This window comes from Streptomyces morookaense, from assembly GCF_013030945.1.
GTDB classification, from domain to species: Bacteria; Actinomycetota; Actinomycetes; order Streptomycetales; family Streptomycetaceae; genus Streptomyces; species Streptomyces morookaensis.
This window is the reverse complement of sequence record NZ_JABBXF010000037.1, coordinates 56,743-114,413: the sequence shown is the minus strand read 5'-3', so window position 1 is coordinate 114,413 and position 57,671 is coordinate 56,743. Positions and strand designations below refer to the sequence as shown.

General features: G+C 70.4%; 49 protein-coding genes (2 of these 49 only partly in view). 27 read left to right on the top strand and 22 right to left on the bottom strand.

Features of this window, described 5'->3' with window-relative positions; translation table 11 throughout:
• From HG542_RS17675 to HG542_RS17665, 3 genes are all read left to right on the top strand, one after another.
• On the top strand, positions 1-2,309 hold the 3' portion of the coding sequence (locus HG542_RS17675) for a right-handed parallel beta-helix repeat-containing protein (RefSeq protein WP_171082538.1). It extends 61 nt beyond the left edge of the window; only the last 2,309 of its 2,370 coding nucleotides appear in the window; the start codon falls outside the window, past its left edge; the stop codon is at positions 2,307-2,309.
• A 268-nt stretch (positions 2,310-2,577) separates the two neighbouring features.
• The gene (locus HG542_RS17670; protein WP_171082536.1) at positions 2,578-3,414 is read left to right on the top strand and encodes a DeoR/GlpR family DNA-binding transcription regulator; all 837 of its coding nucleotides are present in this window, start codon (positions 2,578-2,580) and stop codon (positions 3,412-3,414) included.
• 45 nt (positions 3,415-3,459) lie between these two features.
• Complete coding sequence (locus HG542_RS17665) at positions 3,460-3,942, top strand: SRPBCC family protein (protein ID WP_171082534.1); 483 nt, start codon at positions 3,460-3,462, stop codon at positions 3,940-3,942.
• Positions 3,943-3,954: 12 nt separating this feature from the next.
• On the opposite strand, the gene HG542_RS17660 is transcribed toward HG542_RS17665, so the two are convergent.
• On the bottom strand, positions 3,955-5,079 hold the full coding sequence (locus HG542_RS17660; RefSeq protein ID WP_308110430.1) for a PLP-dependent cysteine synthase family protein: 1,125 nt from the start codon (positions 5,077-5,079) through the stop codon (positions 3,955-3,957).
• A 113-nt stretch (positions 5,080-5,192) separates the two neighbouring features.
• Here HG542_RS17660 and HG542_RS17655 point away from each other — a divergent pair, with 113 nt between their 5' ends.
• Positions 5,193-5,513 (top strand): hypothetical protein, encoded by a 321-nt coding sequence (locus HG542_RS17655; protein ID WP_171082530.1) that lies wholly within the window; start codon positions 5,193-5,195, stop codon positions 5,511-5,513.
• Between the two features lie 144 nt (positions 5,514-5,657).
• On the top strand, positions 5,658-6,119 hold the full coding sequence (locus tag HG542_RS17650; RefSeq protein ID WP_171082528.1) for an ATP-binding protein: 462 nt from the start codon (positions 5,658-5,660) through the stop codon (positions 6,117-6,119).
• Positions 6,120-6,184: 65 nt separating this feature from the next.
• Here HG542_RS17650 and HG542_RS17645 read toward each other — a convergent pair whose 3' ends face one another.
• Positions 6,185-7,417 carry an ROK family protein gene (locus HG542_RS17645; protein ID WP_171082526.1) on the bottom strand — a complete coding sequence of 411 codons (1,233 nt, stop codon included), beginning with the start codon at positions 7,415-7,417 and terminating at the stop codon, positions 6,185-6,187.
• Between the two features lie 17 nt (positions 7,418-7,434).
• Here HG542_RS17645 and HG542_RS17640 point away from each other — a divergent pair, with 17 nt between their 5' ends.
• Together HG542_RS17640 and HG542_RS17635 are read left to right on the top strand one after the other, a co-directional pair.
• A complete protein-coding gene (locus HG542_RS17640) occupies positions 7,435-8,637 on the top strand; it encodes an MFS transporter (protein WP_171082525.1) in 1,203 nt (400 codons plus the stop codon).
• Positions 8,638-8,650: 13 nt separating this feature from the next.
• Positions 8,651-9,553, top strand: coding sequence for a DUF2797 domain-containing protein (locus HG542_RS17635; protein ID WP_171082523.1), 903 nt, complete (start codon positions 8,651-8,653; stop codon positions 9,551-9,553).
• A gap of 36 nt (positions 9,554-9,589) precedes the next feature.
• On the opposite strand, the gene HG542_RS17630 is transcribed toward HG542_RS17635, so the two are convergent.
• The gene (locus HG542_RS17630) at positions 9,590-9,865 is read right to left on the bottom strand and encodes an RpnC/YadD family protein (protein ID WP_171082521.1); all 276 of its coding nucleotides are present in this window, start codon (positions 9,863-9,865) and stop codon (positions 9,590-9,592) included.
• Positions 9,866-10,589: 724 nt separating this feature from the next.
• Between HG542_RS17630 and HG542_RS17625 the strand changes: the two genes are divergently transcribed.
• Both HG542_RS17625 and HG542_RS17620 read left to right on the top strand, forming a co-directional pair.
• The gene (locus HG542_RS17625) at positions 10,590-11,846 is read left to right on the top strand and encodes a helix-turn-helix domain-containing protein (RefSeq protein WP_171082519.1); all 1,257 of its coding nucleotides are present in this window, start codon (positions 10,590-10,592) and stop codon (positions 11,844-11,846) included.
• Positions 11,843-12,373 carry an NUDIX domain-containing protein gene (locus HG542_RS17620; RefSeq protein WP_171082517.1) on the top strand — a complete coding sequence of 177 codons (531 nt, stop codon included), beginning with the start codon at positions 11,843-11,845 and terminating at the stop codon, positions 12,371-12,373. The genes HG542_RS17625 and HG542_RS17620 overlap by 4 nt, the downstream gene beginning before the upstream one ends.
• A gap of 336 nt (positions 12,374-12,709) precedes the next feature.
• On the opposite strand, the gene HG542_RS17615 is transcribed toward HG542_RS17620, so the two are convergent.
• Both HG542_RS17615 and HG542_RS17610 read right to left on the bottom strand, forming a co-directional pair.
• Positions 12,710-13,651: an RpnC/YadD family protein gene (locus tag HG542_RS17615; RefSeq protein WP_171082514.1), complete on the bottom strand. Its 942-nt coding sequence runs from the start codon at positions 13,649-13,651 to the stop codon at positions 12,710-12,712.
• Positions 13,652-13,882: 231 nt separating this feature from the next.
• Positions 13,883-15,079, bottom strand: coding sequence for a geranylgeranyl reductase family protein (locus HG542_RS17610; protein WP_171082587.1), 1,197 nt, complete (start codon positions 15,077-15,079; stop codon positions 13,883-13,885).
• 210 nt (positions 15,080-15,289) lie between these two features.
• On the opposite strand from HG542_RS17610, the gene HG542_RS17605 reads away from it, so the two are divergent.
• The gene (locus HG542_RS17605) at positions 15,290-16,675 is read left to right on the top strand and encodes a dipeptidase (protein ID WP_171082512.1); all 1,386 of its coding nucleotides are present in this window, start codon (positions 15,290-15,292) and stop codon (positions 16,673-16,675) included.
• Between the two features lie 153 nt (positions 16,676-16,828).
• On the opposite strand, the gene HG542_RS17600 is transcribed toward HG542_RS17605, so the two are convergent.
• The gene (locus HG542_RS17600) at positions 16,829-17,869 is read right to left on the bottom strand and encodes an NUDIX hydrolase (protein ID WP_171082510.1); all 1,041 of its coding nucleotides are present in this window, start codon (positions 17,867-17,869) and stop codon (positions 16,829-16,831) included.
• A 95-nt stretch (positions 17,870-17,964) separates the two neighbouring features.
• The gene (locus HG542_RS17595) at positions 17,965-18,927 is read right to left on the bottom strand and encodes an ROK family protein (protein ID WP_171082509.1); all 963 of its coding nucleotides are present in this window, start codon (positions 18,925-18,927) and stop codon (positions 17,965-17,967) included.
• 246 nt (positions 18,928-19,173) lie between these two features.
• Here HG542_RS17595 and HG542_RS17590 point away from each other — a divergent pair, with 246 nt between their 5' ends.
• Positions 19,174-20,166 (top strand): LacI family DNA-binding transcriptional regulator, encoded by a 993-nt coding sequence (locus HG542_RS17590; protein ID WP_171082585.1) that lies wholly within the window; start codon positions 19,174-19,176, stop codon positions 20,164-20,166.
• 213 nt (positions 20,167-20,379) lie between these two features.
• On the opposite strand, the gene HG542_RS17585 is transcribed toward HG542_RS17590, so the two are convergent.
• Positions 20,380-20,754, bottom strand: a complete 375-nt coding sequence (locus tag HG542_RS17585; RefSeq protein WP_171082507.1) for a hypothetical protein — start codon at positions 20,752-20,754, stop codon at positions 20,380-20,382.
• 48 nt (positions 20,755-20,802) lie between these two features.
• Positions 20,803-22,095: a DUF6986 family protein gene (locus HG542_RS17580; RefSeq protein WP_171082505.1), complete on the bottom strand. Its 1,293-nt coding sequence runs from the start codon at positions 22,093-22,095 to the stop codon at positions 20,803-20,805.
• 262 nt (positions 22,096-22,357) lie between these two features.
• Here HG542_RS17580 and HG542_RS17575 point away from each other — a divergent pair, with 262 nt between their 5' ends.
• On the top strand, positions 22,358-22,780 hold the full coding sequence (locus tag HG542_RS17575) for a hypothetical protein (RefSeq protein WP_171082503.1): 423 nt from the start codon (positions 22,358-22,360) through the stop codon (positions 22,778-22,780).
• A gap of 107 nt (positions 22,781-22,887) precedes the next feature.
• On the opposite strand, the gene HG542_RS17570 is transcribed toward HG542_RS17575, so the two are convergent.
• A complete protein-coding gene (locus tag HG542_RS17570) occupies positions 22,888-23,775 on the bottom strand; it encodes a class I SAM-dependent methyltransferase (protein WP_171082501.1) in 888 nt (295 codons plus the stop codon).
• Between the two features lie 57 nt (positions 23,776-23,832).
• Positions 23,833-24,567: a TetR/AcrR family transcriptional regulator gene (locus tag HG542_RS17565; RefSeq protein ID WP_171082499.1), complete on the bottom strand. Its 735-nt coding sequence runs from the start codon at positions 24,565-24,567 to the stop codon at positions 23,833-23,835.
• Positions 24,568-24,669: 102 nt separating this feature from the next.
• Between HG542_RS17565 and HG542_RS17560 the strand changes: the two genes are divergently transcribed.
• The 7 genes from HG542_RS17560 (at position 24,670) to HG542_RS17530 (ending at position 41,035) form a co-directional block, all read left to right on the top strand.
• Entirely contained in the window at positions 24,670-25,905 is a 1,236-nt protein-coding gene (locus tag HG542_RS17560) for an FAD-dependent monooxygenase (protein WP_171082497.1), read from the top strand.
• Positions 25,906-26,025: 120 nt separating this feature from the next.
• Positions 26,026-26,523, top strand: a complete 498-nt coding sequence (locus HG542_RS17555; protein WP_171082496.1) for a type 1 periplasmic-binding domain-containing protein — start codon at positions 26,026-26,028, stop codon at positions 26,521-26,523.
• 313 nt (positions 26,524-26,836) lie between these two features.
• Entirely contained in the window at positions 26,837-37,678 is a 10,842-nt protein-coding gene (locus HG542_RS17550; protein WP_171082494.1) for a LamG-like jellyroll fold domain-containing protein, read from the top strand.
• Between the two features lie 79 nt (positions 37,679-37,757).
• Positions 37,758-38,750: a hypothetical protein gene (locus tag HG542_RS17545; protein WP_171082492.1), complete on the top strand. Its 993-nt coding sequence runs from the start codon at positions 37,758-37,760 to the stop codon at positions 38,748-38,750.
• A gap of 75 nt (positions 38,751-38,825) precedes the next feature.
• The gene (locus tag HG542_RS17540) at positions 38,826-39,374 is read left to right on the top strand and encodes a DUF4265 domain-containing protein (RefSeq protein ID WP_171082490.1); all 549 of its coding nucleotides are present in this window, start codon (positions 38,826-38,828) and stop codon (positions 39,372-39,374) included.
• A gap of 132 nt (positions 39,375-39,506) precedes the next feature.
• Positions 39,507-40,103 (top strand): hypothetical protein, encoded by a 597-nt coding sequence (locus tag HG542_RS17535; RefSeq protein WP_171082488.1) that lies wholly within the window; start codon positions 39,507-39,509, stop codon positions 40,101-40,103.
• Between the two features lie 344 nt (positions 40,104-40,447).
• A complete protein-coding gene (locus HG542_RS17530) occupies positions 40,448-41,035 on the top strand; it encodes an HD domain-containing protein (RefSeq protein ID WP_171082486.1) in 588 nt (195 codons plus the stop codon).
• Positions 41,036-41,378: 343 nt separating this feature from the next.
• Here HG542_RS17530 and HG542_RS17525 read toward each other — a convergent pair whose 3' ends face one another.
• A complete protein-coding gene (locus HG542_RS17525; RefSeq protein WP_171082484.1) occupies positions 41,379-42,185 on the bottom strand; it encodes a class I SAM-dependent methyltransferase in 807 nt (268 codons plus the stop codon).
• Positions 42,186-42,412: 227 nt separating this feature from the next.
• Between HG542_RS17525 and HG542_RS17520 the strand changes: the two genes are divergently transcribed.
• Positions 42,413-43,639: a helix-turn-helix domain-containing protein gene (locus tag HG542_RS17520; RefSeq protein WP_171082482.1), complete on the top strand. Its 1,227-nt coding sequence runs from the start codon at positions 42,413-42,415 to the stop codon at positions 43,637-43,639.
• 175 nt (positions 43,640-43,814) lie between these two features.
• On the top strand, positions 43,815-44,318 hold the full coding sequence (locus HG542_RS17515) for a hypothetical protein (RefSeq protein ID WP_171082480.1): 504 nt from the start codon (positions 43,815-43,817) through the stop codon (positions 44,316-44,318).
• Between the two features lie 65 nt (positions 44,319-44,383).
• Here HG542_RS17515 and HG542_RS17510 read toward each other — a convergent pair whose 3' ends face one another.
• Positions 44,384-44,899: a hypothetical protein gene (locus HG542_RS17510; protein ID WP_171082478.1), complete on the bottom strand. Its 516-nt coding sequence runs from the start codon at positions 44,897-44,899 to the stop codon at positions 44,384-44,386.
• A gap of 216 nt (positions 44,900-45,115) precedes the next feature.
• Positions 45,116-45,667, bottom strand: coding sequence for a GNAT family N-acetyltransferase (locus tag HG542_RS17505; protein WP_171082476.1), 552 nt, complete (start codon positions 45,665-45,667; stop codon positions 45,116-45,118).
• 165 nt (positions 45,668-45,832) lie between these two features.
• Between HG542_RS17505 and HG542_RS17500 the strand changes: the two genes are divergently transcribed.
• Positions 45,833-46,915, top strand: a complete 1,083-nt coding sequence (locus HG542_RS17500) for a methyltransferase (protein WP_171082474.1) — start codon at positions 45,833-45,835, stop codon at positions 46,913-46,915.
• A 74-nt stretch (positions 46,916-46,989) separates the two neighbouring features.
• Here the strand turns inward: HG542_RS17500 and HG542_RS17495 are convergent, their stop codons facing one another.
• From HG542_RS17495 to HG542_RS17480, 4 genes are all read right to left on the bottom strand, one after another.
• Positions 46,990-47,952, bottom strand: a complete 963-nt coding sequence (locus HG542_RS17495) for an electron transfer flavoprotein subunit alpha/FixB family protein (RefSeq protein WP_171082473.1) — start codon at positions 47,950-47,952, stop codon at positions 46,990-46,992.
• A gap of 51 nt (positions 47,953-48,003) precedes the next feature.
• Positions 48,004-48,789 (bottom strand): electron transfer flavoprotein subunit beta/FixA family protein, encoded by a 786-nt coding sequence (locus HG542_RS17490; RefSeq protein WP_171082471.1) that lies wholly within the window; start codon positions 48,787-48,789, stop codon positions 48,004-48,006.
• Positions 48,790-48,989: 200 nt separating this feature from the next.
• The gene (locus HG542_RS17485) at positions 48,990-49,493 is read right to left on the bottom strand and encodes a flavin reductase family protein (protein WP_171082469.1); all 504 of its coding nucleotides are present in this window, start codon (positions 49,491-49,493) and stop codon (positions 48,990-48,992) included.
• Complete coding sequence (locus HG542_RS17480; protein ID WP_171082467.1) at positions 49,493-49,882, bottom strand: TlpA family protein disulfide reductase; 390 nt, start codon at positions 49,880-49,882, stop codon at positions 49,493-49,495. The genes HG542_RS17485 and HG542_RS17480 overlap by 1 nt, the downstream gene beginning before the upstream one ends.
• A gap of 284 nt (positions 49,883-50,166) precedes the next feature.
• Between HG542_RS17480 and HG542_RS17475 the strand changes: the two genes are divergently transcribed.
• A complete protein-coding gene (locus HG542_RS17475) occupies positions 50,167-50,889 on the top strand; it encodes a lysophospholipid acyltransferase family protein (RefSeq protein ID WP_171082465.1) in 723 nt (240 codons plus the stop codon).
• Between the two features lie 75 nt (positions 50,890-50,964).
• Here HG542_RS17475 and HG542_RS17470 read toward each other — a convergent pair whose 3' ends face one another.
• From HG542_RS17470 to HG542_RS17455, 4 genes are all read right to left on the bottom strand, one after another.
• Entirely contained in the window at positions 50,965-52,062 is a 1,098-nt protein-coding gene (locus HG542_RS17470) for a threonine aldolase family protein (protein ID WP_171082463.1), read from the bottom strand.
• Positions 52,041-52,802 (bottom strand): SDR family NAD(P)-dependent oxidoreductase, encoded by a 762-nt coding sequence (locus HG542_RS17465; protein WP_171082461.1) that lies wholly within the window; start codon positions 52,800-52,802, stop codon positions 52,041-52,043. The genes HG542_RS17470 and HG542_RS17465 overlap by 22 nt, the downstream gene beginning before the upstream one ends.
• A gap of 26 nt (positions 52,803-52,828) precedes the next feature.
• On the bottom strand, positions 52,829-54,226 hold the full coding sequence (locus tag HG542_RS17460; RefSeq protein ID WP_171082459.1) for a DUF6421 family protein: 1,398 nt from the start codon (positions 54,224-54,226) through the stop codon (positions 52,829-52,831).
• A gap of 271 nt (positions 54,227-54,497) precedes the next feature.
• The gene (locus HG542_RS17455) at positions 54,498-55,043 is read right to left on the bottom strand and encodes a GNAT family N-acetyltransferase (protein ID WP_171082457.1); all 546 of its coding nucleotides are present in this window, start codon (positions 55,041-55,043) and stop codon (positions 54,498-54,500) included.
• 76 nt (positions 55,044-55,119) lie between these two features.
• Here HG542_RS17455 and HG542_RS17450 point away from each other — a divergent pair, with 76 nt between their 5' ends.
• The 4 genes from HG542_RS17450 to HG542_RS17435 all read left to right on the top strand — a co-directional run.
• Positions 55,120-55,512, top strand: a complete 393-nt coding sequence (locus HG542_RS17450) for a VOC family protein (RefSeq protein WP_171082455.1) — start codon at positions 55,120-55,122, stop codon at positions 55,510-55,512.
• Between the two features lie 202 nt (positions 55,513-55,714).
• Complete coding sequence (locus tag HG542_RS17445) at positions 55,715-56,332, top strand: DUF5134 domain-containing protein (protein ID WP_171082453.1); 618 nt, start codon at positions 55,715-55,717, stop codon at positions 56,330-56,332.
• Positions 56,333-56,432: 100 nt separating this feature from the next.
• Positions 56,433-57,371 (top strand): M56 family metallopeptidase, encoded by a 939-nt coding sequence (locus HG542_RS17440; protein WP_171082452.1) that lies wholly within the window; start codon positions 56,433-56,435, stop codon positions 57,369-57,371.
• 93 nt (positions 57,372-57,464) lie between these two features.
• Positions 57,465-57,671, top strand: partial view of a pirin family protein gene (locus HG542_RS17435; RefSeq protein ID WP_171082449.1) — the start only. Its footprint extends 759 nt past the window's final position; only the first 207 of its 966 coding nucleotides appear in the window; the start codon lies at positions 57,465-57,467; the stop codon falls past the right edge of the window.

Here is a 57,671-nt window from a genome sequence, read left to right as displayed (position 1 = left end):
GAGAGTACGACTCCCTCTCATCGGCCCTGGACGCGGCCGCCGACGGGGACGTGCTGTGCCTGTCCCCGGGCACCTACCGGGAGAACCTGGTGGTCTCCCGGGCCGTCACCCTGCGCGGCACCGAGGGCGCGCCCGGCGCGGTGCGGATCGCCCCGACCGAAGGCGTCGCCGTCACCGTGCGCGCCTCAGCCCGGCTGGTCGACCTGCACATCGAAGGCCACGACGCCGCGCAGCCGGCGCTCCTGGTCGAGGGCGGCGCACCGGAGTTGGAGGGCCTGCGGGTGGTGACCCGCTCGGCCGCGGGCATCGAGGTGCGCGGGGGCGCCCGGCCGACCGTGCGCGCCTGCACCGTCGACAATGCGGGAGGCGTGGGCATCAGCGTGCTGGACGGCGCGGGCGGGGTCTTCGAGGACTGCGAGGTGGTCGCCGCGGGCCAGGCGGGCGTCTCCGTGCGCGGCGGGGCCGCCCCCCGTCTGGAGCGCTGCCGGGTGCACCACGCGCGGGGCGCGGGGCTGTCGCTGACCGGCGAGGGCAGCACGCTGGAGGCGGCCGGCTGCGAGGTCTACGAGATCAAGGGCACGGGCGTACAGGTCACTTCGCGCGCCGCCGGGCGGCTGACGGACTGCCGGGTGCACCGCACCTGCGGCGACGGGGTCTCGCTGGACACCGACGCCGTCCTCTCGCTGGCCGACTGCGACATCCACGACGTCCCCGAGAACGCGGTGGACGTGCGGGCCCGTTCGGTGCTGACGCTGCAGAGGTCGACGGTGCGCCGGTTCGGGCGCAACGGCCTGTCCGTGTGGGATCCGGGCACCCGGGTCGAGGCGGACCAGTGCGAGATCCACGACAGCACCGGCGACTACCCGGCGGTGTGGGTGAGCGACGGCGCCGGCGCCGTCCTCGGCTCGTGCCGTGTGCACGACGTGCCGGACGCCCTGTTCGTCCTCGACCGCGGCTCGCGCGTCGAGGTCTCCGGCAGCGACCTGTCCCGGGTGCGCGGCACGGCGGTGTCGGTGAGCGGCGGGGCGACGGCGCTGCTGGACGACTGCCGCGTCCGCGAGGCCACCACCGGGGTCTGGTTCCGCGGCCACGACAGCGGCGGCAAGCTGACCGGCTGCACCCTGGACGCGACGTCGACCGGCGTGATCGTCACCCAGGGCGCGGACCCGGTCGTCGAGCGCTGCACGGTGAGTTCACCGGCGGAGGCGGGCTTCTATGTGTCCGCCGAGGGCCGGGGCACCTTCCACGGCTGCCGGGTGACCGGCAGCAGCGGCTACGGCTTCCACGTCATCGACGGCTGCCGGACCACGCTGACGAAGTGCCGTACGGAGCGATGTGCGCGCGGCGGCTACGAGTTCGCCGAGGGCGGCCCCGTCAGCGAGGGGTGCACGAGCGACGAGCCTGCGGCCCCCGTGATGCGCGCCGTGGAAACGGCGCACCGGCCGCTCGTCCCGCCGATTCCCGAGCAGCGCACCACCGACTCCGCTGCGGTGTCGGCCCGTTCGTCCTCGACGGTGCTCCGCGAACTCGACACGCTGGTCGGCCTCGAGAGCGTCAAGCGCGAAGTGCGCGCCCTGATCGACATGATCGAGGTCGGGCGCAGGAGGCAGCAGGCGGGGCTCAAGGCGGCGTCCGTGCGGCGGCATCTGGTCTTCACGGGCTCGCCCGGCACCGGCAAGACGACGGTGGCCCGCCTGTACGGCGAGATCCTGGCGGCGCTGGGGGTGCTGGAGCGCGGGCACCTGGTGGAGGTCTCCCGGGTGGACCTGGTCGGCGAGCACATCGGCTCGACCGCCCTGCGCACCCAGGAGGCGTTCGACCGGGCGCGCGGCGGGGTGCTCTTCATCGACGAGGCGTACGCGCTGTGCCCCGAGGACGGAGGGCGGGACTTCGGCCGCGAGGCCATCGACACGCTGGTGAAGCTGATGGAGGACCACCGCGACGAGGTCGTGGTCATCGTCGCCGGCTACACGGCCGAGATGCAGCGCTTCCTGACGGTCAACCCCGGTGTGGCGTCGCGCTTTTCGCGCACGATCACATTCGGGGACTACGCGCCGGACGAGCTGCTGCGCATCGTGCAGCAGCAGGCGGACGAGCACGAGTACCGCCTCGGCGAGCGGGCGGCGGAGGCCCTGCTCGCCTACTTCGCGGCCGTCCCCCGGGGCCCGGCGTTCGGCAACGGCCGCACGGCGCGCCAGACCTTCGAGGCGATGGTGGAGCACCACGCGGGGCGCGTGGCGCGGCTGCCCTCTCCGAGCACGGAGGACCTCACGCTGCTGGTGGCGGAGGACTTGCCGGCGTTGCCGTGAGCCCTGCGGGCGGCTGGGGAGGGGCGGCGGTCCGGGACCGCCGGAGACCACTGCGGTGGCTGCTCGCCGTTGCGGCGGGAGTCTCGTGCGGCGCGCGTCACGCGGCCGCGAGCACCGGGGGGAGCAGCCGGGGCAGGCCTGCCCGAAACTCCCTCCGCCGCGACGGCGGGCGACCACGACGGCGGTCTCCGGCGGTGCCGAACGGACAGCGACCCTCACGTGGGACAATGCATGCCCGCAGGGCGCATGGCGTAGAAGGGACGGCCGGGTGGGCGACAACCAGAATCTCCTGGCGGAGCAGCGGCGCGCCCTGATCCTCGACGAGGTCAGGCGACGCGGCGGGGTACGGGTCAACGAGCTGACGCGGAGGCTCAACGTCTCGGACATGACGGTCCGCCGCGACCTGGACGCCCTCGCCCGCCAGGGCCTGGTGGAGAAGGTGCACGGCGGCGCGGTGCCCGTCGCCGAGCCCACCTCGCACGAGCCCGGCTTCGAGGCGAAGGCGGTCCTGGAGCTGAGCGCCAAGGAGAACATCGCGCGGGAGGCCGCCAGGATGGCCCCGCGCGGCAGCGCGATCGCCCTCGCGGGCGGCACGACCGCCTACGCCCTGGCGCAGCAGCTGGTGGACATCCCGGACCTGACGGTGGTCACCAACTCGGTACGCGTCGCAGACGTCTTCCACAGCACGCAGCGCACCATGACGGCCTCCGGCCCGGCGGCCCGCCCGGGCGCGGCGACGGTGGTGCTCACGGGCGGGGTGCGCACCCCGTCGGACACCCTGGTGGGCCCGGTCGCGGACGCGGCCATCCGCTCGCTCCACTTCGACGTGCTGTTCATCGGGGTGCACGGCATATCGGTGTCGGCGGGCCTCTCGACGCCCAACCTCGCGGAGGCGGAGACGAACCGTCACTTCGTCCGCTCCGCGCGCCGGGTCGTGGTGCTGGCCGACCACACCAAGTGGGGGACGGTGGGCCTGAGTTCGTTCGCCTCGCTCGACGAGGTGGATGCGCTGGTGACGGACGAGGGCCTGCCGGAGGCGGCCCGTGCGGAGATCGCGGAACGGCTGCCGGAACTGGTGGTGGCGGGCCCGTCCGAGACCCCCTAAGGTGTCCGCGACCACGTGGTCCGCCGATGTTCCGGGGGTGCTGGGATGCCGCTCAGGAAACTCCGTCCCGTCGGGCCGGCCTTCGCCGGTACGGCGCCGCTGCGGTTCGCGTTCACAGCACGGATGGCGGCCGCGCCGGAAGCGGTGTACCGCGCGCTGGCCGACGAAGTGGAGGCCTGGCCGCGGTGGTTCGGCGCGGTGACGCTGGCGCGGCCGCTGGAGACGGAGGGCCTCGGCGGGCGTGAGGTCCGGCTGCGGGGAGGGCTCCGCTTCCGTGAGACGATCACGGCCGCGGACGAGCCGAAACGGTACGCCTACCGTGTCGACCTGACGAACGCCCCCGGTGTCCGGGCCCTGTCGGAAGAGTGGGCCCTGCTCCCGGTGGGCGCCGGAACGGTCGTCACGTGGACGGTCGCCATGGATGCGGCCCCGCTCATGGGCCCGCTGCTGCGGCTCGTCCGGCCGGGCGTGGCAGGGGAGTTCCGCCGGGCGGTCCGCGCCCTGGACCGGCGGCTCGCGGCCGGCTGAGACGCGCCGGCGTCAGGGCCAGCGGCCCGTCGCCAGAAAGGTGCTGATGGCGAGGGCGTACGGCGTGATGTCCAGGCCCTGTTGGGCGAGCCAGGCGTCGGAGTAGTACTTGTCGAGGTAGCGCTCGCCGGGGTCGCAGATGAGGCTGACGATGCTGCCGCGCCGCCCCTCGCCGGCCATCTCGGCAACGATCTTGAGGGCGCTCCACAGCCCGGTGCCCGTCGAGCCGCCCGCCTTGCGCCCGATGGCCTGCTCCAGGGCGCGCACGGCGGCGACGCTCGCGGCGTCCGGGACCTTCATCATGCGGTCGATCGCACCCGGCAGGAAGCTTGGCTCCATACGGGGCCGCCCGATCCCCTCGATGCGCGAGCCGAACTCGCTGGTCGCGCCCGGGTCATGATGGCGCCAGCCGTCGAAGAAGCAGGAGTTCTCGGGGTCGGCCACACAGATGCGGGTGTCGTACTGCATGTAGCGCACGTACCGGCCGAACGTCGCCGACGTGCCCCCGGTGCCGGCGGTGGCGACGATCCAGACGGGCTCCGGGAAGCGTTCGTTGCGGAGCTGGCTGTAGACGGACTCGGCGATGTTGTTGTTGCCCCGCCAGTCGGTCGCCCTTTCCGCGTAGGTGAACTGGTCGATGTAGTGGCCGCCGGTCCGCTCGGCGAGGGCGGCCGCCTCGATGTACATCGCCCAGGGGTCGTCCACGAAGTGACAGCGCCCGCCGCGGAATTCGATGAGCCGGCACTTCTCGCGGCTGGTCGTGCGCGGCATGACGGCGATGAAGGGGACGCCGATCAGCTGGGCGAAGTACGCCTCGGAGACGGCGGTGGAGCCGCTGGAGGCCTCGATGACGGGGGACTCGGGGCGGATCCAGCCGTTGCACAGCCCGTAGAGGAACAGCGAACGGGCGAGGCGGTGCTTCAGGCTCCCGGTGGGATGGGTGGACTCGTCCTTGAGATAGAGGTCGACGCCCCACTCCTCGGGGAGCGGGAAGCGCAACAGGTGTGTGTCCGCCGACCGGTTGGCGTCGGCCTGCACCTTGCGGACGGCTTCCTTGAGCCAGGTGCGGTAGGCCGGGTCGCTGCGGTCCACGTCGACGGTGGGCACGGGGCCCCCGGACTGCTGTGTGCTGTTCACGCCGGGCTCCTCACGGTGGCCCCCGGCTCCCAACATAAAGGGGTACTGGTGCACGGGCCTCCGCACGGGCAGACTGCGCACGGAGGACCTTCCGGCCGGAGAGGCGGTGCGCCGTGGCAGAACCGGAGTTCACTGCGACGGGGGTGGGGATCGAGCGCGCCCGCAGGTCGCTCACCCGGGCCGGCCAGGTGAAGATCCACGACGGCAGGCTGGAGCTGCTGACCAGCTACGGCCGGGAGATCGACAGCGCGCCGGTGGTCTCGGTCCACGCGAGCAAACCGTGGTTCGCCTCCAAGGACCGGGCCCGGGCGACCGTCAACGGCACCCGGTACGTGCTGACGCTCGGCCGGCGCGACGCGGATCCCGGCGATGCGGCGGACGCCGCGGTCGACCGATTCCTGGCGGCAGTGCGGGCGGCGCACGAGGGCACCTGACGGGCGCACGAGTTGCGCACGCGGCCATGAGCACCGACGCTTGTTGCGTACCGGTATCACCGAGGGTCCTGCGCATATCGACAGTCCGTATCGACAGCGCACTTCTGCATCAGGCTAGCCCTACTTCTTCAGGGAGTCGCAGCCGTGATCAGCCGAGTGAACAAGCACTGCACCGTTGAACTCCAGGCTCTCCCCCCTCGGATCCGCCAGGTGCGCAGAATCGTATCTGCGCAGCTTCGCTACTGGCATCTCGATCCGCTCATCGATTCCGCGGCGCTCGGGGTCACCGAGCTGCTGACCAACGTGCACCTGCACGCGCAGCCGGACAAGCGCTGCACGGTCGAGATCGACCTGGTGCCGGAGCGGCTGACGGTCTCGGTGCGCGACCACGATCCGCGGCTGCCGTGCATCAAGGTCGCGGACACGGACGGGCTGACCACGCACGGACGCGGCCTGGCCCTGGTGGCGGCGGTGAGCGAGAGCTGGGGCGTACGGGAACGCCAGGACGGCGGCAAGGTGGTCTGGTTCACGCTGCCGGTGCCGACGGCCGCCCCCTGCCCGGTGAATGCTGCCCCACCCCTGGAGACGGCCGCGGTGCTGAGCTGAAGCCGGGCGCGCCCCGTCAGGGGCGCGGGGAACTGCGCGACCAGCCACAGCGAACCCGCACCCGATCAGGAACCGCACCCCAGTACGGCCAACGGATCGTCCAGCACCGGCTGCCACGCCGCCTCGGCCGCACCGATCAGACTGCCGTGGTCGAGCGTGCACGCGAGAATCGGCACGCTCCCGCTCCGCCCCCACAGGCTGCGGTCGGCGACCACGGCCCGCAGCCGTTCGGGGTCGGCCTCCAGCAGCTCGCGGTGCAGACCGCCCAGCAGCACACGGTCCGGGTTGAGGATGTTGACCAGGCCTGCGAGCCCGAGCCCGAGCCGGTCGATGAGCAGTTCCACCGCGGCCCGCACGCCCGGGTCCGCGTACTCGGAGCGGATCAGGTCCCGGGACTGCTGCAGCAGCGACACCGCGGGGCCCGGCTCCCGGCCCGCCGCGGTGACGAAGGCCAGCGGGTCGGCCTCGACGTCGAGGCAGCCGCGGCTGCCGCAATGGCAGGGCAGGCCCGCGGGGTTGACGGTGAGGTGGCCGACCTCCAGGGCGAGCCCCGAACTGCCGCTGTGCAGGCGGCCGTCGAGCACGAGCGCACCGCCCACGCCGCGGTGCCCCGTGGCCACGCACAGCAGGTGCCGGGCGCCCCGGCCCGCGCCGTGCCGGTACTCGGCGAGGGCGGCGAGGTTGACGTCGTTGCCCGCGACCCCGGCGAGCGGAGCGCCGCCGGGGCCGGTGACCCCGGCCTTGGCGAGGGACTCGGTGAACAGCTCGCGCACGGGCGCGCCCGCGGGCCAGGAGAGGTGCAGCGGGTTGAGGGCGGTGCCCTCCGGCTCGGCGACGGCCGAGGGCACGGCGAGCCCCGCGCCCAGGCAGCGGCGCCCGGTCCCGCGCAGCAGCCCGGCGCCCGCGGCCACGACGGCGTCGATGATGTGCGAGGGATCGGCGGGGACGGTCATACAGCCCGGTGCCGTGGCGACCGTCCGGCCGCCGAGCCCGACGAGCGAGGCACGGAAGCCGTCCGCGTGGATCTGCGCGGCGAGGACGACGGGGCCGTTCGGCGCGACGGACAGGCGGTGCGACGGCCGGCCCTGGGAGCCGGCGGCCGCCGCCGGGCGGGCGTCGACCTGGATCAGGCCGAGCGCCTCCAGCTCGGCGGCCACGGCCCCGGCGGTCGCCCGGGTCACGCCGAGTTCCGCGGTGAGGACGGCGCGCGTGGGGGCGCGACCGGTGTGCACGAGCTCCAGGGCGGGGCCGAGGGCGCCGCGGCCCCGCTCCAAACGTGTTGTCCGAGTCTGGGTCACACCTCTATTCTGACTTTGTGCCGACGCTGAACAAAATACGGACGGCCATTTTTCCGGGGGCGCACCGGGCCCCGGACGAATCGGCACTCCGTATCCTCCGCGCCCGACTGACCCTCTTCTTCGCCCTCGACGGCTTCCTCTTCGCCGGCTGGGTGGTCCGCATCCCCGCCATCAAGGAACGCACCGGCGCCTCCGCCGGGGCCCTCGGACTGGCCCTGCTCGGCGTGTCGGCGGGCGCGGTCGCCACCATGATGATCACAGGTCGGCTGTGCCGGCGCTTCGGCAGCCACCCGGTCACGGTCGCCTCGGCGGCCCTGATGTCGCTGGGCATCGCCCTGCCGCCGCTGGCCGGTTCGGCGCTCGCCCTCGGCCTGGTGCTGCTGGTCTTCGGCGCCGCCTACGGAGGCCTCAACGTCGCCATGAACAGCGCGGCCGTCGACCTCGTCGCAGCGCTGCGCAGGCCCGTGATGCCGAGTTTCCACGCCGCGTTCAGCGTCGGCGGGATGCTCGGGGCGGGACTCGGCGGCCTGGTCGCCGGGCAGTTGCCGGTGACGGCGCACCTGCTGCTCCTGACCGCGCTCGGGCTGGCCGTCAGCGCCGCGGCGGGCCGGGGGCTGCTCGCGCACGCGGTACCGGAGCGGGAACAGCCTGCTGCTTCTGCACCCCATTCGCGCCGCCCGGCCGGCCGCCTGGTCGCCGTCTTCGGCGTGATCGCCCTGTGCACGGCGTACGGGGAGGGTGCGCTGGCGGACTGGAGCGCGCTGCACCTCCAGCAGGACCTCGCCGCCCCCGCGGGCGTCGCGGCCGTGGGCTACTCCGTCTTCGCCCTGGCCATGACCATCGGCCGGCTCGCGGGCAGCACGCTGCTCGCGCGGCTCGGCCAGACGCGCGTCCTGGTCGCGGGCGGGGCGATGGCGGCGGCCGGGATGCTGCTGGGCGCGCTGGCCCCGACGGTGTGGGCCGCGCTGGCCGGCTTCGCGGTGACGGGCCTGGGTCTGGCCAACGTCTTCCCGGTCGCGGTGGGCCGCGCCGGGGAACTGGAGGGCCCGGGCGGCGTGGCCGCGGCCTCGACGTTCGGCTACGGCGGCATGCTGCTGGGCCCGCCCGCGATCGGCTTCCTCGCCGAGGCGTACACCCTGCCGGTGGCATTGACGACGGTCGCGGCGCTGGCCGCGATGGCAGCGGTGATGGCCTACGGAACCCGGCGAATGATCCGGTAGAAGGACCGGGAGAATGCACCCCATGCACACCGACTGGCGCTGCACCGGCCTCCGCTGGTCCCCGGCCGAGGGCCCCGCGCTCACCTGGCACCACCCCGCCCACGGCGACCGCCTCTCCCCTCTCCCGCCGGAACGCCGACTCGCCTTCACCACCGGCCCCGCACGCCACTGCACGGGCGTGCGCCGCGCCGGCCGCCACACCCCGTGCCCGACGGAGGCCGTCGTCCCGCCGGCCGCCGTGTCGGCGCAATGCCCCGAGTGCGCGCGCCTGGACCGCTCGCACTCCGTCGCGGCCGACACGGCCGCCGACGACCCCCGCCCGTACGACGTCTACCTCGCCTGGTTCGCCCCGGGCCTGATCAAGGTCGGCATCACGGCGACCGAACGCGAGGGGGCCCGGCTCCTCGAACAGGCCGCGCTCTCCCACGCGTTGCTCGGCCGGGGCCCGCTGATGGCCGCCCGCCGCGCGGAGTCGGTCCTGGGCGCGGCACTCGCGGTACCGGACCGCTTCCCGTACGCGGCGAAGCGCGCAGCCCGCCACCCCGTGCCGCCGCAGGCCGCGCGCGCGACGGAACTGGCAGACCTGCACGCCCGCGCGTGCCGCCTCCCCGGCCTCCCGGAGTCGCTGGCGGTACGGGAGTTCGCGCCGGTCCACCACGACGCCACGTTCCACCTGGACCGACTGCGCCCGGACCCCGGCGTCGTGGCCCTCGCCCCCGGCTGCACGGTGGCGGGGCGGGTGGCGGCGGTGGCGGGCCCGGACGTGTACCTGGAGTCGGCGGACGGGCGGTTCCTGCTGCTGGACGCCCGGCAGTTGGCGGGCTGGGGCCTCGCGGCGGCGGCGCCGGATGCGGAAACGACGGCGGACGTGCGGAACGACGGGGCGACGGCGGAGGGTCCCGAAGCCCTTTTCTGAGCCAGCGGTCGACGCACTGCACTTCGCGCGAAGCGCTCAGTCGCCCTCGGCGAAGATCTCTTCGGCCGTGGAGACGACGAACGCCTGGTCGAGCCACCGATCCAGGACATCCAGGTCGGAGCAGTCGGCGAGGCGCTCCCTCACCTCGTCGGGCACGGAAATCCCCCTCCGCTCCAGCACACGCAGCACCAACCGTGCGCGCTCCTCGGCCTTGCCCTCGGCGAGCCCCTCGGCGACTCCGTCGGCCTTGCCCTCCAGGTACTTCTCCTCGACGAGCGTGCCACGCCCGGGGAAGAAGGAGCCCACACCCATCAGATCCCTCCAGATTTCTCTCGCCTGGTCGTCTGCCAGGCCGACTTCCAGCAGTTCCGAGTAGTAGAACTACTCGCTCGTCACCGCTCGCACGCCATCGCTCAGACGGGCCGAATCCGACGGGCCCAGCCGCAACGGAAGGCCGTCCTTGAACGTCAGCACAACCTCCATGGTCCCCGAACGCCAGTCCTGGCGGACGTCCTTCACTCCTCTCTCCTCACCCTCTACGACGATCACGTCCCCGGGCTTCACGCGTTGCGACCACACTCGCGTCATTGCCATCCCTGTCCGCCTTTCACTCAGGCGCCCGGTTCGGTGCATTGCCAGGCCCACCGGCCTGATGTTGGTCCTCCCTGACTCCCGCTCGCCTCTGTTCTTCGACGGTCGCCAGCCTCAGCGCCTCTGGCAGTGCGTCCCACTCACGGCCACCGCCGGGCGGACGCAGTTGGATGTACGGCCCTTCATGCCCCATGAGCCGGCCGATCTCGCCTCGTCCCTTGTCCACCACCCACGAGCCCACTCGGTAAGTCATCGGCGCCGACCGCCTGTTCAACCCGTTCCTCCTCATCTCAGCCATGCCACGCAGTCCGCGTGGCAAGGTGAATGCTGTTGCTCCAGTGAACGACCACGACCGGAGTACGGGTGACCTCCTGAGGTGACGCCAGGATGGAGTCAGTCGTGCCGCCGCAGGTACTGTCGCCCTGAACCGGGGAGGAGGGTCAGGATGCAGCAGGCGCCCCGTGAACACCTCGCCGCTGGGCTACTTGACGACGAGCAGTTCCGGCATGCGTGCACCAACCGGGACATGGGTACCGTATTCCGCTTGCTCAATCACCGCGGTTTCAGCACCCGCCTCATCGCCGAACTCGCAGGGATCACGCAAGGCCGACTCTACGATTACATGAACGGGAGGAGGCGGGTGGAGAAGCTGGCGATCTTTGAACAGATCGCCGACGGTTTTCGCATCCCCGGGCATATGCTCGGACTTGCAACCCGGCCTTGGGAACCTCGAGTTCATACAGCCAAGGGCATGTCACCACCGCAGGTGGCCGACGATGACGACCTCGCCGCCATGACCACGTTCCGGGACGCGGACAGGGCAAGCGGCGGAGGACGTCTGTACGCAGCCGTCGTACGTCACTTGAGCAACACCGTTGCCCGTCGTCTGGTCGACGCCAACAACGAACCCCAAGTCTTCGCAGCGGCAGGGGCCTTCGCGGAAATGGCCGGGTGGATGGCCCACGACTCAGGCCGTGACGAACTCGCCGAAAGGCACTTCGCACGTGCACTGACTCTCGCGCAGGCGGCCGGAGATTCGTTGCTCTCCGCCAACATCGCGGCCAGCAGCAGTCACCTGGCTCTCCAGAGAGGAGATCCGGCCGGCGCCGCGCACTGGGCGCACATCGGCCTCGACGCTGTCAGCCGCGGGCCTTCTGCCCCTTCACTCACCGCAAGACTCCACGCTATGAAGGCGAGAGCTGCTGCCGTGGCCGACCAACCGGCCACCGCCTCACGTGCTTTGGACCGGGCGCACCATGACCTGGGAAAACAGCAGACCGCTGCACACCCTTGGGTGAGCCCTTTCGACATGGCCTCTCTGGCAAGTGAAACCGCCCTCGCCATGCGGGACATGGGGAAGTACGACGACGCCGTGAAACATGCCGAACAGGCAATCCGACTGTGCGAGAAGGGACGAGCGCGTTCCCTCGCATTGAGCCGCATCACCTTGGTGACCGCCCACGCCTACCGTGCCGACATGGACGCCGTCGTACAGTTCGGTCGAGACCTGCTGTCCACCGACCCGTCGCTGAGCTCGGTACGAGTTGCCAACCACATGGCGGACCTGAGGCGTCGGCTGGTGGAATACCAGTCCTACTTGCCCATGAGAGATTTTCTGGCGCATCTGGACGACTTCGCACGGACACGGTCACTGCTGCTCGCCGACCTCATGCCGCCTCGTGGCGAAGGCAGTCCGACATGAAGCCGACGCCATCGGATCCTGCTGCATGGAACGCGTACCTGGCGGAGGGAAATGCCAGACAGGCCCGCAAACGCGTCGCCGCTGATGTGCTTCTGCGTGATGCAGCCGGGGATTTCCTCCTCGTCAAACCGACCTATAAGCCCGGGTGGGATCTTCCCGGCGGCATGGCCGAGGCCAATGAGGCACCTGATCTCGCAGCGATTCGCGAGCTCAGGGAAGAACTCTGTCTGACCGCAACGATCCGGGGTCTGCTGGTCGTGGACTGGGTCGCGCCGCACGGGCCATGGGACGATCAACTGGCGTTCATTTTTGACGGCGGCGCAATCGACAGCGACACAGCCGCCGAAATTCGCCTCGCAGACGGCGAGCTGTCCGAGTTCGGCTACTTCCCTGTCGGCGAAGCGAAGAGGCTGCTCCGACCACGCCTCGCCCACCGCTTCATGGCTGCCGTTACTGCGCTCGGTGACGGGGTGCCGCGATACCTCCGTGGGGAGGCGAGCGGGACGGCGGCGAAGGCCGGGATGTAAACACGGCCAGGAGCTCCCGTTACGCGCCGCACCAGCGGACATGTGCGGGCGTCCACCAATTGCGGCTGCTCCAGGTCGCCATGACCAACTCGCCTCCCCTGCAGGAGGAATGGACCCCCGGCTTCGGCCGGACAGCCGCCGTCACCCGGCTGCCCGCGCGCCAACCGGGTCCAAAGAGATCGCCTGCGCGCCCGGGTGGTCGATTCCACCCCGGCCGGCCGGTGGCTGCTCACGTGTAACCGCCAAACGCTCCGGTCAGCGCGGCATGGAAGAGCATCGGCAGGCCGGCTGACACACCGCAACCGGCCTGCCTCTGACGACACCACGCCTGCAAAGTCAGCAGCTGCCCTCGGCGAAGATCTCTTCGGCCGTGGCGACGACGAACGCCTGGTCGAGCCACCGATCCAGGACATCCAGGTCGGAGCAGTCGGCGAGGCGTTCCCGCACCTCGTCCGGCACAGAAATCCCCCTCCGCTCCAGCACACGCAGCACCAACCGTGCGCGCTCCTTGGCCTTGCCCTCGGCAAGCCCCTCCGCGAGCCCCGCGGCTTTGCCCTCGGCGGCTCCGTCGGCCTTGCCCTCCAGGTACTTCTCCTCGACGAGCGTGCCACGCCCGGGGAAGAAAGAGCCCACACCCATCAGCTTCCTCCAGATTTCTCTCGCCTGGTCGTCTGCCAGGCCGACTTCCAGCAGTTCCGAGTAGTACGCGAAGGACACAGGGTCGGCTGTGCGCAGGGCACAGGCCAGCGCCTCCAGTATTGCCGCAGCGTTCCGGCCACGGCCATGTGTCATGGCCGCGAACGCCGCCAAAGTGAGGTCTTCGGCAGCCTCCCCCGGGTCCGTGATCACCGGGACGTTCCCCGGCCCCACCACCAACGGATGAACCGACAGAGCCTTCCAGTAGCCCGGGCCGAGCCGGAACGGCCCGGCCGCCCAGTCGGCGGTCGCCTTGTCACGGCACACCACGAGCAGGAGCGCCGGCCTCTCGTACTTCGCCGTCAAGTAGGCCAAGTAGTAGGCCCAGCTCGCCTCCTTGTCCGGATCCCGACGCCCCTGCGCCTCGATGGCGAGCACGAACCCCTCGCCCTCCGAGGGTTCGATGCGCAGCACGCTGTCCACCCGCCGCTCCAGCGGGCGGATCTCCGTCGCGTCCGCGGTGAGCACCTCGACCGTCGCCTTCTCGGGAGGCGGCAGGCCCAGGATCCTGAACACGGGCGCGAGCAGCTTCGGACGGTCCTGAAAGATCCGGTGCGAGGCCTCGTGATGTGAAGTGACCATGGGCCGACGTTATGAAGAGGGCACACAAGCCCGTTCGGCAAACGATCGATAGTCACGCGTTCGAGTGGCGAAGGTGCCGTATCCGCCCACGGGGCACCCAGGAGAGCCACAGCCGGCGTTGTCGAGCCGGTGAACCACTCGCTCGTCGTCAGCGGGACGACGTAGCTGCGGCGGGGGCGCACGCTCCGGCACCGACCGGCCTCGGCACCCCACCGCAGGCGGTTCGCCCCCTCAGCCCCGGTCCACCGCCGACAGCACCCGCCGCGCCAGCGGATGCGTCCGCACGATCTCGGCCAGCGATGTCGTCCCCCGCACAATCTGCGCGAACGCGCGCCACGCAGGCGGGAATCCGGTCAGCGCGGCATGGAACAGCCCGGGACGGCGCTCGAAGAGCGCCAGCAGGCGGCGGCCGACGCCCATTTCCACGCCGAGGCCCGCCTTGATGGCGAAGGCGTAGTTCAGCGCCTGCCGGCGCGCGTCGACGGCGTCCTGTGCCTCGGCGATGCGCACGGCCCACTCCCCCGCCAGGCGACCGGAGCGCAGGGCGAAGGAGATGCCCTCGCGGGTCCACGGCTCCAGCAGGCCGGCCGCGTCGCCGCAGACGATGACGCGGCCGCGGGAGAGCGGGGAGTCCTCGGACCGGCAACGGGTCAGGTGGCCGGAGGAGATGCTCGGCTCGAAGCCCGCCAGGCCCAGGCGGCCGATGAAGTCGTCCAGGTAGCGCTTGGTGGCGGCGCCCTCGCCGCGCGCCGAGATGACGCCGACGGTGAGGGTGTCGCCCTTCGGGAAGACCCAGCCGTAACTGCCGGGAATCGGGCCCCAGTCGATCAGCACCCGGCCGGCCCAGTCCTCGGCGACGGAGGCCGGCACCGGGATCTCGGCCTCCAGGCCGAGATCGACCTGGGCGAGCTTCACGCCGACGTGCGCCCCTATCCGGCCGGCGCTGCCGTCCGCGCCCACCACGGCGCGGGCGAGCAGGGTGCGGCCGTCGCCGAGGACGACGGCCACCGTGCGGCGGTCCGGCACGGACGGGCCGTGCTGCTCGACGCGGGAGACGGTCACGCCGGTGCGCACCTCGGCACCCGCGGCCCGCGCCGCGTCCACCAGGCCGGCGTCGAACTCCGGCCGGTTGATGAGCCCGAAGAGCATCCGCCGGGAGCGGCGGGTGCGGACCATCCTGCCGTTGTGCGAGAAGGTCACGGCGTGGATCCGGTCCCGCAACGGCAGCCGGAAGCCGGGCGGCAGGGCGTCCCGCGAGGGGCCGATGATGCCGCCGCCGCAGGTCTTGTAGCGCGGCAGTTCGGCCTTCTCCAGCAGCAGCACCCGGCGGCCCGCGGCGGCCGCGGCGTGCGCGGCGGAGGCCCCGGCGGGACCGCCGCCCACCACCACGACGTCCCACACCGGCTCCGTACCGGGCGTACCGGACACGTCCCGGCCCTCTTCCCGGGCTGTGCTGTCGCTGCTCACCGCGTTCTGCTCCCCATCGACCACCGGCTACGACTACGGTCCGCATCCTACGGCCCACCGGCCGGGACACCCGCCGCGGGAACGTCCGGGGCGGTCGTGCGAGGATCGGGGGACACATCCACGATCGCCCGTCACCCACGGACACGACGCCGCGCCCACAAGGAGCGTTCCATGGACACGTCCCCGACCCACCAGCCGGACCCGGCCGCACTCGCGACGACCGTCGCCTCGCTGCAGCCCCGCGCCAAGGCCGAGCTGGCCGAGCTGGTCGCCTTCAAGTCGGTCGCGGACGAGGCCCAGTTCCCGAAGAGCGAGTGCGAGGCGGCCGCGGCCTGGGTGGCCGGCGCCCTGCGCTCCGAGGGCTTCGAGGACGTCGCCCTGCTGGACACCCCCGACGGAACCCAGTCCGTCTACGGCATCCTGCCCGGCCCGGCCGGCGCCCCGACGGTGCTGCTCTACGCGCACTACGACGTGCAGCCGCCGCTGGACGAGGCCGCCTGGATCTCCCCGCCCTTCGAGCTGACCGAGCGCGACGGCCGCTGGTACGGGCGCGGTGCCGCCGACTGCAAGGGCGGCTTCATCATGCATCTGACCGCGCTGCGGGCGCTCAAGGAGCACGGCGGCATCCCGGTCACCGTCAAGATGATCGTCGAGGGCTCCGAGGAGCAGGGCACCGGCGGCCTGCAGCAGTACGCCGAGGCGCACCCCGAGCTGCTGACCGCCGACACCATCGTCATCGGCGACGCCGGCAACTTCCGGCTCGGCCTGCCGACCGTGACGGCCACGCTGCGCGGCATGACGCTCGTGCGGGTCCAGGTGGACACCCTGGAGGGCAACCTGCACTCCGGCATGTTCGGCGGTGCCGCGCCGGACGCACTGGCCGCCCTGATCCGCATCCTCGACTCGCTGCGCGCCGAGGACGGTTCGACGACCGTCGACGGCCTGGAGGCGGGCGGCGTCTGGGAGGGCCTGCAGTACCCGGAGGAGGACTTCCGCAAGGACGCGAAGGTCCTGGACGGTGTCTCCCTGATCGGCTCCGGCACGGTGGCCGACCGGCTGTGGGCCCGCCCCGCGGTCACGGTGCTCGGCATCGACTGCCCGCCGGTCGTCGGCGCCACCCCGTCCGTCCACGCGGGCGCCCGCGCCCTGATCAGCCTGCGCGTGCCCCCGGGCATGGACGCGGCCGAGGCGACGAAGCTGCTCGCCGCCCACCTGGAGGCGGCGGCCCCGTGGGACGCGCGCGTCTCCGTGGACCAGGTCGGCCAGGGTCAGCCCTTCCAGGCCGACACGCAGAGCCCCGCGTACGCCTCGATGGCCGAGGCGATGCAGGTGGCGTACCCCGGCGAGGAGATGCAGACCGCCGGCATGGGCGGCTCCATCCCGCTGTGCAACACGCTGGCCTCGCTCTACCCGGAGACGGAGATCCTCCTGATCGGCCTGAGCGAGCCGGAGGCCCAGATCCACGCGGTGAACGAGAGCGTGTCGCCGGAGGAACTGGAGCGGCTGTCGCTGGCGGAGGCGCTGTTCCTGGTGAACTACGCGCGCAGCAAGGGCTGATCGCTACGCGGGTCCGGCGGATTCTCGCGCCCCGCAGTGAGATGACTTCCATTGCCTTCCCGGGCTTCGCCCGGATCCCGGTGGTGCGTCAACTGCGGGCCGTCGGTGGCTGGTCGCGCAGTTCCCCGCGCCCCTTACGGGCGCGGGGAACCGTCACCCCACGGGAACCCCCGCCTCCAGGTTGAGCGCCCTCCCCCGCTCCCGTGCCCGCAGGGCCCACCGCAAGCGGCTCAGCCGCACCGGCGGCAGCATGGACGTCGCCTCGTCCTCCGTCACGAACCGCCACCCCCGCAGCTCCGACCCCGGCAGCAACAGCCGTCGCGCATCGGCCCCGGTGAGCCGCCCGCCGTCGAAGAGGAAGCGCAGGCCCCCGTACCCCGGCGGCGTCGGCGGCTCCCAGTCGACGACCAACAGGCGGGGCACCGCGGGGAGTTCGATCCCGATCTCCTCCGCCACCTCCCGCATCCCGGCCCTCGCGGGCGGCTCCCCCGGTTCCACGACGCCGCCCGGGAACTCCCAGCCCGGCTTGTACGTGGGGTCCACCAGCAGCACCCGGTCGTCCTCGTCGAACAGCAGCACCCCCGCGGCGAGCGTCTCGGCCGTCGGCTCCGGCGTCTGCACGATCTCGCACGGCCCGGCGGCCCCGCTGCGCACCGCCTCCGCGACACGCTCGGCCGTCTCCTGCGGCGTGAGCCGGCTGTTGTCGACGGCGAAGGCGTCGTCCTTGAGCCAGGTCTCCAACGCCTCGCCGTAGGGGGCGAGATGCTCCCGTGCCCACTGCCGGACGGCCTCGCTGCGCACGGGGTCGTGCGCGAACTCCACCCGCCCCTCGATCCGCGAGCGCAGGATCGTTTCCTCGGGGGCCAGCAGCACATGCCGTACCGGGATCCGCCGCGAGGCCAGCCCCCCGAAGATCTCGTCCCGGTACTCCTGCCGCAGCAGCGTCATGGGGACGACGAGCACGCCGCCCAGCTCCGCGAGCAGCGCCGCCGCCGTGTCCACCACCATGCGGCGCCAGACCGGCAGGTCCTGGTAGTCGGTCACCCCCGCCATGCGCGGCGCCGGCAGCAGATGGCGCAGTGCCCCGCCGGTCACCTCGGGGTCGTAGAGGGTGCTGCCGGGGATGAGCTCGGTCAGCCGGCGCGCCGTACTGGTCTTCCCCGCACCGAACGCGCCGTTCAGCCAGACGATCACGGTTCCCCCTTTTCCGTAGCCCCCTGTGTACTGCCCGGTACACCTTGCCACGGAAAGGTGTACGAGCGGCATGGTGCAGGGTCAACACCATGCGCTCAGGACGCGGCAGTTCCCCACAGCCCCAGCGCCTCCGCGGCTGCGGCCGCGGCCCCCACCAGGCCGGCGTCGCCGCCGAGCCGGGCGGGCACGACCTCGATGCCCGCCGTGAACGAGAGCGTGGCGTACTCGCGCAACTGCTCCCGCAACGGGGCGAAGAGGATGTCCCCGGCACCGGCCACGCCGCCGCCTATCACGGCCACCTCGATCTCGACGAGCGTCGCCGTGGCCGCGATGCCCGCGGCGAGCGCCCGGGCCGCCCGGGCGAAGGAGGCGAGGGCGAGGGGGTCCCCGGCGCGGGCGGCCACGGCGACACCGGCGGCGCTCGCGTCACCGTCGGGCCCCGGCCGCCAGCCGGACTCCCGTGCGCGGCGGGCGATATGGGGTCCGCTGGCGATCCGCTCGACGCAGCCGCGGCCGCCGCAGGCGCAGGGGTCGCCGTCCAAGTCGACGCTGATGTGCCCGATATGGCCCGCGTTGCCCGTGGGCCCGGTGTGCAGCCGGCCGCCGAGGACGAGTCCGCCGCCCACGCCGGTGGAGACCACCATGCACAGCGCGTTGGCCCGGCCGCGGGCCGCGCCCCGCCAGTGCTCGGCCGCGGTCATCGCGACCCCGTCCCCGACGAGCACCACGGGCAGTCCGCCGATGCGCCGCGTCACCTCGGCGACCAGTGGAAACCCGCGCCAGCCGGGCACGTTGACCGGGCTGACGGTGCCCGTGGAGGCGTCCACGGGCCCCGCGCTGCCGATTCCCGCGGCCCGCACCCGGGACCAGTCGGCCGAGCGGCGCAGCTCGTCGAGCACCTGGGCCACGGCGCCCATCACCGTGGCACCGTCCGCGTGCGCGGGGGTCGGCCGCTGCGCCCGCAGGAGCAGCCGGCCCCGGCCGTCCACCAGCGCTCCGGCGATCTTGGTGCCGCCGATGTCGAGAGCGGCGACGAGGCCGGCGAGTCCGTCGTGCATGGGGGGTGTTCTCTCCTGACCGGGATGCGGGGCGGGGCACTGGGGCGTGTCCGACGGGTCGGCACGGACCCTAGGGGGAACGCCCAGTCTCCCCCGCTCTTGACAACGTTGTCCAGGCTCTATGCTCTAGCACGCCAACAGGCCACCGCCCCACCCCGCCCCGCTCCGGAGGACGAGCCGTCCGTGACCGACCGCGCCGCCACCCCCCGCACCCCGCAGCAGCCCCGCTACGGCACCCGCCCGACGATGAAGGACGTGGCCGCCCGCGCCGGGGTGGGCCTGAAGACCGTATCGCGCGTGGTCAACGGCGAGCCAGGGGTCACGGCGGACACCGAGCGGCGCGTCCGCGAGGCGATCGGCGCCCTCGGCTTCCGCCGCAACGACAGCGCCCGCATCCTGCGCAAGGGCCGCACCGCCTCCATCGGCCTGGTCCTGGAGGACCTGGCCGACCCCTTCTACGCCCCGCTCAACCGTGCCGTCGAGGAGGTCGCCCGCGACCACGGCGCCCTGCTCTTCAACGGCTCCAGCGCGGAGAACGCCGACCGCGAGCGCGAACTCGCCCTCGCCCTGTGCGCCCGCCGCGTCGACGGCCTCATCGTGATCCCGGCCGGACACGACCACCGCTACCTGGAACCGGAGATAGCGGCGGGCGTCGCCACGGTCTTCGTCGACCGCCCCGCGGGCCGGATCGACGCCGACGCGGTGCTCTCCGACAACTTCGGCGGCGCCCGCGACGGCGTCGCCCACCTCGTCGCCCACGGCCACCGCCGCATCGGCTTCATCGGCGACCGCCCCACCGTCCACACCGCGACCGAGCGACTGCGCGGCTACCACGCCGCGCTGGACGCCGCGGGCCTTCCCGCGGACGACTCCCGGATCTCGCTGGGCCCCACGACCCCCGAGCGCGTGGCGGCCGAGGCGCAACGCATGCTCACGGGACCGCACCCGGTGACGGCCCTCTTCACGGGCAACAACCGTGTGACGGCAACGGCCGTCCGCGTCCTCGCCCGGCACCCCCGCCCCGTCGCGCTGGTCGGCTTCGACGACCTCGAACTCGCCGACCTGCTCTCCCCCGCCGTGACGGTCGTCGCCCAGGACGCGGCACGCCTGGGCCGCACGGCGGCGGAACTCCTCTTCCGCCGCCTGGACGGCGCGGGTGAGCAACCGCGCCAAGTGGTGCTGCCGACACGGCTGATCGCGCGGGGGTCGGGGGAACTGCCGCCGGCGGACACCCCCTAGGGCGTGTCCGATGGGTCGGCGCAGGCTCCGCGGCGTCTGGTGCTGGGGGCACCTCCCAGCGGTAGCTGGGGGAGCATCGCAAGGCGGAGCATTACCCGCGTACTGGGCGTACTCGGGTGATGCGACAACGCGGCGAGGTGCCGTGCCAGGCGTCGCGGGGCCCGCGCCGACCCGTCGGACACGCCCTAGGACACACGCACCAGGGGTGGGGCGTCAGAACTCGAACGTCACATTGCTGAGCATCCAGACGAACCCCACCACGCCGCAGAGCAACAGCCCCAGCGCCCCCAGGAACGCCCCGGTCGCGGCCCCGACTCCTCCATGCTTCCCGCGGGCGCTCGCGACGATCCCGCCCAGGAAGGCCCCGGTCAGGGGTGTGCCGAAGACGATGGCGGAAACCGCGGCGAACTGGACGTGGTTGTCGTGATTGCTCTTCCAGTCGAACGACGACGGGTGCCGGACGGTGTCGAGGGCCTGCGACCATACCCACACGCTGGGCGCCAGGAAGAATGCCGCCAGCACGAGAATGGAGAGAACGAGCACGCCTCTGCCGTCGTGGGCGCGCACCATGTCGGTTCTTTCGGTCATGCCCCCATCCTGGAGGACAGGATCGCGGCCGCCTATCCGCTCTCGTACTCAGATACTCAGGTCGCCGGACCGGGCCCGCCCGGCCAGCCGCTCGATATCCGCCCAGGCCGGCGCGGCGACCTCCGACTCGTCGATCGCCCCGCAGTCGCGACCGCGCAGCAGGTGGCTGCCGAGCGCGCGGGCGGTGGCGGGTTCGTCGAGGACGCCGGCGCCCGTCGACCCGGCGATGTAGGCGGCGAGACGGGACACGGCCTGCTCCACACCCTCCCGGTAGAAGGAATAGACGGCGGCGTAGCGCGTGGGCAGGTGAGCAGGGTGCATGTCCCAGCCCTGGTGGTAGGCGCGGGCCAACGACCGCCGGACGAGCCGGTGATGGAGCCGCCAGGCCTCGTGGACGCGCTCGGTCGTCCCGACGGGCAGCACGTTCGTGGACCCGTCCGACAGCCGCACCCCCGTACCGGCGGCCGCCACCTGCATCACGGCCTTGGCGTGGTCGGCCACCGGGTGGTCGGGCGACTGGTGGGCAGGGCTCACGCCGCATGCGGCGCTGTAGTCGAAGGTGCCGTAGTGGAGGGAGGTGACGCGCCCGCCGCCGGCCTCGATGAGCCGGGCCACGGTGGCGCGCCCGTCGGCGCCGAGCACGGCCTGGGTGGTCTCGACCTGTATCTCGAACCGGATCCGCCCGGCCACCAGCCCGCGCGCCTGCTCGAACTCCTCGGCCAACTGCACCATGGCGGCGACCTGTTCGGGGTACGTGACCTTGGGCAGGGTGAGCACGAGCCCGTCCGGCAGCCCTCCGGCCTCCATGAGTCCGGTGAGGAAGATGTCGAGGGTACGGATGCCGCGGTCGCGGACGGGGGCCTCCAGGCACTTCATGCGGATCCCCATGTACGGGGCGGCCGTGCCCTGTTCGTACGCCTCGGCCACGAGGCGCGCCGCCCGGGCGGCGGCCGCGTCCTCCTCGGCGTGTGGGCGCGGCCCGTAGCCGTCCTCGAAGTCGATCCGCAGATCCTCGACGGGTTCGCGGCGCAGCTTGGCGCGTATGCGCTCGTACACGGGGGCGGCGAGGGCCGCGGGCATGCGGAGGATGTTGCCGAACGTGTCGGCATCGGGGGCGTGTTCGTCGAGTGCGGCGAGCGCCCGGTCGCCCCAGGAACGGACGGTGCCGGCCGCGAAGGCGTCGGCGGGGACGTAGACGGTGTGCACGGGCTGCCGGGTACCGGGGTCGCCCGGATAGCGGCGGGCGAGTTCGGCGTCGACGTGGGCGAGGGAGGCGGCGATGCGCGCGGGGAGGGCGGGGGCGAAGGTCGTCGTGATCGTGTGCTGTTGGTGCTCTTCCATGTCGCTGCCGCCCTCCAGACTTCCGCTGCACGGAAATGACCATCCGTGGGGCGAAGTTAATCGCGGGGGCAGAGGGGGTCAACACCGGCTGCTCGGATCCCTACCGCTCCAGTTGCAGCAGAGGTCCGACTACACCGGAGGGTGGAGCCGGGATTCAATCGCCCGTTTGACGCGCCTGTCGCGCCCCGTCCCGTAGCTTTCCGATGGCCGACCAGGCAGGAAGTGCAAGGAAGTGCCCGGCACATGACCATCATGGGGGAAGATGACAGCGAAGGCGAAGCATCGCGCAGCCCTGGCGGCTGCCGCTCTCGGTACGGCCGCGCTGGCCACGCTGGGGGCGAGCGGCCCGGCTCAGGCGCAACCGCACGCGCCGGCCGCCCAGAACCAGAAGTGCGCCACCCTGTGGGTTCGTTCCGATCACATCGACGTCTGCTGGAACTGGTACGGCAACAGCCATGGCAGTTACAACGGTTCGTACTGGGGAAGGTTCTTCGACAACCATCGGGACGGCAGGTCGCTCTACCTTCAGGCCAACATCAACAATGACCGCTGGGTCGGAGTGAAGGCTGCCGGGTACGACATCTCCTACGGCGTTCCGTTCAGCGGTGACTACACGGACATCAAGCACCTGACGTTCCGCGCCTGCCTCACCAACGGCGGCGGCTGCGGCCACCCGCCGAAGTGACGGCACGAGATCCGAGGCGCCCGGGCCGACAGGCTCGGGCGCCGACAGCTCAGGCGTCTTCAGCCTCACGCGTCTTCAGCGTCAGACGCCTTCAGCCTCAGACGTCTTCAGGACCCGGCCGACCGAAAGTGCCAGATGATTTCCGCCGGTACGCGCGCAGTTGCCGCTTCCGCCGCCTCCGGCACCAGATCCGCCAGGCCCCACGGCCAGAGTTCCCACGGCACCGGTGTGCTTGCGCGTGCCTGTCCCGACCGCCGGCCGGCCAGCATCGGCGGCTCCTCGCAGCGCCGGACCTGCAGTCCCGCCGCGAGTGCGGCACGCAGATAGTCCCCGGTGGAGTGGCAGTGGCTCGCCACGCGCCCAGGCGTTCCGTCCGGCAGGCGCACCGACGGAACCGCACCGCGCGCCACCCTCTCGGGATGCACGTCGGAGGTCAGCAGATGGCCGCCCGGGCGCAGCACCCTGGCGAACTCCGCCAGTACCGGCCGCAGATCGGGCACATGGGTCAACGCCAGGGAGCAGACGACGAGGTCCACGGCATCGTCGGCCACGGGCAGCCGGCACAGGTCGCCGAGGCGGAAGTCACCGCCCGGCACCCGTGTGCGCGCCTGCGCGAGCATGTCCGGCGAGCTGTCGACGCCGAGGACGTGATGACCGCGCCCGGCCAGCAGGGCCGCGATCCGGCCAGTGCCGCACGCGGCGTCCAGGGCGGTACCGGCCGGCAGCGCGTCGAGGATCTCCCCGATCACCGGCTCGTCGACGGCGAACGCCGTGTTGGGGCTGTCGTAGGTCTGCGACCAGATCCGGTAGCCGTCCACCGTGTCCACCCGGGCGACGTCCACGGCCGCGTCCGCCAGCGACTCGTCGTCGAGCAGCTTCCGGATCTCGGCGATGCGCGCGGCGGCGAACTCACGGTCGCGCTCTCCGGTGAACGAGCGCAGCAGGGCGAGGCCTTCGAGGCCGAGCAGATAGGCGAGCGGGCTCTCGTACGTCACGGCGCGACGCTAACGAGGCCGGCCTTGCCGGTGCCAACGGATTTATGAACGCGGGGCTCATGCATCCTCGACGAGCACGTCGTCGATGAGGACGGCCAGACCGTCCAGGATGCGCTCCAGCCCGAACTCCCAGGCCTGGTCCCGCCCTCCGCCGGGTTCCGACGCCGAGGCGAAGGCGGCGGCGAGCGCGGGGAACCTCTCGCCGTGCTCCTGCATCAACTGCGCGAGGACGGCGCCGAGTTCCTTCTCGGGCTCGGCCCCCTCCGATCCGGCCGCGCGGGTCTGGGCGGCGATTCCGCGCGCATGGTTGACCAACAGGACGGCGGCGTCCATCCGCTGGGCACCGCCGAGCCGCGTACCGTCCAGTGCGGCCACGGCCCGCTCCATCCAGGACAGCTCCATGGGGCCCATGACGCGGGGCCCGACAGTGGCGTCCAGCACCCACGGGTGCAGCCGGAAGGCGGCGAACAGCCGCCGCGCCCAGTCGTCGAGCTGCGCCCGCCAGCCTTCCCCTTCGGCGGGGGCCGGTGCGGGACCGAGCGAGGCGTCCACCATCAGGGAGATCAGCTCGGCCTTGCCGGGCACGTACCGGTAGAGCGCCATCTTGGTGACGCCCAGCAGGGCGGCGACCCGCTGCATGGACACGGCGTCCAGGCCTTCGGCGTCCGCGACCTCGATCCCGGCCTGCGCGATGCGGCCGAGGTCGAGCGTGCGCCGCGGCCCCCGGGCGGGCCCGGGACGGGACCCCCACAACAGCCGCACCGTTTCGGCGTGCTGCTCCTTGCCGTTCATGAACGCACCCTCCCCCGGCTTGCCGGACCAACAGAACTGTGTCTAAGGTACACAGTAATTACTGAGTCCATCGGACACAGTTTTCCGAAAGGGGAGGGACCCATGAGCAGGAGCAGCAGCACCTCCGGGAACCGGACTGTCGAGAACCGGACTGTCCTCATCTCGGGCGCGAGCATCGCCGGCCCGGCACTGGCCTACTGGCTGGGGCGCTACGGCTACCGGCCGACGGTCGTCGAACTGGCCCCGGCCCTGCGGGGCGGCGGCCAGGCGGTCGACTTCCGCGGCGAGACACACATGACGGTCCTGGAGCGCATGGGCGATGTCCTGCCCGAGCTGCGCCGGATCCGGACGGGCGGCAGCCCGATGCGCTTCGTCGACGCCGACGGCCGTCAACTGCTCCACCTGCCCGGGGAGTTCGCGGGCGGCGAGCTGGAGGTGCTGCGCGGCGACCTGGCGCGGGTGCTGTACGAGCACAGTCTCCCGTACACCGAGTACGTCTTCGGCGACTCGGTCACCGCCCTCACGGAGACGCCGACAGGCGTGCGCGCCGACTTCCGGCATGGCGCCACGCGCGAGTTCGACCTGGTGATCGGTGCGGACGGACTGCACTCCAACATCCGCCGCCTCGCCTTCGGCCCGGAGCGGTCGTACGTGAGCCACCTCGGCTACTATGCGGCCACCTGGCAACTCCCCAACTACCTGGGCCTGACGTCCGGTTCGGTCGGCCACAACACCCCGGGCCGGCTCGCCTCCGTGGGCGTGGACCACCACGACCCGGACCGGGCGGGAGCCTTCTTCGTCTTCGCCGCCCCCGAGCTGACGTACGACCGCCACGACCCGGAGCAGCAGAAGCGCCTCGTGGCCGACGCCTTCGCGGGCATGGGCTGGGAGGTGCCGCGCCTGCTGGACTCCCTGCACGCGGCGCCGGAACTGTACTTCGACTCGATCAGCCGGGCGGACGTGCCAGCATGGTCCAAGGGCCGGATCGCCCTCGTCGGCGACGCGGCATGCGGCGCGACCATCGGCGGCATGGGCACGGGGACGGCAGTGGTGGCCGCCTACGTCCTGGCCACCGAACTCGCCCGCTCCGGCGGCGATCACCAAGCGGCTTTCCGCCGGTACGAGTCGGCGCTGCGCACCTACGCCCAGGGCTGCCAGAAGGGCGGCGACCGCACGGGCAAGTTCCTCGCACCGGGCACCACGCTTGGGCTGCGCCTGCGCAACGGACTGCTGTCGCGTCGGTTCCTGCTCGACCTGATGCTGAGGGTGGGGCAGGAGGTGAGCAGCGGGGTGGAGCTGCCGGATGTTGCGCCGGTGGTCGACTTTGCAAGCTGCTGAGCTCTTGCCCGCACGGGCATTGCCGGATGCCCCGGTTGCGGCAACCCTCCTGGTCTGTGTCTATGCTCACGCGGACTCAGGAGCGGGCAGCAGGCTCGCTCTCACCAGGGAGGATGCGGGATGCGTCGCAAGTCATGGATCGCAGTGGGCGCCGGGGCAGTGGTCCTGACAGGCGGGCTGGTTGCGGCCATCATGCTGAGCAACGGCGAAGACGGGGCCCGGAAACCGAGGGCGCGTCAGTACACCGACCACAGCGCCTGCCTGCTGACCGACGGCCGCGGAGCGGCGGGGGCCGATACAGCCCCCGTCTGGGCCGGTATGGAGGACGCGTCCTCGGCCACGCACGCGAAGGTGACATCTCTCTCGGTGTTCGGTCCGGACACCGTCGCAAACGCCGTGCCCTACGTGAACACCTTGGTACAGCGCCGCTGCGACATCGTGCTCACCGTCGGCCGGACCCGCGGAGCAGCTGCGGAAGAGGTCGCCGCCAGAACACCCGAAGCCCGATTCGTGGTGGTCGGCGAGGGCAAGCAGGACAGGAATGTGACGGTGATTCAACCTTCCCGGGACATCCGGTCCGCCGTGGCGAAGGCAGTGGAGGATGCGGTGAATAAGTGACCGATTGGCGCTGGTTATCCCCACATCAAGCCATTTATGACTGCGATCTTGGATCTAGGACAAATAAAGAATCACTAAAGGCATGTCCATGACTCTGGAATGACGCGCTCCTCATGAGCGAAGGTCAGCAGGTTTTGTGTTGATCTTCGATGGAGTCGTCATGTATCGCCGTCAGTACCGCCGTTCCACCCGGTGGAGACAGCTACGCCACCGATTGGCCCGGGGGGTGGTCATAGCCCTTCTGGCAACCTTCGCCATGACCTTCACGTGCGGCGAGGCCTCAGCGGCAGGGGCGACCTTGGACCCCCTGCCCATGCCCAGCCTCTCGGGACTGTCCTCCTGGCTCAAGGGGCACAAACCTCCGCACTGGGGCCACTTGCCGCATCAGGCGTCAGGAACCGCAGCGGGCCGGGGACATGACGCATCGGCGTCGTCGACCCGCGCCGGGCACGGTGCCGGCAGCAAGCCCGAGCCCGGCAAGGGCGAGCTGCCGCCCTACGCACCGAACAACCGCAAGGCGGCCAAGGGCCGGAGCGCGGGCGGTCAGGGCTACGATGCCCGGACCAGCAAGCGCGTCCCGTCGAAGTCCACCGCCACCTCGGACTACTTCGAGAACGCGGACGGCTCGCACACCCAGAAGCTGGCACCCGCCCCCATCAATTTCCGGGACGCCGACGGCAACTGGCAGCACATCGACACAACGATGCGCAAGGGGTCCGACGGCCGGCTGCATCAGGGGGCGAACTCCGCCGCCGTGGACCTGGCCCCACGCGCCACGGATCCGACGCTCGTCCGGGTCGCACCCGACAGCCGTCATGCACTCGCGTACGGCCTGCAGGGCGCGGCCGCCGTCCAGCCGGACGTGTCCGGCTCGACCACCCGCTACCGCCAGGTGCTTCCCGACACCGACCTCGTGCTCCAGTCCGGTGCCGTCGGTCTCAAGGAGTCCCTGGTCCTCCACTCCGCTCGCGCCGCGAACGAGTGGACCTTCCCCCTGGACACCCAGGGCCTGCACCCCGTGCTGGCCGACGACGGTTCCGTCGAACTGCTCGACGCCGACGGCAAGGCCTCGGTCGTGATCCCGGCCGGCTACGCCTACGACTCCCGCACCGACCGGGTCTCGGGCGAGCACGCCACCACGCACGCAGTGACCTACCGGCTCGTGGAGTCCGGCGGCCGCACCTCGCTCCGGATGACGCTCGACGCCTCCTGGCTTCATGCCCGGGAGCGGGTCTTCCCGGTCACCGTCGACCCGTCGATGATGAACTGGGGTGCCGTCACCACGTACGCGGAGTCCGGCGAGCCCGGCGACCACTCGATGGAGCAGACCATGAAGGTCGGCTCCTGGGACTCAGGTCCCCACTCGGCCGTCTCCTACTTGCAGTTCCCGGCCCTCGCCCAGTCCCTGGACAACTCCAGGGCAACCGTCACGGCCGCCGAGCTCGACCTCTCCGCGATCTGGTCGTCCACGTGCACGCCCGAGCGCTTCGACGTCGCACCCGTCACCAAGGCGTGGTCGCCCCAGCAGATCACCGGCTATCCGGGCCCCTCGTACGGCTCGTCGATCGGCAACCTCACGCCAAACGTCCCGGTCAGCTGTGCCAACACGAGCAGTGATCTGTCCAAGAGCGACTACCTCAAGGTGCCGCTGTCGACCGGCGTGTTCAACAGCTGGGCCGGCGGGTCCTCCGGTGACTTCGGGCTGGCCGTCTACGCGTCCACGTCGGACAACCTGCACTGGAAGCAGTTCGGGTCGGCCTACAACCCGGACGCGGCGCCGAACCTCTTCCTGACCACCGGCACCGCGCTGCCTCCGTCGATCGTCTCCACGACGCCGGCGAACAACGCCGCCGTGAACTCCCTGACCCCGCAGCTGACGGCCGTGGCCCAGTGGGCTACCTCCCTCACGACGTCCGTGAAGTACGACTTCCAGGTGTACGACACCGGGGGCACGAAGCTCGCGGACTCCGGGCTCATCACCGGCAGCTCCTACAACATCCCCTCCGGGAAGCTGAAGTGGGGCCAGTCCTACTACTGGGGAGTCCAGGCGTACGACGGCACCAACTACTCGGCCGGCCCCAACTGGCAGCAGCTGACCACCCAGGTGCCGCAGCCCGTCGTCACCTCCGGTCTGTCGCAGAACCCGGACGGCCACGGCTACAGCCCGGCCATCGGCAACTACACCACCTCCGCCACCGACGCCAACGTCTCCGCGCCCGGCCCGTCGCTGACGGTCACGCGCGACTACAACTCCCGCGACCCGCGCACCACAGGTGCTTTCGGCGCGAGCTGGTCCAGCGTCTTCGACGCGCGTGTGGCCGAGCAGTACGACGCGTCGGGGGCTGTCGTCAGCGCCCAGGTGACCTACCCCGACGGCTCCGCGGTCGGCTACGGCAAGAACGCCGACGGTTCGTTCTCGCCCCCACAGGGCCGCTTCGCCACCTTCCGGTCCCTATCCGGCGGGTACTCGCTCACCGACAAGAACGCCACCGTCTATGCCTTCACCCAGGGCCTCGGCTCCGGCAAGTACGGCCTCACGTCCATCACCGACGCCAACGGCCGCGCCGAGAACTTCATCTGGTCCTCGGGGCACATCACCGACATGACGTCGGCGGTGTCCGGGCGGGCGCTGCATCTGACCTGGAACACGCCGTCGGGCGCGACAGGACCGCACATCGCGACCGTCGCCACCGACCCCGCCACCGCGGGCCGGCCGAGCACCGCCTCGACCTGGACGTACTCGTACAACGGTGACCAGCTCGCCAAGGTCTGCTCGCCGGTCGACACGAGCGGCTGCGCCCAGTACGGCTACACCGCGGGCTCGCAGTACCACAACCAGACCCTCGACCAGGGCCCGGTCTCCTACTGGCCGCTCACGGAGAGCTCGGGGAAGACGGCCGCCAGTGCCGTGCTCGCCCGGACCGGAGCGGACAACGCCACTTACAACAACGTGACGCTCGGTCGACCCGGCCCGCTGGCCGGAAGCAGCGCGACAGCCGCCGACTTCGACGGCTCCTCGTCGTATGTGAAGCTGCCGAACCTCGGCATCGGCTCGAACTTCTCGCAGTCGGTCTCGCTGTGGTTCAAGACATCGACCACCACGGCCGGCGTGCTGTTCTCGGCCTCGGACAACGCGTTGCAGCCCTCCATCACCAAGGGCGACGCCCTGCCCGCCCTCTACGTAGGCAACGACGGCAAGCTCAAAGGCCTGTACTGGTACGGCACGGAGAATCCGGCACCGATCAGCACCACCGGCTCGGTTGCCGACGGCAAGTGGCACCACGTGGTGCTCACCGGATCGTGGTCGGCACAGAAGATGTGGGTGGACGGGAGCCTGATCGGTACCGCACCCGGCTCGGGAACCGTCGGCCCGCAGGGCCTGAACCCCTGGCTCTACAGCAGCGTGTACCTCGGCGCGGGCTACCTCGGCTCCAGTTGGCCCGACCAGCCCCATCCCAACTCGGCCACACTCTATGCCACGTACTTCAAGGGCTCCCTCTCCAACGTCTCCTTCTACGACAAGCCCCTCGCCCAGGACAGCGTCTCTGACCTCTACCAGGCCGGCACCAAGTCCGCCGGCCTCCTGACCTCCGTCACTCGTCCCTCGGGCAAGACGTACGCCTCCGTCTCCTACGACCCCGTCACCACGGCGGTCACCCAGCTGACCGACTCCAACGGCGGGGCGTGGACCATGGGCACCCCCACAGTCTCCGGTTCCAGTCAGATCTACCGCGCCTCCGTCCTCGGCTCGGGCCCCGGCGCCTACTACCGCTTCGGCGAAGCAGCCGGCGCCGGGCAGGCCGTCAACGAGGTGAACTCCGGCTCCGCCACGTACAGCGGTGTGACCCTCGGCTCCGACGGGCCGTTCACCGACAGCACCGGTGCGGCCTTCGACGGCAAGTCGTCCTTCGTTCAGCTGCCCACGAACCAGCAGGTGCAGACCGGGCCCAACTCGGTCGAGATGTGGTTCAAGACTCCGCCCGGCAACACCGCAGGCGGAGTGCTGTACGGCGAGATGGGCGTTCCGCTCGACGCGCCCGACCCTGCCTCGTCGGACTGGACCCCTGCGCTCTACGTCGGCACCGACGGCAAGCTCCACGGTAAGTTCTGGGACACCAACGGCGTCGCGGGCGGCATGACGTCCTCGGCCCTCGTGAACGACGGCAAGTGGCATCACGCCCTGCTGAGCGGGTCCGGCAAGGGTCAGCACCTGTACCTGGACGGCGTGCAGGCCGGGGCCACCACTGCCGCGCTGCGCAGCTCGGCCGCCGGGTACAACTACATCGGTGCCGGTGAGTCCACCGGCTCGTGGCCGGCGCACCCGACCAACACCCTCGGCTACTTCCCCGGTTCGATCGCCGAGGCCGCCTTCTACCGCACCGAGCTCACCGGCCAGGATGCGGCAGCCCACTGGTCGGCCGGGCGCAACTCCAACGGGCTCTCCCCGCTGAAGACCGTCAAGGTCACCGACCCCGGCACGAAGACGATCACGTACCAGTACGACCTGTGGAACGGCAACCGCGAGGTCGCGCAGACCGACGGCCGCGGCTACCGGACCACGTACGGCTACGACACCGGCGGCTTCCTGCACACCGTCACCGACCCCAACGGCAACGTCGTGACCTCCGGCCATGACGTGCGAGGCAACGAGGTCAGCAGGACCACCTGCCAGAACCAGGCGGGGCAGGCGTGCTCGACCACGTACACGAGCTATCTGCCGGACGACACCAGCGCCCAACTGAGCCCCAATGCACAGAACGACCTGCCGGCCACCGTCCGCGACGGCCGCTCGTCGTCCGCGACCGACAACACCTATCTGACCTCGTACTCCTACGACGCCGCGGGCAACAAGACCGGCGTCACGACCCCGCCGGTGCCGGGCTTCCCCAACGGGCGCACCACCGCCATCACATACACCGACGGCACCTCGGTCCCGGCCGCCGACGGCGGCTACGCCCCGAAGGGACTGCCGTACAAGACCGTCTCACCCGGCGGTGCCACGACGACCGTCACCTACTTCAAGAACGGTGACGTCGCCTCCACCACCGATCCCAACGGTCTGGTCACCAGCTTCACGTACGACAACCTCGGCCGGCCGCTGACCAAGAAGGCCGTCTCCGACACCTTCCCGAACGGCCTGGTCACCCAGTACGGCTACGACGCCGAGTCACAGGTCGTCCAGCAGACCGACCCGGCCGTCACGGACCGGGTCACCGGTGCCGTCCACCAGGCGCAGACCACCACGGTCTACGACGCGGACGGTCTTGTGACCTCCCAGACCGTCGCCGACCTCTCCGGGGGCGACGCGTCGCGCACCGTCAAGTCCACGTACAACCAGTACAACCAGCTGGCCACCAACACCGACGCGACGAACGCGACCACCACGCTCACCTACGACGCCTACGGCAACAAGGCCACCGAGCGCGACCCGCTCGGCAACACGATCGCCTACACCTACGACGCCAACGGTCACCTGCTCACCCAGATCCTGCAGGCGTACACGGGGGATCCGGTCAACCCCTCGATGGCGAAGGACCTCGTGGAGTCCTCGCGGGCCTACGACCCGGCGGGGCGGCTGCAGTCCATCACCGACGCGATGGGCAACACCACTTCGTACACCTACACCGACAACGGCCTCACCGCCTCCGTCACCCGTGTCGATACCACCGGCAAGAACACCTTCGTCCAGCAGGCCAACACCTATGACGCCGCGGGCAATCTGACCCAGCAGGTCACCAACAACGGTGCGACGGTGACCAAGTCGGCCGTCGACGCCGCGGACCGTGTCACGGCCACCACCGTCGACCCGGCCGGGGTGAACCGCACGACCACCGTCTCCTACACTCCGGACGACAGGGTCGCCACCAGCACCCTGACCGACGGCAGCGGGACCACCCACGCCACCAGCTCCACGTACGACGCGATGGGCAACGTCACCAGCCGCTCGGTACGGCAGGACGGCGTCGGCCACCCGACCGGCTGGTGGCCGCTGAACCAGAGCTCCGGCAGTACGGTCACCGATGCCTCCGGCACCGGCAACACCGCCGCGGCCACGGCCATCACCTGGAACGACGGTGCGGCCACGCTCAACGGCACCACCAGTGTCATCGCCACCAACGGGCCCGTGCTCAACACCGGCTCGTCGTACAGCGTCTCGGCGTGGGTCCGGCTGGCCGCCCAGGGCGCGAACGACCAGACGTTCGTCGGCCAGGGAGGGAACAACCACCAGGCTCTCTACCTCGGTTACACCGCCGGCACGAAGACGTGGTCCTTCGCGACCAGCACCAACGACGGCTCCGGCACGGCCTATCCCGCCGTGTTCTCGCCGAACGGCAGCGCTGCCGCGGGCGCGTGGACGCACCTCGTCGCCACGTACGAGGCCGGCACCGGTGCAATGAAGCTGTACGTCAACGGCCAGCCGGTCGGCACGGCGACCAACTCCACCCCGTGGAGCTCCGCCGGTCCGCTGACCCTGGGCGCGGTGCACACCATCGGCGGCGGCCTCTACAACCAGGCCAACGGCTCGATCGGGAACGTCCAGACCTACTCCCGTCCGCTCACCGCCGACGAGGTCTCCCGCCTCTACGCGGCCGACCGCACCGGCGGCGCCACGGCGTCGGGCAGCCAGGCCACCACGCGCTGGCAGCTCGACCGGCGCGGACTGCCGGTGAGCATGACCGACCCCGACAACAACGTCACCAACTACGCATACGACGAAGCCGGTCACCTCACCGTGACCAGCGCGCCCGCGGTCAACACCGAGACGAACGGCGGCCCTCCCGCTCTCGTCCACCCCACCAGCACCGTCGGCTACAACACCTTCGGCGACCAGGCCGAGACCCAGGATCCGAACGGCAACACCGTCACGACGGCCTTCGACGCCGCGGGCCGCAAGACCGCCCGGACCCTGCCGAACTACACGCCGCCCGGTTCCTCGGCGCCCATCGCCGGGGCCACCACGACGTGGACGTACGACGCCATGGGGAACGTCACCCAGGTCACCGATCCGCTGCAGCACACCGAGCAGTACGTCTATGACCAGCTCGGCGACGTCGCCCAGGTCACGGACGCCAGGAAGGGCGTCACGCACTCCGTCTACGACGCCAACGGCGAGGCGCTGTCCGTGACCACGCCGTCCGGCGCACAGACCCAGGCCACGTACGACTTCATGGGCCGGAAGCTGACGACCACCGTCCTCGACCGCTTCCCCAGCCCGGTGACGTCCACGACCACCCACTCCTACGCAGCCTCAACGGCCAACCCCGGCGGGGCCTTCCTCGCCTCCACCACCACCCAGAACGGTGTGACCACCAGCTACGGCTACAACCACGCCGGCGAGACCACCCAGGTCACCGACGGCGCCGGGAACACCACCGAGACCACCTACGACCTGGAGGGCCACAAGGTCGCCGTCAAGCTCCCCGACGGCACCCGGAACACCGTCTCCTACGACCAGCTCGGCGACCCTGTCCAGGCACAGTCCCTGGACACCGACGGGCAGACCGTGCTGACGACACGGTCCGCGACCTACAGCGCGGCCGGTCAGCTGATGTCCTCGACTGACGCCAACCAGCACACCACCACGTTCACGCGTGACGCACTCGGCCAGGTCACCGGTGAGGTCCAGCCCGTCGACGCCGGGCACTCGATCACGACGTCGTTCGGCTACGACGCCGCCGGTCACCGCACCCGCTTCACCGATGGCCGTGGCAACGCCCGCTACTACACCTTCAACTCCTGGAACCTGCCCGAGTCGGTCATCGAGCCGGCGGTCTCCACGTCCACCTACAGCTACACCTCCGCGGCCGACTCCACCTTCACCACGTCCTACGACGCGGCGGGGCACCCCGTGACCCAGACCGCTCCCGGCGGCGTCACCGTCACCTCCGACTACGACGCCCTGGGCAACGTCACCAGCCAGTCCGGCACCGGAGCCGACGCCCCCACGGCGAGCCGCAGCTTCAGCTACGACGCGGACAACCGCATGCTGACCGCGGCCACCAGTGCCGTCGGCACCACGATCCCGGCGACGTCCAACACCTTCACCTACAACGACCGCGGGCTGCTGCTCAGCGCCAACGGGACGGCGGGCTCCAGCTCGTTCGCCTATGACGGCGACGGTCTGACCACGTCGCGTACCGACGCAGCGGGCACGACCACGTACGGCTATGACAAAGCCGACCGTCTGGCGACCCTCAACGACCCGGCGACCGGCACCCGGCTCACCTACACCTACAACTCGCTCTCGCAGCCGGCCAATGTCCAGTACGGCGGCAAGGACGGCAACGTCCGCACCTTCGGCTACGACAACTTGCACCGGCTCGTGAGCGACAACCTGAAGACGGCGCTCGGCGCCACCGTCGCCTCCATCGGCTATGGCTACGACGCCAACGGGAACTTGACCGGCAAGACAACGTCCGGTCTCGCGGGCCCGTCCAACAACACCTATACCTACGACTGGGCGGACCGCCTGACGTCCTGGAACAACGGGAGCACCACTACTGCATACGCGTACGACGACTCCGGCAACCGCATCCGCATCGGGTCCAACGTCTACACCTACGACGCGCGGGACCAGCTCACCAGCGACGGCGTCAACACCTACCGCTACACGCCGCGCGGCACACTGACCCAGCAGGCGACCGGTTCCACCACCACGGCCTTCGCATCGGACGCCTTCGACCAACAGGTCACGCAGGGAACCCAGACCTACGTCACCGACGCACTGGGTCGCGTCATGACCGGCACCGGTACGGACGGCAGCAAGATCGCCTTCTCGTACAGCGGTACCGGCAACACCCTCGCCTCGGACGGCTCCAGTACCTACACCTGGACCCCCGACGGTGGCCTCGTCGGCATCGGCATGGCCGGCGCCGCCGCAGGCACGGGCAGCCTCGCCCTCACCGACCAGCACGACGACGTGGTGGGCAACTTCTCGGCGACGGGCGCTGCGATGAGCGGCTCGAACGCCTACGACCCGCTCGGCAACGTGACCGGGACGACTGGCACGCCGGTCGGCAGGCTCGGCTACCAGTCCGGCTGGACGGACCTCGCCACCGGCAAGGTCAACATGGCCGCCCGCTGGTACAACCCGGCCGCGGGCCAGTTCATGAACCGGGACACCATGTCCTTCGACCCGGTCCCGAACGAGGCCGCCGCCAACCCCTTCGCCTACGTCGAGGACAACCCGCTGAAGGGCACCGACCCGTCGGGCCACGGCTGGTGGGGCAGTCTCAAGCACGCGGCCTCCAGCGGCTGGCACCATCTGACCTCCTGGGCGTCGAGCGGGTGGCACGCCCTCACCAATGCCTGGGACTCCGTCTCCAGTTGGACAGCGAACACGTACCACCGGGCCAGTTCCTGGATGTCGCGCGAGTTCGACGACACCATGGCGAGCTTCAGGCGGGAGATGAACCGCCTGGACCGTGAGATAGCCCAGCTGAATCGGGAAATTCACGACAGCTTCCGGTACATCAGACATCGGGTCAGCCACGTCTATCACGCCACTACGCGCGTGGTCAGTCACGTCTACCACCAGACCGTCCACGCCGTGACCACGACCTACCACGCCACGGCCAAGGCCGTCCGCACGGCGACGACCTACTTCAAGAACCATGCGGCAGCCATCGCTTCGTTCGCAGTCTCCACCGCGGTCTTCGTCGGCTGCGAGGCCGCGGTGGGCGCAGCAACGGGTGGCGTCGGAGCGGTGGTCGGCGCAGCGGGCTGCGGTGCGCTCGCCGGCGCGGTCGGCGGCGCGGTGAACCAGGGCGCGAAGTGCATGTCCGGCCAGGCGGGCGGCTGTTCAGTGAGCGCCTTCGCCGGCGCCGTGGCCGTGGGCGCCGTGGGCGGCGCCATCGGCGGCGCGTTGGGCGGCGCACTGGGCGGCAAGCTGGCGGAGTCGGCACTGGGGAGCGTGCTGCCGAAGGTGGTGGCCAACTCCTTGGAGGGTGCGTCGATCGGAGGATTGTCCGGGGGTGCTGTTGGTGCCACTGACTATGGGCTCACCTGCTCTCGTAGTGGGGCGAGGTGTTCGTGGTCGGGGGCGGCCAAGGCCGCGGCTGGTGGGGCTGCGGACGGGGCAATCGGCGGGGCAATTGGTGGAGCCATCGGAGCTGGCCTGAGGCGCCCGTCCGGTTGTGGTCAGGCGCACAGTTTCACGGGTGAAACCCGTGTGGCCATGGCCGACGGCTCATCCAAGCGCATCGACGAGGTCAAGGCCGGCGACGAAGTCAAGAACGCGGTAGCGGGCAAGCCAGGGGGCACGGAGACCCACAAGGTCGACAAGGTCATCGTCACCCGCACCGACCGTGACTTCGTGGACGTGACCGTCGCCCCGACGACCCAGCCGTCCCTCAAGTCCCGCTTCCTGAAGAAGGCCGCCCTCGGCCTGGCTTCTGCTGCCACGGCAGTTGCGGCCCTGAGCCCAACCGCTGCTTCGGCGACGACGGTCACAACTACCTATCACCACCCGTTCTACGACCGGACGCAATCCGCCTTCGTTGAGGCCAAGGACCTCCGCACCGGCGACCTCCTTGAGACCGACAGCGGCACGGTCGAGGTCACCGGGGTCCGTCTTTACCACCAGGACAACGTCGTTACCTATGACCTCACGGTCGACGGGTTGCACACGTACTACGTGCTGGCCGACGACGTGCCGGTCCTGGTGCACAACTGTGGCACTGACCGCTACGGGTTCAGTGGGAGTGTCCGGTACGAGGCCTTGGATGGGCTCGGGCGGCCTCAGGCCGTTCACGCCTCGATTGACAAGTCGATGCTGGACACCGGCACGGAGGCTGGTGGCATGAGGCCGCCAGGCTGGCGTGGCAACGGAACGAATTACAACGAGGCAAGAGGCCACCTTCTGGCCAATCGCCTGGGAGGTGCAGGTAAGGGACCGCTGGCGCGTTACAACCTCGTCACGCTGACCCAGAATCCTGTCAACTCGCCATGGATGCGGGACCTCATCGAGCAGCAGGTCTACGATGCGGTCGACGCCGGCGAAACCGTGCAATATTCCGTGAATCCGGTTTACGAAGGGGCAAACCCGATTCCGATCCGCCTGGATTTCGCGGCTACGGGAGACAAGGGGTTCAACCTCTCCGGATTCTTGGAAAACCCGGCAGCCGGAGTCATCTCAGGAAAATTTAGATACTGACCGATCTGGGGCCCACGGGCGACCGTGGGCCCCAGACGTACCGGGTACACTAGCCGAGCTTGCATTTACGGAGGTCTGCATGCCCCGGACGACGCCCGCGCGTCCCATCGATATCGAGGCTGTCTTTCCAGAGCTTCGCGAACATACCTCAATCGCTACGCGCCTTCACCCGCGTCCGGGATGCCCCGGACCGACGGACAGCTCCGCAGGGGGCCCGCTCCTCTGGCCCGACGACGAACCTTGGCCTGTCTGCACTGCCCCTCACCGGAAGTCACGCGGCGAGCTGTTGGACAATGTGAGGGCGCGACGACGCATCCTCGACGCGGCTTGGAGTCGGCAGGAGCCCGCCGGGCCTACCGATGAGGAACGTGAGCGGCTGGCTTCCCTGAACAAGCGAAGTAAATACGCTCCGGAGCTCTCTGATGACGCCCCCATTCCCATGCTTCCGGTTCTCCAGTTGTTCCGGGGGGACGTTCCAGCTCTAGGGTTTCCAGACGGCAAGGACGTATTGCAGATCCTTTGGTGCCCGTTCGATGCCCACGGAGAGGGCAACGAGATTGACGTCCGGCTGGTGTGGCGGAATTCGACGCTAACCTCCACCCAGTTGACGGAAGTTCCCGAGATCAAGGTCGTGGGGCGCGGCGGATACGTTCCTGACGCATGCGTTCTACAACCGGAACAGATTATTGAGCACCAGACCTTCGAGCTCCTCCCTGAAGCACTCCAGGAGTCTCTGGAGGAGTGGGAAGACTGGGACAACGAAGAGTCACCGCACTATCAATACGATCTCTCGGTCGCGCCCGGCTGGAAGGCAGGGGGCTTCGCCTCGTGGCACCTGACAGGTCCTCAGAGAATGGTCTGCGATTGTGGCGCCCCGATGCAACTGCTGGTAACCATCGACAGCAAGGAGTGGGACAACGGGAGCCTGAGCTGGAGACCCGTGGAGGACGCGGAGACTCCTGCACACGGGATCAGCACTCCGACGCGTGTCGTCGTGGGAAGGGCTGGCGCCTTGCGCATCTTCGTCTGCACCATCGACGCCTCACACCCGCACAGGATCAACGAGCAGTAGCCCTGTTCAAAACCCAAGAACCTACCCATAGTCACGCGGCCTGGAGGGTTTGTTGTCACAAACGAAAGAGAAATAATGCACAGCGACACAATGTTCGTTGGCCACGACAACCCCGCGTGGCGGCCTTGTCAGAGTCTCCTTGCGCTGGTGGATCTCGAGCCGTTCGGGTTCCCGAATACCCTCGAGCAGCTGTGGCTTCGTGAGCTGCCTGGTGAGGTTTTCGAGGTGTCGTGCATCCCATTTCGGTCCTACGGATTGGCGCTGGGTGACGTCGTGGGGTTGCGCGAAGGGAAACTCGTAGCGAGCGTGAAGGCCCGCTCTGGACGCCGAGTTTTCCACGTCTTCTTTACCGAGCCGAGACCGCCAGAGGGAGGGATCGACTCTCGTGCACTGCTCCGCGAGGCGATCGCTTCCGAAGGCTTCTTGAGCGAGTGGAGCGGGGACAGGCACATCGCGATCGATGTTCCCGCCGACGCTGACCCTTCAGGGATTTATCGAGCCGTCGAGGAGGAGGTCCACCGGGGGACCGCATATTGGGAATGGGCTGATGCCGAGCCGTTTCGCTGCAAGGACGCCCGGGACGCCCGGGATGTTGACAACCGTAGCTCATTGCCGCTGAACTAGGCTATGGACATTGCCACGAAACTGTCAGCACTCCCCAACGCAAGGCCACTCTCAGAGATTTCTGACGCCTGGGAGTGGTCCCCTACCCCCGGTTTCACGCTGTTGGCGGCTCTGAGTTCGGACCGCCAGCACGTGTTCAGGCTGAACACAAAGGATTCGTATGATGCGGAACTATGCTGCGCCGTCCTTGAGTTCGTGCGCAACAGAGAAGATGAGATAATTGGGCGACCAGCGCCACTGACCGCCCTTCCAGGCTTCACCTGGCCTGGACGCGAATTCGACGTCATCGGCCGGATCAGACCGGAAGCTCATCGATTGTTCCTAGGAGACCCAGATCTCAACAGTGTTACTTTCGGCGTGTTTCCGGGGTACTCCTCCGAGATCTCCGGTGCCGAATCAGTGGATCAAGCTGCCGAGCGATTCAGTCGTATGCTCAAGGCCTCCGACCTGAACCGCAAGCCCAGTCCGTACGTCCTGGTGCGCTTCAACAACCCGCAAACCGGGACAGGAACGATCGGTGACCTGCCGGTATTCTTCTCGCCGGATTACCTGTTGCACGAGCTAGGTCTCCTCGAGGGCGTCCGAAACGCCTATCTCGATCTGTGGAACCATCGTAATGAGAAGTGGACAGTGCAGTGGAACGGGCACTGGTTGGCTGCCACCGACGGCCAGGAGCTGCACATGTCGGCCGGCGAAATCGCTGCCTGGGCGGCAGCAGTCATTGGATGAAGCGAACAGCGAGGCCCTGTCAGAGATCTCCGGCAGGGCCTCGCTGCGTTGCACAGCAGGAGTTGACGGCAACGCCATGAGAGTCGGAGGGCCGAAGGTGAGCAGCAGGGTGCGGCTACCGGCCACCGTTCCCGCCTCCGGGTAGGTGTTCGTGACGCCCGGTATCCAGGTCAGGATCTCCGACACTTGGTCGGCCGACTCGCCCCCAGCTACGGCTACTTGGACCTGGAGATCCTGTTGGATGGAGCTCAGAGCTCGGCACGCTCACGCCGGGAACTCGAAGGAGTCCGATACGCGGTTCGCCTCGCCGAGGCGTGACCACCCGAACATGGGAGGGTTACGGGATGGCCGGCAACCTCACGGCGGTGGCACATTTCCTGTTCGAAGCCGGCACGCTCAAGCAATCGCGCCGCACCGGCTGGTGGATGGCCGGTGTCCGCGACCCGGAGAGCGTCGCCGAGCATTCCTGGCGGACCTCGCTGATCGCCTCCGTCATCGCCAAGCTCGAAGGGGCCGATCCTGCTCGGGCCGCTCTCCTGGCCGTCTGGCACGACAGTCAGGAGAGCCGCACTGGCGACGTCAATCGCCTGGGCAAGAAGTACGCGGATGCTGTGGACCCGCGGGACGTCACCGCCGACCAGGTCGCGGGCATGCCTGATGCGCTCGCAGAAGCCCTCTGCTCCGTTGTCTCCGAATACGAGGACAAGGACACGCCGGAGGCACTCTGCGCCCGCGATGCCGACAAGCTGGAGTGCCTGCTCCAAGGCATCGAATACCGAGCCCAGGGCTACGCCAACGCTCAGCGGTGGATCGACAACAGCCGGACCCGGCTTGTCACCAAGACGGGGATCGCTCTGGCAGATGCCCTCCTCGCTTCCGAACCGCTGGACTGGCTTCGTGCAGCCCTCGGCGAGAACGACGGCATGCCCTGAAATTTGAGCGTAGGTGTCGGCAACATCAGCAGTCCCTGGCGGCAGGCGTTGCGATGCGCAGGTCGGCCCGTAGCACGTCCTGGCGGGGCTGCCGGAAGTCCCGCCTCCGGCAGCGCAAATCTCGATTACCGAACCACAGGAATGAGGATTTCTGCTGTCGGAGTGCAGCGTTCCGCCTCGGTCGGTGGACGAGCTCCTGCACGGGCTGGCCAGCCCACTGTGGTCGGCGTCCAGGCCGTAGTCCCACGTTCAGCGTGGTGACGTCCACCACCGCGTCCGTCCCTCGGCAGGTCCCGCGGCGGACCGGCCATCAACGTCCACCTGGCCGTGAAGCAAACGTAGTTCAGCACCACCGCCGCGACGCGGAGCGATCGGCTCGTTGGACGATGATGCTGTACCAGTCCGCATCCGCTTCGTAGCTGTCACCCACGACAGACAGCCCGCTCTGCTCCATCCGATCGACGAGTTCATCATGACGGAACGGCTGGAAAGTAATTTCGTGGCGTCGGGAGACCACCGCATCCCCCTCGAATACGAGAATCACGATCTCGGCCACATGTGGCGCGCCCCACGTCTCCGGGATGCTCCATAGGTAAATCCCCAGCCCCTGGCGCTCGCCGTGTCTCTGCAGCTGCGAAGGAACTGCAAGACGTTGTCTCTCCGCGTGGAGCTTCTCCCAGTTCCTCGACGTCACAAGCAGTTTGCCGCGCTCGGCGAGCACGTCACGCAGGCCTCTGAGGCTGGAGATCATCTCCTGCTCGTCGGCAGCGTGCACGATGGAGTTGCCGGTGCAGAGCACGAGATCGAAACGCGTTTGCCACGTCTGAGGGAGTTCTCGCCAGCATGCCACCTCGGTGGGTACGTTCAAGCCCGCGTCAGCCACCCTTCGTCGGCACTGCTCCACCATGCCAGGGCTCGCGTCCGAAGCGGCCACTGTGAACCCAGTGCGCGCCAGAGCGACAACCTCCACGCCGACCCCGCACGCAGCGTCCAGAATGCTGCTTCCCGCAGGGAATTCGGCGAGGACGGCCGCATTTTGCTGGAGGAAGGCATCTCCGGTCATCCACTGCGGCGTGAGCAGCCACGAATAGTCCTCTGCGAGACCGATGTCAGCGCCTCGCCCGGCATACATGTCGTGGGGCGAAACCATGGATGCAGCCCTCCCTCTGCCCGCAGTCGGTGGCGGTGGCGGTCATCATCGCCCGGTCGGGCAAGCAACGACCAGCGGTTTAATGGCCTCCCCGCCAGCCTCAATCGAAGGCTGCCCCGGGGCCCTTCCCGCCTGGCCTGGTCGCTCACCGACTCCTCATGCCGGAAGGTGCACGCGCGACGTACGGTTGGTTGGCTGGTAACGAAGTCCTAGGTGCAGGAACGGCCATGACAGAGAGCATCGGAGACCGGATCGGCAGAGTGCGCCGGCGCAGGGGCATGACCCAAGAGCAACTCGCCGAGGCATCCGGGGTATCGGTGGCGACGATCCGGAAGCTGGAGCGCAACGACCGCGACAGCGCCCGCATGAGCACCCTGCGTCAACTTGCCCAGGCATTGGGGGTACGGACGACGGACTTGATGCAGACCGGTCCGATCGCACCGCCGGTTGCCCCCGAAACCGACCCTGCTGGGATCCTGGCAGTCCGGCGGGTCATCACACCCGCCCGAGGCCTGGGCCGAGTTGTACTGGCTGATGACACCGCCGAGGCCCCGACCCTCACGGGCCTGCGGGCGTCGCTGCGTGAGGGCAACCGCCTCTATCAGGGCGACAATTACGCAGCCACCGTCGCAGCCCTGCCCAGTCTCCTGACCGAAGCCGCCCAGCTCGCTGATCTCTCTGACGGAGATGCCTGGTTGGCGGCATTGAAGGTGCAGGCGCAGGCGTATCAGCTGGCGGGTTCCACGCTGATCCACCTGCGGCACGACGACCTCGCCTACCAGGCGCTGAGCCGAGCCATCGACCTGGCCGAGCAGAGCGGCAACCAGATCCTCGCCGCCTCGGCAGTGGTTTCGCTGTGCTGGCTCCTGCTTCGGCAGCGCCGCTTCGACGAGGCCGAGCAGGTCGCCGTCGCCACGGCGGACGAGATCGAACCGTCCTTCCGCCACTCCACCGCCGGCCACCTCGGCACGTGGGGCTGGCTTCTGCTGCGGGCGTCGGCAGCGGCCGTCCGCAACAATCGCAGCCCGGAGGCCGCCGATTTGACCCGGCAAGCCAAAGCCGCCGCCGTCCTGGTCGGCCGGGACGTCATCGACTACCACGAGTACTGGACGACCTTCGGCCCCACAACTGTGGCCATGAAGGAGGTCGAGAACGCCATGATCCAGCGCGAGTTCGGCAAAGCCCTCGCGCTTTCCGCCCAGGTCGTCATGCCGAGACGTTCGACCTCCAACAACCGCAACCGCCACCTGCTCGACCTGGCTGCCGCCCACTCCGAGCAGCGCGATTATGCGCAGGCCGTCGAGATTCTGACCGGCATCAAACGCGCCGCCCCTGAATGGCTGCGCTACCAGCGCTACGCGCGCGACATCACGGTCACCCTGGTGGCACGCCGCAAGCGCGACCTGTCTCCGCAGCTGGTCCAACTCGCGGACTTTCTCTCGGTGGAGGTCTGACCGGCAGGCTGAGACAGCCTGTATCACCTCCGCCTTCGGTCGTCGACGGACTGACCCTGTACGGTCCTGGGCTGCCCCGGCCCGGGCCGACACGATCTCGGCACCGGAACGCACACGGACCGACATAGGTCCGTTTGTGCTCCGGTGCCTCACCCCTATCGAGATCGGATGAAGGATGCCCAAGTCCGCGAAGCGCGCCGCCGTCGGCGCACCCCTGGCTCTCCCGACCGAGTGGCTGCACCACGCAGCACACGACCCGCAGCTGACCCTGGACCTGTGGGCCGCGGGCCGGACCGCACCACTCGTGGCCGGGCGCCAGTGGGACCTGGTGCGGATCGACTTCACTCTGGCGACCGCCGTCATCACCGAGCTCAAGGCCCGCGACCGGCACGTCGGTCCGTACGTGATGGGCGGCGCCGAGCACTTGATGTGGTGGCTGCTACCCCTCGGCGCCGGGCGCCGCCTCGCCGGGACGCCTGAGGTGACCGTCTACCCCACCGGCGCCGAACTGTTCGTCCCACCGCCCGGCAAGTATCAAGGGGAACGGGTGTGGGTCTTCCCTGAAGCGGACGACGATGCACCGGCATCCGCCCTCACCTCTCCCGGCGACTTCCGTGAGGCACTCGTCGCCGCCGCACGACAGCTGAACCGTCCGCGCGGCGCCACGGCGGGGCTCTGACGTCAAACGTGCCGTCCCGCAGGCCACTTGCGGGGCGGCACGCCTGAGCAGATCAAGCCGCCGTATCAGGCCGTCTTCGCCGCCGCAGCAGCCAGCTTCTCCCCCGCCTTGGACAACGCCTTCGTGAACGCCCCCAGGCCCCGGTCCCCGCGGTCCGAGTAGTTGTTGAGCACCGTCGTGATCGCGCCGTGGCTGCGGATCGTCCCCATGTCGAAGTCCATTTGCATGTCACCCTGGACGATCTTGACGGTGTAGCGGAGGGACTCGTCGCCGTACTTCGGCTGCTCCGCGGTCTTCTTGACCGTCACCGTGGCCTTTTTGCCGCCCTGCTTACCGGTGAAGGTTCCGCACTGCTCGACGGCCGCGCGCAGTCCGGCCATGGCCTTCTCCGCCTGGGCGCGCGGATAGCCGCTGACGTCCTGCGCCACCGTGGTCTGGTCGCCCGTCTTGGTGAAGACCTCCTGGGCGTTGGCCTTGTAGTCCGCCTCCAGTCGCCCGCTGTTGAGGACGGCGGTGACCGGTGCACACAGCGGCTTCACGCCCGTCACCATGTCGTCGTCGGCGCCCTGCGACTTGTCCATGCCCGTGTTCGCCTCCAGCTTCCAGCCGGCCGGCAGGTCTCCCAGTGCGACAAGAGCCTGTTGGGCCTGCTCTGCGGTGAGGGACTCCGGAGTGGACGGAGTGGACGCGGCGCCTGTGCACCCTTGTCGTCCTTCTTGCCGGCGGAGGCGGAGCCCCCGTCGCAGGCGGACGGCAACCACTGTCCCGTCCGTATCAAGGACGCTCGCCACCCGCCCTCACAACAACCCCAGCACCATCAGCACCTCGTCCCGCGTATCCCCTTCCCCCTCCCCCAGCCGCAGCGCCCCCGGCCACCGGCCGACCTCGCGCCAGCCCAGCCGTTCGTAGAAGCGCTCCAGCCCCTCGCCTCCCCGGGCCGCGAGGTGGAGTTGCTCAAGTCCCAGCTGGTCACGCGCAATCCGACGCGCCTCGCGCACCAGCGCCGAGCCGATGCCCCGCCCGCGGAACGCGGGGTGGGTCTGCAGGTGGTTGATCGTCGCCCAGTGCCCGACCAGCCTGCCCGGGTCGCGGTTGAGCACCACCCACCCCGCGAGCGCACCGCCCGCCCGCGCCATCACGAGCCGGCTCCGCTCCGGGGCGAGGCCGGCTACAAGTCGGTCCACCACCGGCGCCACGTCGGCGACGTCCACCGGCGGGAACGGGAATCCGGCGGCGCCGCCCGCATTGGTGACGGCCACCCAGCAGTCGGTCAACTCGGCCCGGAGCTCCGGGGCGACGGTACGGGCATCGGTGGCCTCGACGAAGTCGGGACGGCGTTCGGACAGCATGGCGCGAGCCTGCCACAGGGGTACGACAATGCCGCCGCCCCGCCTTTACCACTCCACCCCACCCCCTCGCCCTGTAGAGATCAGAACTCGACAACGGGTGCGCTACTCCGGCCAACAGCCGTGCATCACCTACCACACCCGATCACCCGGTGCCATGATCACGTCATGAATCGACCCGAACACGGTATGGAGCCGCTTCACCCCACCGACGCCGCCGCGCTTCCCGGAGCCGTGGCCGATCCGGTGGCGCGGATGATGCAGCTCACCAGTGGCGCCTGGATCGCCCAGGCGCTCAGCGCGGCGGCGACGCTCGGGGTCGCCGATGAAATGGCCGCCGGGCCGCGGCCGGTGAGCGAGATCGCCAAGGCGGTCGGCGCGGACGAGACCAACCTCTACCGGCTGCTGCGCGCGCTCGCGGACGCGCAGGTCTTCGAGGAGATACCGGACCGCCGCTTCGCCCTCACCCCCGTCGGCGAGCTGCTGCGCGAGGACATCCACGGCTCCATGCGCGGCTGGGCGCACAAGTTCGCCCGGCCCTATCACCGTGCCGCCTGGGGGCAGTTGCTGGAGGTGCTGCGCACCGGGCGGTCCGGGTTCGACCTCGCCCACGGGATGAGCGGGTTCGAGTATCTCAGCCGGAACCCCGACGACGCCGAGTCGCTCGACGCCGAGATGACCTCCATCGCGACCCGGCTCACCGCCCCCATCGTGCAGCGCTACGACTTCGGCCGCTTCGGCACGGTCGTCGACTGCGGCGGCGGGCGCGGCGCGCTGCTCGCGGCCATCCTGTCGGCCAACCCCCGGGTGCGCGGGGTGCTGTACGACCTGCCGCACGTCGTCGAGCGCGCCGGGCAGCCCCTGGTGGAGGCCGGCGTGCTCGACCGCTGCGAGCTGGTCGGCGGCAGCTTCCTCGACTCCGTACCGGCCGGCGGCGACGCCTACCTCTTCTCCCAGGTCATTCACAACTGGGACGACACGGACGTGGTCCGTATTCTCTCCAACTGCCGTGCGCAGATGCGGTCCGAGGACAGCCGGGTGCTGTTTGCCGAGTACCTGATCCCCGACGATCCGCGACAGCCGTCGCTGTCCAAGCTCATCGACCTCGAGATGATGGTCATTTGCGAGCCCGGGGCGCAGCACCGCACGCGGGAGGACTTCCGTCGCCTCTTCCGGCGTGCGGGCCTGCGGCTGGTCGGGGTGACGGACGGGCCCGGGTCGCTGGGGCTGGTCGAGGCGGCGCTCGCCTGACAGCAGCCGCTGGCATAAAGCCCCGCTCCGGCGCGTCGGCCGGAGCGGGGCTTTATGCGGAGCGTCGGAAACGGTCAGCCCTTACGGGACTTGACCTCGTCCGTCAGCTGCGGGACGACCTCGAAGAGGTCGCCGACGACGCCGTAGTCGACCAGCTCGAAGATCGGCGCCTCGGCGTCCTTGTTGATGGCGACGATGGTCTTCGAGGTCTGCATGCCGGCCCGGTGCTGGATCGCGCCGGAGATGCCCGCCGCGATGTACAGCTGCGGCGACACCGACTTGCCGGTCTGGCCGACCTGGTTGGTGTGCGGGTACCAGCCGGCGTCCACCGCGGCACGCGAGGCGCCGACGGCCGCGCCGAGCGAGTCGGCGAGGGCCTCGATGAGCGGGAAGTTCTCGGCGCCGTTGACGCCGCGGCCGCCGGAGACCACGATCGCGGCCTCGGTCAGCTCGGGGCGGCCGGTCGACTCGCGCGGGGTGCGGGCGACGACCTTGGTGCCGGTGGTCTTCTCGCCGAAGGCGACGGCCAGCGGCTCGACCGTACCGGCGGCCGGGGCGGCCTCCGGGGCGGCGGAGTTGGGCTTGACGGTGATGACCGGAGTGCCCTTGGTGACGCGGGACTTGGTGGTGTACGAGGCCGCGAAGACGGACTGCACGGCCACCGGGCCCTCGGCGCCGGCCTCCAGGTCGACGGCGTCGGTGATGATGCCGGAGCCGATGCGGACGGCGAGGCGGGCCGCGATCTCCTTGCCCTCGGCGGAGGACGGGACGAGCACGGCGGCCGGGGAGACGGCCTCGTACGCGGCCTGGAGCGCGTCCACCTTCGGGACGACCAGGTAGTCGGCGAACTCGGGCGCGTCGGCGGTCAGGACCTTGACCGCGCCGTACTCGGCCAGCGTCGCGGCGGTGGCGTCCGCGCCGGCACCGAGGGCCACGGCGACGGGCTCGCCGATGCGGCGGGCGAGGGTGAGCAGTTCGAGGGTGGGCTTGCGGACGGCGCCGTCCACGTGGTCGACGTAGACGAGGACTTCAGCCATGGTGTTGCTCTCCTGCGGGAAGTATGAGGGCGGTGGGAGGAGTTACCGGGCTCAGATGAACTTCTGGCCCGCGAGGAACTCGGCGAGCTGCTTGCCGCCCTCGCCCTCGTCCTTGACGATCGTGCCGGCCGTGCGGGCCGGACGCTCGGTGGCCTCGTCGACCGTGGTCCACGCGCCGTCCAGGCCGACCTCGTCCGCGTCGATGCCGAGGTCGGAGAGGTCCAGGGACTCCACCGGCTTCTTCTTGGCGGCCATGATGCCCTTGAAGGAGGGGTAACGGGCCTCGCCGGACTGGTCGGTGACGGACACGACGGCCGGGAGGGACGCCTCCAGCTGCTCGCTCGCGGCGTCGCCGTCACGGCGGCCGGTCACCTTGCCGTCCTCGACGGCGACCTCGGAGAGCAGGGTGACCTGCGGGACGCCCAGGCGCTCGGCGAGCATCGCCGGGAGCACGCCCATGCCGCCGTCGGTGGAGGCCATGCCGCAGATGACCAGGTCGTAGCCGACGTGCTCGACGGCCTTGGCCAGCACCAGCGAGGTGCCCAGCGCGTCGGTGCCGTGCAGGTCGTCGTCCTCGACGTGGACGGCCTTGTCGGCACCCATGGACAGGGCCTTGCGCAGGGCGTCCTTGGCGTCCTCGGGGCCGATCGTCAGAACGGTGATCTCCGCGTCGTCCGCCTCCTCGGAGATCTGCAGCGCCTGCTCGACCGCGTACTCGTCGAGCTCCGAGAGCAGGCCGTCCACGTCGTCGCGGTCGACGGTCAGGTCCTCGGCGAAGTGCCGGTCGCCGGTGGCGTCGGGCACGTACTTCACACAGACAACGATCCTCAAGCTCACGCCGGCTCTCCTACTGCATCGTCTCTATCAAGCTGCCTTGGCAGGCAGCATAGGCGCCTTGTGGGGCGGATTCCGGGCCGGTGCGGTCATCGTCACGATCACCGCCCCGACCGGAATGTTACTCGTCAGTACATCGAGCGTTCCGGCCGAACGCAAGGGAGGGCGGCTGTGATCTGCCCAACGCGCGCGACAGGGACGTCTCAGTCCCGCAGACCGTTGAAGCGTCCCTGGTGGTAGAGGAGCGGACGGCCGTCTCCGGTGGGGTCCCCGGCGACCGCCTCGGCGAGCACGACCCGGTGGTCCCCGGCGGGCACCCGGGCCACCACCCGGCACACCATCCAGGCCAGTACGCCCTCCAGCAGCGGGACCCCGTGCGGACCGCTGCGCCAGCGGGTGGGCGGGGCGAAACGGTCGGCGCCGCTGCGGGCGAAGGTGGCCGCCAACTCGCTCTGGTGCTCGCCGAGTATGTGCACCCCCACGTGCTCCGCGTCGGCGATGACCGGCCAGCTGGACGAGCCGGTGCCCACGCCGAAGGAGACCAGCGGCGGCTCGGCGGCCACCGAGGTGAGCGAAGTGGCGGTGAAACCGGCGGGGCGCGGACCGTGCGCGGTGATCACGGCGACGCCGGCCGCGTGCCGGCGGAAGACCGAGCGCAGCAGGTCGGGGGCGGGCCGCTGGGCGCCCAGTTCGGGCGAGGCCGTCATCAAGCCGTCCTTTGGCCGAGGGAGCTGTGGGAGCTGGGGGAGCCGGGGGAGCTGTCGGAGGGGAGGACCGCCGCGCCGAGCGCGGCGATCACATCGGCCTTGCGGGGCAGACCGGTTGCCCGTCGCACCACCCGGCCGCCGGCGTCCAGCACCAACACGGTCGGCGTCGCGCCGATCCGCAGGGAACGGACCAGTTCCAGCCGCGCTTCCGCGTCGATCTCGTGGTGCACGACGCCGTCCACCATGTCCGCCACGTCCGCGAGCACCCGCCTGGTCGCCCGGCAGGGCTGGCAGAAGGCCGTGGAGAACTGCACGAGCGTGGCCCGTTCCCCCAGCTCCGCGCCGATCTCGGCAGCGCTCAGGCGCTCCTCGCTCCGGTGCCCCTCCACCCTCGTCCCTCCCTGGACCCCTCGGGTCCGTCCCGTGTCCGGTCCCTTGCCATCCTGCAGCACCGGAGGCGCCGGAGAAATTTCCCGAAAGCGACCGGGGGTGTAGCTTCCCGCACATCCGCACAAGCCGACGTGATGAGGATCTCCCGGCCCCGGGGGCGTCCTGGCTGGCCCGCAGGCCGGGCATTCAGGCACGATCTGGCGAAAGCCGGAACCCTACGGCCGCGTAACTTCAAAACTTCAGCCGGGAGCACCCTCCCCTGGCCCGGAAGGATCTTCCCGATATGGCAGAGCTCGTCTATCCCCCGGTGATCGGCGCCGCCCGCACCATGTTCAAGGCGCTGGACCTGCGCTTCGACATCAAGGGGACCGAGCACATCCCGCAGCGCGGCGGGGCGGTTCTGGTGAGCAACCACATCGGATACCTGGACTTCGTCTTCTGCGGCCTCGCCGCGCGCCCGGCCAAACGGCTTGTGCGCTTCATGGCGAAGGAATCGGTCTTCCGGCACAAGGTCTCCGGGCCTCTGATGCGGGCGATGAAGCACATCCCCGTCGACCGGGCCGCCGGCCTGGACGCGTACAAGCACGCGCTCGCCTCGCTGCGCGCGGGCGAAATCATCGGCGTCTTCCCGGAGGCGACGATCTCCCAGTCGTTCACACTGAAGAACTTCAAGTCCGGCGCGGCCCGGCTGGCCCAGGAGGCCGGGGTGCCGCTGCTGCCGATGGCTCTGTGGGGCACGCAGCGCCTGTGGACCAAGGGCCACAAGCGCGACTTCGGCCGCAACCACATCCCGGTGACGATACGGGTGGGCGAGCCGCTCACCGCCGATCCGGCGGAGCCGGCGGAGACCGTCACCGAGCGGCTGCGGGGGCGGGTGCAGGAGCTGCTGGAGGCGGCGCAGCGGGCCTATCCGGTGCGGCCGCGGGATGCCGGCGACACGTGGTGGGTTCCCGCCCACCTGGGCGGGACGGCGCCGGTGGCTGCGCGGGCCGAGGGGTGCCGTTGAGTGTGACGGTGCGGGTCGTTTCGGGCTGAGCGCGCCGTTCCCCGCGCCCCTTCGGGGCGCGGGGAACGGCAGCTGTCAGGCCTTCGCCATTTCTTCCTTCAACGCCGCCACGAACGCGTCCACGTCCGCCTCGGTCGTGTCGAAGGCGCACATCCAGCGGACGTCGCCCGCCGCCTCGTCCCAGAAGTAGAAGCGGTAGCGCTTCTGCAGCCGCTCGCTCACATCGTGCGGGAGCCGGGCGAAGACGGCGTTGGACTGCACCGGGTGCAGGATCTCGACGCCGTCGACGGACCGGACGCCCTCGGCGAGCCGTGCCGCCATCGCGTTGGCGTGCGTGGCGCTGCGCAGCCACAGATCGCCGGCCAGCAGGGCCTCGAACTGCACCGAGACGAAGCGCATCTTCGAGGCGAGCTGCATCGACAGCTTGCGCAGGTGCTTCATCGCCCGTACCGCATCGGGGTTCAGGACGACCACGCACTCGCCGAAGACCAGGCCGTTCTTGGTACCGCCCAGGGACAGCAGGTCCACCCCGGCGTCGGTGGTGAACGCCCGCAGGGGCAGGCCCAGCGTGGCCGCGGCGTTGGCCAGCCGGGAGCCGTCGAGGTGGACCTTCATACCGCGCTCGTGGGCGTGGTCGCAGATCTCCCGGATCTCTTCGGGCGTGTAGCAGGTGCCCAGTTCGGTGGTCTGGGTGATCGAGACGATCTGCGGCTGGGCCCGGTGCTCGTCGTCCCAGCCGTAGGCCTCGCGGTCGATCAGCGCGGGGGTGAGCTTGCCGTGCTCGGTCGGGATGGTCAACAGCTTGAGGCCGCCGACGCGTTCGGGCGCGCCGCACTCGTCGACGTTGATGTGCGCGGTGGAGGCGCAGATGACCGCGCCCCACCGCTCCGTCGCCGCCTGGAGGGCGACGACGTTGGCTCCGGTGCCGTTGAAGACCGGGAACGCCTCGGCCGCCGGGCCGAAGTGACGGTGCATCACCTCCTGGAGGTGCGCCGTGTAGACGTCCTCCCCGTACGCGACCTGGTGACCGCCGTTGGCCAGGGCCAGTGCCGCGAGCACCTCGGGGTGCGCGCCCGCGTAGTTGTCGCTCGCGAAACCCCGCAGCGCGGGATCGTGGTGGCGTATGGCGTCGGTCGTCGAAGAGGTGTCGTTCACTGTTGCGGAGTCAGCCACAGACGGGTTCCGTTCACTTCCTGTGCGGGCTTGTCCCAGACGCCGACGATGGCCTGGGCCAGGTCCTTGACGTCCGTGAAGCCGGCGAATTTCGCGTTCGGGCGCTCGGCGCGCATGGCGTCGTGCACCAGTGCCTTGACGATGAGGATCGCGGCGGCGGCCGGCGGGGCACCGTCGCCCCCCGCCTTGCGGAAGGAGTCGGCGAGCGCGAGCGTCCATGCCTCGGCGGCGGCCTTGGAGGCGGCGTACGCGGCGTTGCCCGCGGTGGGCTTGCTCGCACCGGCGGCGCTGATCAGCAGGTAGCGGCCGCGGCCGCTGCGGGCCAGCGGCGCCTCGAAGGCCAGCGAGGTGTGCTGGACGGTGCGGATGAGCAGCTTCTCCAGCAGGGCCCAGTCGTCGAGGTCGGTCTCGGCGAAGGTGGCCGAGCCGCGCCAGCCTCCCACCAGGTGGACGAGGCCGTCGACGCGGCCGAACTCCTTCTCGGTGCGGTCCGCCCAGGCGCGGGCCGCGTCGAGGTCGAGCAGGTCCACGGTGTCACCGGTGACGGTGGCCCCGCCGTGCGCGTACCGGGCGGCGTCCACGGCCTCGGCCAGGCGGGCCGCGTCCGCATCGGCGGCGACCACGGTCGCCCCGGCCTCGGCCAGACGCAGGAGCGTCGCCCGGCCCGCGGGCCCGGCCGCTCCCGCCACCGCCACGACCGCACCGGCCAGCGGACCATTGCCGTTCGTCGGAGTGCTCATGATCGTCGCCTCTTTCTCGCTGCTGCTCACGCGGCGACCCGCTCGCCGCTGTCCGCCGTGATCCCCTTCGTGGAGGCGATCACGCCGCGCAGCTTCTTGGCAAGGGCCTCGTAGAACATGCTGAGCGGGAATTCGTCCGGCAGCACGTCGTCGACGAGCTTGCGCGGCGGCTGGGTCAGGTCCAGGGCGTCGGGGCCCTTGGCCCATACGGAGCCCGGGTGCGGGGCCAGGTAGGACGAGACGAGCTCGTAGGCGGCGAACCAGTGCACGAGCTTGGGACGGTCGATGCCGTCCCGGTAGAGCTTCTCGATCTCTCCGCACAGCTGGTTGGTCACCTGCGGGGCGCGGCCCCAGTCGATGTGCAGGGTGTTGTCCGTCCAGCGTACGACGTCGTGCCGGTGCAGGTAGGCGAAGAGCAGCTGGCCGCCGAGGCCGTCGTAGTTGCGCACGCGCTCGCCGGTGACCGGGAAGCGGAACATCCGGTCGAAGAGCACGGCGTACTGCACGTCGCGGCCCTGGGCGTAGCCGTCGGCCTCCAGTTTCACGGCCTCCTTGAAGGCGGTGAGATCGCAGCGCAGCTCCTCCAGGCCGTACATCCAGAACGGCTGCCGCTGCTTGATCATGAAGGGGTCGAAGGGCAGGTCGCCGTGGCTGTGGGTGCGGTCGTGGACCATGTCCCACAGGACGAACGCCTGCTGGCAGCGCTGCTGGTCGCCGACCATGCGGGCGATGTCCTCGGGGAGTTCGAGGCCGAGGATCTCGACCGCCGCCTCGGTGACCCGGCGGAAGCGGGCCGCCTCGCGGTCGCAGAAGATGCCGCCCCAGGTGAAGCGGTCGGGGGCCTCGCGGACGGCGATGGTCTCCGGGAAGAGCACCGCGGAGTTGGTGTCGTAGCCGGAGGTGAAGTCCTCGAAGGTGATGCCGAGGAAGAGCGGGTTGTCGTAGCGGGTGCGCTCCAGCTCGGCGAGCCACTCCGGCCAGACCACGCGGAGCACGACGGCTTCGAGGTTGCGGTCGGGGTTGCCGTTCTGGGTGTACATCGGGAAGACAACCAGGTGCTGCAGCCCGTCGGCGCGCTGTGCGGCGGGCCGGAAGGCCAGCAGCGAGTCCAGGAAGTCCGGGACGCCGAAGCCGCCGTCGGCCCAGCGTCGCAGGTCGGCGACGAGGGCCGTGTGGTACGCGGCGTCGTGCGCCACCAGGGGCGAGAGCTGCTCGACCGCGGCCACGACCTTGTCGAGCTCGGCACGGACCTCCTCGCCCGGCGGTGCGTCCTCCGCGGCGAAGTCGATGGAACCGTCCGCGGACTGCCAGGGCCGGATTCGTTCGACGGCGGCCTTGAGGACACCCCAGGCGGGGTGATCGATCACGCGCTCGTCGGTCGATATGCCGGTCCTCGACACCGTCGACGCAAGAATTTCCGTCATCACTACCCCTCCTCAGGAGAACCTCGCGTTAAGACACCGTATCCATGCGAGCTTCTCCGGCTCAAGGGATGTATCGACAAATTATCCTGCCAGGCCCCCGCCTGACCACCGTTTTTCCTGTGCGGTTCTCTCGTGTGAGGGATCAGGAGCGGAAATCGGTCTCTCCTGCCACTCTGACATCTGTAGCCGTTCCAGGCTCGTTCCGGCCACCGATCGGGGTGGGAGCCCGGGATTCCGCCGGGGAGGGACCGCTACAGGAAGGACCGTTGCCTCAGGCCAGTTCCTTGACCAGCAGCTCGAACTCCAGGTCGGCGCGCTGCGGGATGCCGAACCGCTCGTCGCCGTACGGGAACGGGCTCATCCGCCCGGTCCGCCGGTAGCCGCGCCGCTCGTACCAGGCGATCAGTTCCGCGCGCTGCCGGATGACGGTCATATGCATCTCGCGCACGCCCCACTCGTCGCGTGCGACGCGCTCCGCCTCCGCCATCACGGCCTTGCCCAGGCCGCCGCCCTGGGCGGTCGGGCGGACCGCGAACATCCCGAAGTAGGCGTGGCTGCCGCGGTGTTCGATGTGGCAGCAGGCGATCGGCTCGCCCTCGCGCTCGGCCACCAGGAGCTGGCTCTCGGCGTGCGTCACCACGGCCAGCACGCCCGCGGGGTCGGTGCGCTGCCCCTCCAGCAGGTCCGCCTCGGTGGTCCACCCGGCACGGCTGTCGTCGCCGCGGTACGCCGACTCGATCAGCGCGACGAGGACCGGTACGTCACCGGCGGTCGCGGGGCGGAAGACAAGATCGGCGGTACGGGCGGCGGTCTCCATGGATGACGTGATCCTCTCCGTGCACTTTCGGGCGTATGTACGACCCTAACGGAGCAGTTGTGCGTACAGTCGCCGCATGGTGCACGTACTGAGCAGCAGGATCCTGCTGCGGCCGGTCGACCCGGACCGGTCGCGGGAGTTCTACGGCACGGCGCTGGGGCTCGCGGTCTACCGCGAGTTCGGCACGGGGCCCGAGCGGGGCACGGTCTACTTCCTGGGCGGCGGCTTCCTGGAGGTCTCGGGACGCGCGGAGCACCCGCCGGGGCCCGGGCTGGAGCTGTGGTTCCAGGTGGCGGACGCGGCCCAGGCGTACCGGGAGTTCCTGCGGTGCGGGGTGCAGGTGCTGGAGCCGCCGGAGACCAAGCCGTGGGGGCTGGTGGAGATGTGGATCGCGGACCCGGACGGGGTGCGCATCGCGGTGGTGGAGGTGCCGGAGGGGCATCCGTTGCGGTACCGACCGGGGATGTAGCGGGGGATACAGCCAGGGATATAGGGGACCTGCGCGGCCTGGCGCGCATTCCCGGCGCGCCTCCCGAGCGCGCCCCTGCGCGCGGGCGCATGTTCGCGCCGGGAATGCGCTCTCGCCGTGCGCCTGTGCGCTCCCGTGTGCCGCTGTCGCGGTGGGCAGCCTCCCGGGGGTGGATGTGCGTTCGGGTTCGGGGAGGTGCGCTGTGCACGGACCGCCGTTGGTCGGGTGGCTGCTCGTCGTGCTGTGCACGGCCACGGGCGCGTACTGCCTGCACGGGATGCGGGCCGGCGCCGCGGGGGAGCGCCGGGCCGCGGGGAGTGACGCCCTGATGGGCCTCGGCATGGCGGCCATGGCACTGCCGGCCGGGATGCCGGCGGCCACGCCGTGGGGGGCGGTGCTGTTCGCCGTGGTGTTCGGGGCCGCGGGGGTACGGGCGCTGATCACGGCCCGGCGGCGGGCGGAGGCGCACCAACTGCACCATGCGGTAGGGGCGTTCGCGATGGTCTACATGGCGCTCGCGATGGCGGGTGCGCCGTCCGACGGCCGCATGGAACACACGGAACACATGGAACACGGTGGGGCGATGCACGGACCGGCGGGCACTCCGCTGCTGACCGGGCTGCTGCTGGTGTACTTCGCCGTCTATGCGGTACGGGCCACGGCGCGCATCGTCCCCGTGCCGGCGGCCGTCGCCGCGGGCGACGGCTCGTGGAGGTGCGGCGCGGCGCGGGGGCCGGGGCGGCCGGGGCGGCGCGAACTCACCACGGCGTGCCGGTTGTCCATGGCGATAGGCATGCTGGCGATGCTGCTCACCCTCTGATGCCTCCGCTCCCTCCCGCTCCTTCCGGGTTCCCGTGGTCTGCGTCACTTCGCCTGCGGAGCCGTACCCCTGGACAGGCGTGCGCTCATAGGCTGACGCCATGATGGTCACGCTCGCGTTGCTGGTCCTCGGCGGACTGGCGGCGGCCGTGGCGCCACGCGTGCTGACCCGCGCCGACTGGCCCGTCCGGGAGCCGGTCGTCGCCCTGTGGGTGTGGCAGTGCGTGGTGGCGGCCGTGCTGCTGTGCTGTGTTCTCGCCATGTCGCTGAGCGCCGCCGAGGCCTGGGAGGCCGTCCGCGGCAACGTCTTCGCGCCCGCCCCGCACGGGGTGGTGGAGGCCTATGCCCTCGGCGCCCACAGCGCATGGGCGGCGCCGCTGGCCATCACCCTCGCCTCGGGCGCCGTGTGGACGGCGGCGATGCTGACCCGCGAGGTTCGGGGGGCGCGGGCACGCCGCCGGCGCCGCCGTGCCGAACTGCGCGTCCGCTCCCCCCGGCTGCCCGGTGAGGTGCCCGGCACGGAGCGGCTCGTGGTGCTGGAGGGCGACCGGCCCGACGCGTGGCTGCTGCGCGGCGGCCCCGCGCCGCAGTTGGTGATCACCACGGGTGCGCTGCGCCGGCTGAAGGGGACGCAGCTCGATGCGGTGCTGGCCCACGAACAGGGCCACGCCCGGGCCCGGCACGACTGGCTGCTGCACTGCTCGTCGGCGCTGGCCCACGGCTTCCCGCAGGTGCCGGTCTTCGCCGCCTTCCGCGACCAGGTGCACCACCTGGTCGAGCTCGCGGCGGACGACTGCGCCTCGCGCCGCTTCGGGCGGCTGACCACCGCGCTCGCCCTGGTCGAACTCAACGAGGACCGCGGGGTGTTCGGCCCCTGCCCGGCCGGGGCCTCGCACCTGCCGGGCCGCGTGGACCGGTTGCTGGCCCCCACGCCCCGGCTCACCGCGGCACACCGGCTGCGGCTGACGGCCGCGGCGGCCCTGGTGCCGTTCGTCCCGGTGCTGGTGACGTTCGTCCCGGGCCTCAGCGCCCTGCGCTAGGCGCTCCGCCGGAAGTCCGCTGCGCCAGGTGAATCCCATCGGAGTGCGCGAGGCCCGCGTGTGCCCCACCCACCAAGTGGCATCGTGTCCGCCATGAGCAACCTCGACCTCCAGCCCGCCCCCACGCAGTGCGGCGGCCGCCAGGACATCACGGCGCAACCGGTGCGCGAGCTGCTGCCCGCGAAGAACGTGCCGCTCGGCGAGAGCACGATCGTGCGCCGCCTGCTGCCCGGCATCGGCCGCCGGATGATCGGTGCCTGGTGCTTCGTCGACCACTACGGCCCGGACGACATCGCCGAC

Bases quoted from the DNA above. Each gene is read 5' to 3' on its own strand.
- HG542_RS17595 (WP_171082509.1), bottom strand. From the start codon at position 18,927: ATGCACGACGGACTCGCCGGCCTCGTCGCCGCTCTCGACATCGGCGGC.
- HG542_RS17475 (WP_171082465.1), top strand. From the start codon at position 50,167: ATGGCAGAGCTCGTCTATCCCCCGGTGATCGGCGCCGCCCGCACCATG.
- HG542_RS17440 (WP_171082452.1), top strand. From the start codon at position 56,433: ATGATGGTCACGCTCGCGTTGCTGGTCCTCGGCGGACTGGCGGCGGCC.
- HG542_RS17560 (WP_171082497.1), top strand. From the start codon at position 24,670: ATGAGCAGGAGCAGCAGCACCTCCGGGAACCGGACTGTCGAGAACCGG.
- HG542_RS17585 (WP_171082507.1), bottom strand. From the start codon at position 20,754: ATGACCGAAAGAACCGACATGGTGCGCGCCCACGACGGCAGAGGCGTG.
- HG542_RS17530 (WP_171082486.1), top strand. From the start codon at position 40,448: ATGGCCGGCAACCTCACGGCGGTGGCACATTTCCTGTTCGAAGCCGGC.
- HG542_RS17605 (WP_171082512.1), top strand. From the start codon at position 15,290: ATGGACACGTCCCCGACCCACCAGCCGGACCCGGCCGCACTCGCGACG.
- HG542_RS17635 (WP_171082523.1), top strand. From the start codon at position 8,651: ATGCACCCCATGCACACCGACTGGCGCTGCACCGGCCTCCGCTGGTCC.
- HG542_RS17525 (WP_171082484.1), bottom strand. From the start codon at position 42,185: ATGGTTTCGCCCCACGACATGTATGCCGGGCGAGGCGCTGACATCGGT.
- HG542_RS17455 (WP_171082457.1), bottom strand. From the start codon at position 55,043: ATGGAGACCGCCGCCCGTACCGCCGATCTTGTCTTCCGCCCCGCGACC.
- HG542_RS17460 (WP_171082459.1), bottom strand. From the start codon at position 54,226: ATGACGGAAATTCTTGCGTCGACGGTGTCGAGGACCGGCATATCGACC.
- HG542_RS17630 (WP_171082521.1), bottom strand. From the start codon at position 9,865: ATGGGTGTGGGCTCCTTCTTCCCCGGGCGTGGCACGCTCGTCGAGGAG.
- HG542_RS17665 (WP_171082534.1), top strand. From the start codon at position 3,460: ATGCCGCTCAGGAAACTCCGTCCCGTCGGGCCGGCCTTCGCCGGTACG.
- HG542_RS17540 (WP_171082490.1), top strand. From the start codon at position 38,826: ATGCACAGCGACACAATGTTCGTTGGCCACGACAACCCCGCGTGGCGG.
- HG542_RS17495 (WP_171082473.1), bottom strand. From the start codon at position 47,952: ATGGCTGAAGTCCTCGTCTACGTCGACCACGTGGACGGCGCCGTCCGC.
- HG542_RS17550 (WP_171082494.1), top strand. From the start codon at position 26,837: ATGCCCAGCCTCTCGGGACTGTCCTCCTGGCTCAAGGGGCACAAACCT.
- HG542_RS17485 (WP_171082469.1), bottom strand. From the start codon at position 49,493: ATGACGGCCTCGCCCGAACTGGGCGCCCAGCGGCCCGCCCCCGACCTG.
- HG542_RS17590 (WP_171082585.1), top strand. From the start codon at position 19,174: ATGAAGGACGTGGCCGCCCGCGCCGGGGTGGGCCTGAAGACCGTATCG.
- HG542_RS17515 (WP_171082480.1), top strand. From the start codon at position 43,815: ATGCCCAAGTCCGCGAAGCGCGCCGCCGTCGGCGCACCCCTGGCTCTC.
- HG542_RS17500 (WP_171082474.1), top strand. From the start codon at position 45,833: ATGAATCGACCCGAACACGGTATGGAGCCGCTTCACCCCACCGACGCC.
- HG542_RS17575 (WP_171082503.1), top strand. From the start codon at position 22,358: ATGACAGCGAAGGCGAAGCATCGCGCAGCCCTGGCGGCTGCCGCTCTC.
- HG542_RS17520 (WP_171082482.1), top strand. From the start codon at position 42,413: ATGACAGAGAGCATCGGAGACCGGATCGGCAGAGTGCGCCGGCGCAGG.
- HG542_RS17555 (WP_171082496.1), top strand. From the start codon at position 26,026: ATGCGTCGCAAGTCATGGATCGCAGTGGGCGCCGGGGCAGTGGTCCTG.
- HG542_RS17625 (WP_171082519.1), top strand. From the start codon at position 10,590: ATGCAGCAGGCGCCCCGTGAACACCTCGCCGCTGGGCTACTTGACGAC.
- HG542_RS17505 (WP_171082476.1), bottom strand. From the start codon at position 45,667: ATGCTGTCCGAACGCCGTCCCGACTTCGTCGAGGCCACCGATGCCCGT.
- HG542_RS17615 (WP_171082514.1), bottom strand. From the start codon at position 13,651: ATGGTCACTTCACATCACGAGGCCTCGCACCGGATCTTTCAGGACCGT.
- HG542_RS17450 (WP_171082455.1), top strand. From the start codon at position 55,120: ATGGTGCACGTACTGAGCAGCAGGATCCTGCTGCGGCCGGTCGACCCG.
- HG542_RS17545 (WP_171082492.1), top strand. From the start codon at position 37,758: ATGCCCCGGACGACGCCCGCGCGTCCCATCGATATCGAGGCTGTCTTT.
- HG542_RS17465 (WP_171082461.1), bottom strand. From the start codon at position 52,802: ATGAGCACTCCGACGAACGGCAATGGTCCGCTGGCCGGTGCGGTCGTG.
- HG542_RS17620 (WP_171082517.1), top strand. From the start codon at position 11,843: ATGAAGCCGACGCCATCGGATCCTGCTGCATGGAACGCGTACCTGGCG.
- HG542_RS17580 (WP_171082505.1), bottom strand. From the start codon at position 22,095: ATGGAAGAGCACCAACAGCACACGATCACGACGACCTTCGCCCCCGCC.
- HG542_RS17510 (WP_171082478.1), bottom strand. From the start codon at position 44,899: ATGGACAAGTCGCAGGGCGCCGACGACGACATGGTGACGGGCGTGAAG.
- HG542_RS17565 (WP_171082499.1), bottom strand. From the start codon at position 24,567: ATGAACGGCAAGGAGCAGCACGCCGAAACGGTGCGGCTGTTGTGGGGG.